The following is a 57,671-nucleotide window of genomic DNA, read 5'->3' on the forward strand; positions in this document are numbered from 1 at the left end:
ATTAAATGGTTACTTCCTCCAGGTGACACAGGAACAGTTTGTGTTTACTACGATACTGATTGCGGCAGGAGCTGTGAAAAATGTATTAAAGTTGCTATTCAGGCTGTACCGGCTCCTAAAGCGGGTCCCAATGATAGCATTTGTGACCTGGCAAATCAATTCAACGGACAAAAAGATGTTGGAGGTAGTTGGACGCAATTAAGTGGTCCTGGAAACTCAAATATTACAGATACAACCGACCCAAAGTCCAATGTAACAGTAGACTCTTATGGAATCTATCGATACGTATACTCTGAAACGCGATTGGGTTGTACCGGTACTGATACGGTGGATCTTTATTTTAACTCAACACCGGATTCTTCTGGAATTACCTACTTATGTAATGTAAAACAGACTCAATATAAATTGCGTTTTCAAGTACGGGGTGGAACTCCACCGTATACTGTAGTTCAAGGAAATGGTACCATAGATGCAAACAATGTCTACTTATCTAATTTCCATGATAATTTAACAAATTATACCATTTTGGTACGCGATGCAATGGGTTGTATTTTGACCTTTAATTTTAATCATGAATGTAAGTGTACCAATTTAGTTGGGGTATTAGATAAAGGACTTGAGAAAAAATGTGAATCTGATATTTTCACATTTGTGTATGATCCAACATTAGAAAAATTGGATCCAAATGATACCGTTATTTATGTAATGACCAACGACCCTGATCCAGATAATGCAGCGGGAGGATCGTTTATTAAGATGCTGAATTCCAAAACTATTGCTTATGATCCTGGTACCATGAGCTATAATACTACTTACTACATATTTGTTTTAGTAGGAAAGAGAAATGGACAAGGAGGAATTGATTTTTCTGCAGGTTGTGTTCAAGTAGATGGTCCAAAACCATTTGTATTCTACAAAAACCCATTGCCAAATGCTGGTGTAGACGATGCCATTTGTGGTACTGTTTATGACTTAAAAGGTATTTCAAGTATCCTGGGTACTAATTTGAAATGGAGATTGATATCCGGTCCATCTGGAGTTCAGTTTTCAGATGATGTTTTGGCAACTTCGTCAGTCAATACTCAAGGAAATTATGGTACGTATGTTTTCGAATTAACGGAAGATAATAACAATTGTGCTGCTGCAGATTTGGTTGAAATTACATTCAATCCATCTCCTTTTATTGCAGTGTTTGAAAAAATATGTATAGAATATATACCACCTTATCCATATAAAGCAACCATTAATATTACCAATGGAAAACCACCATTTACAATTGTACAGGGTGGAGGTATGATTAATGGCAATGTTTACATGACGGATACACTTGCAAGTTTAGTCCAATTCAATGTTAAAATTCAAGATGCCAATGGTTGTGTTTCAAATTTAATCATTGACGATTATAACTGCGATTGTGGTGCAATCGATGCAGGTGAATTGGATTCCATTCCAACTGAAGTTTGTATTGACAAATGCGTACCAATCAAAACAATCATTCCTCCGATTTTAGATCCGGAAGACGTTGTAATGTACGTGTTCCATCAGTCCTCATACAATGATCAAACTGTTCCTAAACTAGACACATTTTTTAGTCTAAACGATGTGGTTTGTTTTGATGCATCTAAAGGAATGATTACTGGTAAAGCATATTATGTTACCTGTGTCGTTGGTGATGATAAAGATTTTGATGGAATTGTAGACCCTAATGATCCATGCAAACGGGTAACTAAAAACCAACCAATTATATGGTATGATTATCCAAATCCGGATGCAGGACCTGCTGATAGTATTTGTTTCTACAATTACCAATTAAACGGTATTACGAATACTGGTACACCTAGCTGGAGATTTATTGGTGGTAGTGGTACGAGTACACTTTCAAATCCAGGCAATGACCAAACCAACGTCAGTGTTTCTGGAAAAGGAACTTACCAATATGAATTATCTGAAGACTTTAAAGGTTGTATTTCGAAAGATACGGTAACAGTGACCCATTGGGATGCTCCAAATTTTATTGATGTACCACCTCCTTATGAGTGTGATAATACTGCAGAGAAATTTAGAGTTACGATTGATGGCGCAAACGGAGATCGTCCATCCTGGATTATCGATGGAACAACAAATCCAAGTGGAACATTGTCCGGAAGTTTTGTAGGTGGAAATACCTGGAGAACTGATTGGATCAATAATAATGAAGTGTATCAATTGATAATCAATGACAGACATGACTGTTTGCCAGATACTACTTCAAATACATACGAATGTCCTTGTATTAATGGATTGGGTAACTTAAATAAAACACCAATCATATTGTGTGCAAATGCAACTGCTCAGGCAGTATATGCATCCGGGACTCCGGATGGTAACGATGTGGTGCGTTTTGTGCTTTATGATGGAAATCCTGCTGCTCCAAAAACTGGAACATTTATTAATGTAAATGCTTCAGGAACCTTCAGCTTTGATGCATCCAAAATGCAATTAGGTAAAACATATTACATTATTGTGTTGATGGGAAATCCTGACCCTGTTACCGGTGTAATCCTTGATGACCGCTGCTTGAAATTTGATGCTGTTCCTGTAACCTGGTATGATTTTCCAAAAGCAGTAATTGGCGGAGTGAATAAATTAACCTGCGCAGTGACATCTATTACATTGAATGGAACGTCTTCAACCAGTGGTTCAGGTGCAAACCTTAATTACCAATGGTCTGCCTCTAATGGTGGGCAATTTGTAAATCCAGGTAATGTAACAAGTAATACCACTGATATTAATGCACCTGGTACTTATAAATTACAAGTAACAGATCCAATATCCGGATGTACTAATGAAATTACTTATAACGTAAGCATTGATGTTCAGAAACCGACGGTTAGCATTGGTCAACCTTTGCAAATTACCTGCGATCGCTTGACTGTTGATCTGGATGGAAATGCCTCCTCTAAAGGACCAGAGTACAGTGTCCGTTGGACGGGTCCAGGTACGATTCAAAATGGAAATACCTATACACCAACTGTGGATGCATTGGGAACCTATCGCTTGATTGTTACCAATAATAATAACGGTTGTGTAGATTCATTTGCAATGAATGTAACAGCTGATTTAAGAAAACCGGTTCCAAATATTCAACAGATTGGTCAATTGACTTGTACCGTTAAACAAGTTCAACTGGATGCAGGTGCTTCCACAGGTCAAGCTGGTGCAATTGGAGGCTATATTTGGTCAACTCCAAATGGCAGCATAGTTTCTGGTGTCGGAACTTCAAGAATTACAGTTGATAAACCAGGTACATACCGGGTTCAGGTAAAAGATCAGGCAAACGGTTGTACCGAATTTACAGATATTGAAGTATTGGAAATTGGCAATCCATTTGCCGGAATTAATCTTGCAGCAATCAATCCTCTTTGTTTTGGTGAACGCAATGGGACAGTAAATGTTACTGGCGTTATTGCAAACGGTCCTGCTAATGGATTAGAGTATTCATTTAATGGAGGTCAGTTTTCAAGTTCTAAAACTTTTGGAAACCTCTCACAGGGAACGTATCGATTAAAAGTTAGGGATGTAAATGGCTGCGAGCATGACACAACAGTAACTTTAATTGAACCAGGTAAATTAGGTATTGATGTTGATAAGGTGATAATTGTTGACCAGGATCAAACTGTTTTCCTGGATACGATGTTAAATCTGATTACAGGAGGAACTTCGGCTTATAGAGATACTGTTTGGTGGAACTTAAATCAAAATGTAGATTGGGAACCTAAATTGCGTTATCAGGCAGATACAACAAGAGACTTCTTGATTACTTTGATTGATGGTGCTGGTTGTAAAATTGAAGACCGCGTGCGTGTTGTGGTGCGTATTATCAAAGATGTGTGGTGGCCAACAGCATTTACACCAAACGGAGATAACATCAATGATCTTTGGAACCTTAAGGGTAAACGCGTTAGAAACATTAAATCATTAAATATCTATGACCGTTGGGGTGAATTGGTTTATGCTGCAAAGAATATTAAAGATGGAAACCTTGATGCCGGAGTAGGCTGGGGTGGTAACTTTAGAGGAGAAAGAGCCTTGCCTGGTGTTTATGTATTCTATGCAGAAGTGGAGTATGTTGGTTCTGAAGGATCAGATATTTATAAAGGAGAATTCACACTGCTTAGGTAATTTCTTTAAAGCTTAGGACTTTTAAAATTAGCTAATAAAATAAATGAAAGGCCATTCTGTAAAAGAGTGGCCTTTCTTATTTGTGTAATTAAACCATTGGGTCTGAGATAAATCATTTTGTATTCCGAGAGTTTTCATTGGAATGTAATATCAATCCTATATCATTTGAATGACTTGATTGGTCCTTGATTGTGTAAGGATTAATTTTCTTATGATACGATGTTTCAATTTCCTGTGAAGTGTATTTTAGTAATTACACTTGTAACATTCAAATGAACTCTAATTGCAATTCTCGGTCAATTTTGTCTGGATAATATGGAGGGCAAGTTGTTTTTGTTGTTCTCGATTGAGTTGGCTATTGTCAAGTAAAATAGCATCTTCAGTTTGGATTAATGGACTGTCTTTTCGAGTTGAGTCGATTTGATCTCGTTTTTTAAGATTTGATTTAATTTGTTCAAGGCTTTGTTGAATTCCACGTTGCTTTAATTCTGAATAGCGGCGTTGGGCTCTGGTATCTATTTCGGCAGTAACAAAAAGTTTTACATCTGCATTCGGAAATACGACACTGCCTATATCGCGTCCATCCATAATAATGGATTTTCCGCTTGCAATTTTTCTTTGCAAGTCAACCATTGCTTTTCTGATGTTGGATACTGCAGATACCTCACTTACAAGGTCAGAAACACTGGGTTGCCTGATTTCTTCGGTTACATCTTTATTATTTAACAAGAGTTGGGGTTTTGAACCCGGAATAAAATCAATTTGAATTTCGTGTATTGGAATGTCTTCTATAGCAAGATCAGGATTGATTTTTTTTTGCTCCAAATAATACAAGGTGATGGCTCTGTACATGGCGCCTGAATCTATATAAACGATGTTTAATTCAGTAGCTAAATCCTTTGCCAGGGTACTTTTACCACAAGCAGAAAATCCATCTACAGCTATTATCATATGCATTGACTAAAGTAAAAAAAAATCCTGTCTTGTGAACAGGATTTTAATTTTAATATTCTTCTTCATTAAAGAGGAAATCATCTTTCCGGGGATAATCCGGCCAGATATCTTCCATGCTTTCATAGATTTCTTCATCGTCTTCCAGTTCCTGAAGATTTTCTAACACTTCAATTGGAGCACCTGAACGTATGGCAAAATCTATCAGCTCATCCCGTGATGCCGGCCATGGTGCTTCTTCCAAATGATGAGCTAATTCTAACGTCCAATACATAGCTTGATTTTTATTAGGTAATTGATTTTATTGTAATTCTTAAATGACATGAAAAGTTCCGTTGAATCAAAATTTATAGAATCAGCATGCTGTCACCATAACTGTAGAAACGATATTTTTCTTTTATTGCCATTTCGTAGGCTTCGTTTAACAATTCATGACCGGTAAATGCAGAAACCATAATTAATAAACTTGATTTTGGTAAATGAAAATTCGTAATCAACCTATTTGCTATTCTAAAATCATAGGGAGGATAGATAAACAAATTAGTCCAACCTTCCGCTGGTTTTAGGTATTTAGAAGCTGAAACAGAAGATTCTAAAGCGCGCATGGTGGTGGTGCCTACAGAAAATATGTTTTTACCTAAATCTTTGGTCTCATTTACCAATTTAGCAGTTGACTCATCAATGCGAAAATACTCAGCTTCCATTTTATGCTTCGACAAATCTTCAACATCGATGGTCCGAAACGTACCTAATCCAACATGCAAGGTAACTTCACCAAAATTTACACCTTTAATTTCAAGCATCTTATACAGTTCGCGACTCATGTGGAGTCCTGCTGTTGGAGCTGCAACCGCGCCGACTTCTTTCGCATAAATTGTTTGATAGCGTTCTTCGTCAGCAGATTCAAGATTTCGGGTAATGTATTTTGGCAGCGGAGTTTGTCCAAGAACTTTTAAAGCATTTTGAAATGCCTGACTGTCACCATCAAATAAAAATCGGATGGTCCTTCCTCTGGAAGTTGTGTTATCTACAACTTCGGCAACAAGGACTTCCTTTCCGTTTTTATCATAGAAGTATAACTTGTTACCAACCCTGATTTTACGAGCTGGATCAACCAGAACATCCCATAAACGAACTTCCTTATTCAATTCTCTTAAAAGGAACACTTCGATTTTTGCACCCGTTTTTTCTTTTCGCCCGTACATACGTGCTGGAAACACTTTGGTGTTATTTATAATCATAGCATCTTTATCCTGGACATAGTCTAAAAGATCCTTAAAAGTCTTGTGTTCAATTTTACCGGTATCCCGATGAATTACCATCATCCTGGAATCTGAACGCTCTTCAACTGGATATTGAGCAATTAGATTTTTAGGGAGGTTAAATGTGAACTGCGATAATTTTGTACGCATCTGTGTTTTTTAATTTCCGGCAAAAATAGGGTATCAGACATAGTAAAATCAAGTCTTTTGTCAAATAATCAATGAATTTTAAAGAGGAATGTTGTTTGATGGTAGTTCTTTTTTGAGATTTAGTCGAAATTAGGGTTTAAATACTGCCTTTGATGCTAATTTTGAAGCAAAAGAAAGGGAATTGATTTTTTTAAGAATCGTATTAGACAGCTTTAATCAGGCCATTCAACAGCTCACTAGCAATAAGTTGCGTAGTTTTTTGACTTTATTAGGGATAACCATAGGCATATTTTGTGTAATTGCAGTCCTTTCTTCCGTTGATTCCCTCGAAGAGAATATCGTTCAAAGTTTTGAAAAATTTGGGAATGATGTAATTTATGTGGATAAATGGCCTTGGGAAGAAGACCCAGGGCAGAATTTTTACAAGTATATGGCAAGACCGGTAGCAGATATCAATGACTTGCACAACATTCAAAATAAATCCAAACTTTCTCAAGCAGCTTCATTGGCAGTGTTTTTACCAGGAAGGACAACAAAATTTATGGATGTTGTCGTTGAGGGTGCTTACATGGCTGGAATTACAGAGGACTATGATAAAATCATCAAACTTGAATTTGAAGATGGAAACTATTTTTCGGCACGAGATTTTCAAATTGGTGGAAATCAAACAATACTAGGGAATAAATTGGCTTTGTCCTTGTTTCCAAAAGGGAATGGAGTAGGAAAGGAAATTAATATTGGAGGGCAGAAATTTCAAGTGGTTGGAATTCTAAAGCAAGAAGGTAAATCAATTATATCTATAATGCCCAATGACGAGGCAGTCTTTATACCCTTTAATACCGCCAGAAAGCTGGTATCTATAAATTCCAGTTCAAATTGGGGAACTTTATTAAGTGTTAAAGCAAAAAAGGGGGTTGACCTTGATGAACTAAAATATGAAGTCTCCAGTATTATAAGACCCGGGAGAGGTTTGAAGCCACGGGAGAAAGATAATTTTTCAATTAACAGAATTACCATGTTGACAAATCTTGTTGACAAGGTCTTTGGTGTAATCAATTTTGCAGGATTTATTATCGGATTGTTTTCTATGCTGGTTGGAGCATTTGGTGTGGCCAATATCATGTTTGTCTCGGTAAAAGAACGAACCAATTTAATAGGCATCAAAATGGCAATTGGTGCAAAACGCTATTTTATTTTATTGGAATATTTGATTGAAGCAATTATTCTTTGCATCATCGGTGGACTTGTAGGATTGTTTATTGTTTGGGCTGCCTTATTTATCCTTTCTAAATTACTTGAATTCCCAATTTACATGTCATTTCAAAATATTGCACTTGGAATTAGTTTGTCGATACTCATTGGCATTGTAGCTGGAATTATACCAGCAATCATTGCATCCAGGATGGATCCTGTTGAAGCAATTCGAAAATAATTGGGAAGTTTATTATGATAATTACGAAGGAATAATTGCCAGGTGGTTTCATCTGATGTACATGCAATTAGTTAATGGCACTTATACAACAGATTCGATGCAGCATATTAAAATACATCTTATATAAATTAGATGAATTAATCTATATATGATTGATTATAGAGTCAATTAGGTCGAACAAATGTTCGATACCAAAAACAAGCAATAAAAGTGGAACTTATTTTTTTACGTTCTCAACCAAAGTCTGAAATGCAGCAGCATTATTTAATGCTAAATCCGCAAGTACTTTTCGATTGAGATCAATATTCTTTGTAGCCAGTAAATGGATAAACTTTGAATAACTTAAACCGAGGGGTCTAACGCCAGCATTGATACGAGCAATCCAAAGTCTTCTGAATGCTCTTTTCTTTTCCCGGCGATGTTTGAACGCATATTTCATTGCGCGTTCTACCGCATTTTTAGCAACGGTATAAACTTTTGAACGACCGCCAAAATAGCCGCGGGCGGCTTTCATGATTTTCTTCCTTCTTCTTCTGGAGGCTACTGCATTGACTGAACGAGGCATATTTTTTGTTTTTTCAAGGGATCAATTGATATTGATACTTAACCTTGCTTGTTATTAATTATATTAAAATATTCCTAATAATTGTTTCATACGTTTTTCTTCACTTTTATGCACAATCACAGAATTTACCAAATGTCTTTTGGCCTTCTTGGTTTTGTGTCTCATAAAATGCGAAGTTTTAGCCTGGTAACGCTTTACTTTTCCTTTACCGGTCAATTTCATTCTTTTTTTTGCTCCTGAATGCGTTTTTACCTTAGGCATATCTAAATTTTAGGTATTTAATTTTGGATGGCAAAAATATGAATTTTAATCGTATTTAAATGAAAAATCGACGCACAAAAGCTAAAATTCTGTGTTTTTTGTTAAAATTCTTTAAACCTTACCGGATAGGACTCGTTTAATTTGATTTTTTCTTTGGAGATATGATCACGTGCATCCGTTTACCTTCAAGGCGAGGGAGTTCTTCCGCAACTCCATAAGATTCTAACTCTTTTATAAAGCGCAATAAGACCAATTCTCCACGATCTTTAAAAACAATGGCCCGACCCCTAAATTGTACATAGGCTTTGACTTTTGCCCCTTCTTCCAGAAATTTAATGGCGTGCTTGGTTTTAAATTCATAATCGTGGTCATCAGTATGAGGACCGAATCGAATTTCTTTTACTACCGTTTTGGCCGTTTTTGCTTTAAGTTCCTTTTCTTTTTTCCTCTTTAGGTAGAGGAATTTTTGGAAATCGATGATCTTGCAAACCGGTGGATCAGCCTTTGCGGTGATTTCTACCAAATCCATTCCAAGATCAAATGCCCATTTAAGTGCTTGATCTGTATAATATACGCCGGCTTCTATGGGTTTTCCAGCTACCGTACTGATTTCTTCAAAATTTTCGCCAACGAGTCTTATTTGACTATTTCGGATGGCATCGTTAATGCGGAATTGTTCTTTTAGTTCGTCGAATTTATTGACAGGACCTCTTCTAAGATTCAAATGACTGGGTTTAGTTAAAGTAACAAAGATATAAAATCATATATAATAATTAAATCATTAAGATTTCTTCAACGAACTGGTTTTAGTGGCCAGTTGAATGTAGATCAAATCCTTTTCCTTATCTAATAAGGCTTTTAGTTTAGATCCTTGCTCTGGATTTTCACTTAATAAAAATTCAGCCAGCGCATCTTCTAAATATTTCTGAACTGCCCGGTGTAATGGACGAGCACCAAATTGGGGATCAAATCCTTTCTCTGCAAGGAATTCAATGGCCTCATCTGAAAGCGTTAAGTGATATCCTAATTGCTCTATTCGATTCAGTAATTTCTTTAGTACGATGTGAATGATTTGATGCATTTCAGATTTTTCAAGACTATTGAAAATTAATACATCATCAATTCTATTTAAAAATTCAGGAGAAAAGGTCTTCTTCAATGCATTTTTAATGACTGATTTCGTATTCTCATCTTGATTTTCCTGGCGTGTTTTTGTTGCAAAACCAACTCCTTGGCCAAAGTCTTTTAATTGGCGAGCCCCAATATTGGAGGTCATAATGAGTATGGTGTTTTTAAAATCAATTTTACGGCCAATGCCATCAGTCAAAAGACCTTCATCTAATACCTGCAGCAAAATATTGTAAACATCCGGGTGCGCTTTTTCAATCTCATCTAAAAGAATAACAGAATAAGGTTTTCTTCTGATTTTCTCTGTCAGTTGCCCGCCTTCTTCATAGCCCACATAACCAGGAGGCGCTCCAATCAATCGGCTAACGGTAAATTTCTCCATGTATTCACTCATGTCGAGCCTGACCAATGCATCTTCGGAATCAAATAAAAATCTAGCAATTGCTTTAGCCAATTCAGTTTTTCCAACTCCAGTAGGCCCCAGGAAAATAAATGATCCAATTGGTTTCTTAGGATCCTTTAATCCAACTCGATTTCGTTGAATTGCTTTACTGATTTTAGTAATGGCTTCATCCTGACCAACAATGGCTTGTTTAATTTCATCCGCCATGTTCACAAGTTTTTTGCTCTCAGACAAAGCAACTTTCTTAACCGGAATTCCGGTCATCATAGCAACAACCTCTGCAATGTCTTCTTCAGTAACAGGGTAGCGTTTTGCTTTTGCATCCGCTTCCCATTCCAGTTTTGATTGGTCAAGTTTTTTAAGTAAACGCGATTCCAAGTCCCTTAAATCGGCCGCTTTTTCGTATTGCTGACTTTTTACAGCAGTATTTTTTTGTTCTTTGATTTGATCAATTTGGGTTTCGATGTCTTCAATATGCTTTGGAACATGAATGTTTTTCAAATGCACTCTGGCTCCAACTTCGTCAATTACATCAATTGCTTTATCTGGCAAGAAACGATCTGTAATATACCGGTCACTTAATTTCACACAACTTATGATGGCCTCATCTGTATAGCTTACAGAATGGTAGTCCTCATATTTGGATTTGATATTATTAAGAATTTGAATGGTTTCTTCTGCTGTTGGTGGATCAATCATCACTTTTTGAAATCTGCGATCCAAAGCGCCATCTTTTTCAATATGCTGACGGTATTCGTCTAAAGTGGAAGCTCCAATGCATTGCAATTCACCTCGTGCAAGCGCAGGTTTAAAGATATTGGATGCGTCCAAAGAACCTGTTGCGCCTCCAGCTCCAATGATGGTATGAATTTCATCTATAAACAGAATAACATCGCGTGATTTTTCCAATTCTGTCATGATGGCTTTGATGCGCTCTTCAAATTGCCCACGGTATTTGGTGCCGGCAACCAGGGCTGCTAAATCCAACATCACGATGCGTTTATTAAAAAGTGTTCTTGATACCCGTTTTTGAATAATTCGCAACGCCAGACCTTCTACAATGGCGGTTTTACCTACTCCCGGTTCGCCAATTAATATCGGATTGTTTTTTTTGCGTCGACTCAGAATTTGAGAAACACGTTCAATTTCGGTTTCCCGGCCCACAATTGGATCTAATTTTCCTTCTTCAGCCAGTCTTGACACATCGCGTCCGTAATTATCCAGTACCGGTGTCATGGATTTATTGCTGGACTTTCTAGAATAACTGGTTTGACTGGGTTCGTCTTCATAAGGATCTGATTCTGAAGGCCCACTGTGTGGTAAATCTTCAAAACTGGGATCTTCTAGTTTTTGCTCTGCAAGATATTCGAGCTCAGACCTGTAACTTTCGTAATCTACATTAAACTGGTCCAGGATTTGCGAAGCAAGATTTTCATGGTGTTTTAATAAAGACAAGACCAAGTGTTCCGGATAAATTTCTTCTTCCCGGTTGACTTTTGCTTCTAAGTAGGTGAATTTCAGGACTTTTTCTGCATGTTTATTGAGTGGAAGGTTACCTACCTGAAAGGTCGTTTCATTTCCTTTTTTTACAGGGATCGCTTCTTCAATGCGATTTCTCAAATCCTTTAGATCAACTTTTAAAGATTTCAAGACCTGAACGGCAAGCGTATCTTTTTCTTGAATCAGACCTAATAGAATGTGTTCGGTGCCAATATAATCATGACCCAGTCGGAGCGATTCTTCCCGGCTATTGGCCAAGACTTTTTTGACGTTTTGGGAAAACTTTTTATTCATTTAATGATCGAATTATATAGGAATGACAATTTTAAAGCTGTTTTGCTTAATATTTTTGTTCAAATTAATAAATAATTAACCCCATTGCTTGTGTTCTGTTCTTTTTATTGCTTTTGATTCTGGTTTGCTCGGCTGCAATTTTATTACTTTTGCATTCCAAAGGTAATAAATTCGAACATTTTTTGTTCATATATTTATTTTTCTGCATGGATAAAACTATATATTTTAATATTTTATAATAAAATACCTAGAAATTAATGAAATACCAAGTTGATAAGCAAGATAGATATGCAATTTTTAGTCTTGAGGAGAAGAATTTAAATTCTTTAATTGCCCCCCAATTGAAGTCTGAATTTGTTTTCTTGCGAAATGAGGGTGTTCGGAATTTGATTTTTGACATGGGAGATGTAGACTATGTAGATTCGTCTGGATTGAGCTCGATCTTAACTGCCAACAGAATATGGAAAGACTACGGTTCTTTTGTTATGACCAATGTTAAAAGTGACAGCATTCACAAGTTGATCGAAATTTCAAAATTAGATGGCATTTTAACCATTATACCAACGGTTGAGGAGTCGGTTGAATATGTCTTTATGGAGGATTTAGAACGAGATCTCACCGAAGAAGAATGAATACAGGCACTTTTGAAGTGCAAATATTAGGTTGCAGCGCCGCATTACCAGCCTATAATCGCTTTCCTTCATCCCACATTGTCAGGATACACGACCATTCTTATATGGTTGATTGTGGAGAGGGGACCCAATTTCAACTTAACAAATATGGGATTAAGCGCTCCCGAATTAAGAACATCTTTATAACCCATTTACACGGCGACCATGTATTTGGGCTACCCGGCTTGATAACGAGCTATAATTTAATCAACCGTCAGGATGATCTGCACATTTATGGTCCTGTAGGCATTAAAAAAATGATCGAGGATTACCTGGCATTTGCCTCGGGTTTGCCCCGATATCCACTTGAATTTCATGAGATTGCCAATTTTGAAGGAGATTGGTTTTTTGAAGACCAGCATGTTCGCGTAAGGAGCTTACCTTTAAAGCATAAGATCACTTGCTGTGGGTATTTATTTGAAGAAAAAAGGGTCCGGCGAATTTTAAATTTGGATGCTCTGGAAAAACTTAATATTCCGAAAAAGGTTTGGAATCAAATAGAATCTGGACACGATATCACATTGGAGGATGGCCGAGTCTATACAAATGAAACACTTACCAACAGTCCTCATAACAAAAGACGTTATGCATATTGTTCCGACACCATTTACCATGAAGGTCTGATTCCGTATTTAACTGGAGTGGATTTATTATATCACGAAACCACTTACCTGGACGAATTGCAAGACAAAGCAATTGAAAATGGCCACAGCACCACAAAACAAGCAGCTCGAATTGCTTATAAATCAGGCGTAGGTACCCTGCTTACTGGTCATTATTCATCCCGATATGATAATTTGGATAAAATTCTGGAAGAGTGTCAAACCATTTTTCCTAATACGATTTTAGGGGAAGAAGGTATGGTTGTTCGTGTCAATTCCAAATGAATTGCCCGGTAAATTAGCTGAATGAATAGCTTTTTATATTCTCTTTGGATTTATACAAGAAATTTATAATTTGTAATCCTGAATTCCCAATTAAATACTACTTTTGCAGCTCGATTTTCGGATCGTGGTACGATCTGTTAGCTCAGTCGGTAGAGCAACGGCCTTTTAAGCCGTGGGTCTTGGGTTCGAGTCCCAAACAGATCACATTAAAACCCTTGTAAGTCTATGCTTTTCAAGGGTTTTTTCTTTTTCGTCCATTCCCATACCTTTTTATTTACGAAAACCTTTCAAAATTTCTTTTGGGTAGCGCTGTGTTTAAAACAGACTAAAGAGCTTATTTGATTAATTGAGTCAAATTGTGAAATAAGATAGTTAACTTGTGGGTAAACTGTTCTTAAATTTATTGACCATGGATGCACTAAATTATGAAAAAATCAAGCTGCGACTTGCTTTTTATTTTGTGTCGATTTTTTTAGTAACAAGCAATCTTTCAGCAATAGGGCCGTGCGATGCCATAAAATTCACTTTGGAAAAATATCAGCCTTGTTGTTACCGCCTCCATGTCGATAATTCATTAATTGAATGCTACAATCAACTTCGGTTAACAATTGATCAGGGGACCTATACCAGTTTCAAGGCAAATACCGCTTCTGGCTGGACGATTAGCCAAATTACTGCTTCCGAAATTCTAATGACTCATAATACTGGACAAATACCTTTTGGGAATAGTATACCTGGCACATTTTGTTTGGAGCCTGGCTTTGATCCCTTGTTGTCTATCACTTGGGATAATACCTGTGACTTGCTGGGTTGCTTTTTTGAAATCCCAATTAACGGGTGCACTATAGTCGCAGATGCCTGCATCACTGGTGTAAAATATCGAGAATGTGATCAAGCAGCTTATTCAAATCAAACCCTTTTACCAAATTTTATTATTAACCTCTTTGATGACAGAGGACTCTTTATCGCTTCTGCTGTAACAGATTCCACTGGAGAATATTCATTTTGTGATTTAGCTCCGGGAAATTATGTTGTAAGGGAAGTAAGTCAAGCTGGATGGACTCCAAATCAACCTTCATCTGGTCAACATGCAGTTACATTATTGCAATCAGAAATTGTAACCCGAAATTTTGGAAATTGTCCTGTATGTTCTTGTGATTCAATTTTTGTGGATCTTGTTGAAGATGGTGGCGAACCAGATTCTTGTTCTTATACGCTAGTCATCCAAAATACAGGAGGCTATTGTTTTCAAAATATTAATTTTCGAAGTACATCAGTTAAGGGTTCCAAATCTAACACGGACGATAGAATATTGGCACCAGGTTGGACAATAAATAAAATTGATTCTCAAAACCTGGTACTTATTCCACCTGGAGGTTATATCCCTAGCGGAATTTCTTATCCTTTAAAACTTTATATTGGTAGTGGAGAAGTTTTTATAAAAGCAACAACTTATTATTCTATTGGTGGCAATCAGCAAGAATGTAGCAAAGATTTTTCATTGATATGCCCAAGAATAAAACCAACATCTTGTTGCCCCGACAGAACCATTCAAGGTGTTAATTTAGTAAGTAATGGCAATTTTGAAGCACCAGGGACTGGACCCGTTGGATTTACAGATTGTTTTCCTTGGTTTATTCCCGGAAGTGCTACTTCAGTTGGAAGTTATTCTGTGCTTCAAAGCAATCAAGTATTTGCTGCAAATACACAATGGGCATGCACAGAGCATACAACAAGTGCAGTGACAGGCAAAATGTTAATTGTAGATGGCCAAAATTCAACTTGCAATTTTGTATGGCAAGAAATGGTGACTGTAATACCTGGATTGCAATATGAATTTTGTGCATTTGTGAATAATCTGGTTATCCCAACTAAAAACTATGATGACCCCATCATTGAACTTTGGATAAATAATGTACAAGTTCAAACCATTACATTAGCTGAATCGCCTGATCAATGGCAATCACTAAATGCTTTATGGTCGTCTGGAACAAGTACAACCGCAGTTTTGCAAATAAGACTTGGATCGCCAAATATAGTGGGAAATGATTTTGCTGTTGATGATATCAGTTTCAGCTCCTGTGTTAAAGATACCTGTGTATGCGGGCCCTTTGATTTACAGTATAGTATTGGGCGTGGACCACTTTTGCCATATGATTGTGGAGATACATTATACGTACCATCGTCAACAGCCATTGTGCCCATCCACTTTTTATCTTTATTTTCTTGTTTGGGATCAGATTGTCCACAAGCCACCGTCGATTTAATTCTTACCGGGCCACCCGGATTTATTCCAATAACAATTTCAGGTGTACCAGCTAATCCGGATTTCATTATTCCATTTACCAATGCTACTTTTTCAATTGCAGGACTTTATTCACTCACAATTAATGGACACTGTGGTACCAATATTTGTCCATGTACCATTTATTTCAAAGCTGATGGACATGATTGTTGTTCTAATCAATTTGATTTTGAATTGGGAATTGCGAATGCTGTTACCATAACTTCGGATTCTTTTAAATGCAAAGCAACGTTCAATATCGGTAACTTAGCTAAATGCGATACTATTGGACCCATATTTTGGGGAGATGGTACTTCATCAACAGGACCTTTTGTTGCAGGTGCTATGCCGATGCATACCTATATAGGTAATGGAACTTATAACATTAGTTGGACAGCAACAGAATATGATTATTCTGTAATGCCGCCCAGAAAATGTTTTGAAAAAGTTTTCAGGGATTCGATTAAACTAGTATGTGATACATGTAAATGCAAATCATTTTCCTCCGTATTTTTTTATAATCCATTTTGGTCGGGATTTAATGTGATTACCAATTGTAATGATACATCGATGGTACAATTGCCTTGTAATAATGCCGGACCGACTACAATTGGTGTTCATGGTACTTTGAACTGCAATGCAATCAATTGTTTTAGTGATTCTATTCATTGGCAAATAACAGAATTAGCTTCTGGCATACCTATAGCTTCCAGCATTGCTTCACATTATTTTCATATTCCAAATGATAAAGTGGAGTTTGAATTACAACTAAGTTCAAGCTTGTTTCATGCGGGTGTAATATATAGTTTGCAATTATTTGGACAATGTGGATCAGATCCATGTTATTGTAAAATTAACTTCTCGATTGTTCCATGCCTTTGTTCTTGCGAATTATTGGAAGAAGATGTAAATCAAGGTTTTTATGTAAGTGGAAATCATTTAAGCTGCAATCGAACTTTTAAACCAATAGCCCTTTGCTCCGACGACAAGGTTGCCTGGGAAATTACTCCAGCAATTTCACCAGTTCCAGGAAATTCTCTAGGTCACAATAGTCAGGTGATTCAGTTTGCAAATTCTGGAATTTATAAGGTATGCATGAATGTCACGCGAATAAATCCCAATACCATGGATACGTGCAGGTATGAGTATTGCAGGAAAGTAACAGTCAATTGTTTACCCAACCCATCCTTGAGTATTTGTGATTCCAATGCGGTTAAAAATGGTGATTTTAGTGAAGGGCTTGTCAAAGGACTGTTGAGCAAAAGTAAATTAGCAAAAAGCCGGGGTAAAATAGCTAATTGGGAATTATTTCCAAATGATGGAGATGGATTGGTTTTTGTGTCTGATAGTACGGGGGCCTCAGATGATGGGAGCATAATACTTGTGGGTAGTAAAAATAATTTCGCAGGAATCTGGCAACAAGTCGATTTAGGAGTTGATAGTTTTGTCAACATTGGTTTTGATTATTTTGATTACCGAAGAAGTAGATTGTTAAATCACCTTTTAGCTAGGGAAATTGTTTTTCGTTTACAAAATGATTCTACCCTAAATTCAAGTAGTTCTATAGAATTATTTAGAAAAGCTATGAAAGATAAGCGAGATGAAAAGGAAAGGAGTTATCAGCGATTTGATACTACATTAAAATTTCAATATAATCCTGAATTTAAGTACCTGGTCATTTGCCTCCAAGATCAAAATGATTCGGTAAGCTCTGTAATCGGACTTGACAATATTGAGTTGTGCACTTCTGAAGTTCCACTTAATACCTATTCAGAACAATTCGGGAAATTGCGAATTTATCCAAACCCCAGCACTGGAAATTTTATTATTGAAATGCAACTAGCAGCCAAATCCGGATCGAAATTCCGAATTATGGATTTAAATGGAAGAATGATAATTGAAAAACAGACTGTCATTGGCAATCAAATTCAGAATATCGATGCAAGCAGTTTGGCTTCTGGATTTTATTTTTTACAGTTTATTTCTGAAGGCAAAATAATAGCTGTTGAAAAATTGATGAAGCAGTAGCATTGGATTGAAATCATTAAAACCCGGACTCTAACTTTTATAAAAGCGTAATTCCCTTCAATGTCAATCCCGATTTTGTATTGAATGGTATATCAAATTATTTTCTGAGCAGCAATACGATGTTTTAGTTTTAACTTAATCCTGTTGGTAAGAATTGATTGAAATTGTCGCGTTTAACTAATTTTTTACTCCAAGAAAACTATAATTTTTGCCATATTCCATCATTTGTTTATAAAATGATGTTGGATATTCAAGCTTTACATCTATTAGTTTATCGGCTTCATAAACTGGAACTAACTTAGGTTGTATAAATCCCCGGTATGGTTTTATTTGCAAAGTTTTAAAACGAATCAATATTTCTTTATGCAACTGTTTGTCAACCTGAACGCCATAGGTTTCAACTAAATCTTTTGCGGCATTGTAATCGCCTTCGCTTTTTATTCGCTGTATTTCAACAAGAAGTCTGCCAAATAGGAGTCTCAATTGATTATAGTCCCGAATTCTTACGAATGTTTTTCCTTTGTATTTATCAAAAACAATTACTGAATCCTTCATGCCCATTTTGTAAGCCCACATGGAAATTAATTGACGGTTACGCATGTGCGCTTCTTCAATATTGTCTCCTTCCTTGATTCTGGTTAATTGGGTCATCAAACCATTTAAAATGTAATTGTCGTATTCTGCTTTTGCCACTTCAAGGTTAGGCATAACGCCAATGTCAACCAATTTATTGGACATGATAAAATACAGTGCTACCAGATCTGCACGGGCTTCTTCCAGGCAACTGGAATAATTTTTTAAGGTCTTGTCTGTAGTCTGGACCCCTGGATTGATTTGTCCACTGGCATGTCCAATGCATTCATGCATATCTGTATGTAAGTCACTGGCAAGTGCGCCGTATTTTTTAATTCGCATTTTTATCTCATCATTAGCTGCAAATTCATCCAAGGTTCCTTTTCTTGCATTCATCACATTGTAGCTATAAATGATGTTGCTTAATGAAACGGATTTACTTCCATAATCTTTACGAATCCAATCTGAATTTGGTAAATTGATTCCAATAGAACTTGCAGGTGCAGCATCACCACTTTGCACCACTGCATTAATAGCTTTGGCGGTTATTCCTATTACTTCTTGTTTTTTATGTTTAGGGTCAATCGGACTGTGATCTTCAAACCATTGTGCCTGATTGGCAATGGCTTTAATTCGTTTTGTAGCCTCTTCATCCCGTATGCTGACAACACTCTCAAACGATGCTTTTTTACCAATAGCATCCAGATAATCTTCTATAAATCCGTTTACGACATCGATTTTACTTATTGTGTCGCGAACCCATTCTATGCAATACAAATCAAAGTCTTTTAAATCACCAGATTTATAATACCTTATGAGTAATTCTAATGTCTTTTTTTGTTGTTCATTTTCAGCCACAAGGCTCGCTTTTTCAAGCCAATGGATGATTTTGGAAATGGATGCTCCATACATGCCACTTGCTTTCCAGGTTTTTTCAACAAGTTTTCCATTTTCTTTAATTAATTTGCTATTTAATCCCCAACTTGGTGCTTTACCAGAAGACGGCATCTTTTCATAAAATGCCTCGACTTCCTTTTGAGTTACGTTTTCATAAAAATTATTTGAAGAGGCTTTGATGTTGTCAATGCCACTGGTTAAATCCACACATTTTGGATTTAAACTTAAGTCATAAAGTAATGGCTTAACTCTATTTTTAAATTTTTCGAAGGACTCGTTGGGTTCGAGGGGGAATCCACTTTGATTCGATTTATCCATGAGTTTTGAAAAGTAGTTCCAATCGCATTCAGGAATAAATTTTTCGTTGCCGTAATGATGATGGTTGCCATTGCTAAACCAAAAGCGACCACAGTATTCTTCAAATTTTAGCCAATCTGAATTGGTTTTGTCATCCGGATAAGTGTCGTAAATATTTTCGAGTGTTTTGCGAAGTAAGATCCCATTTTTATCTTTTTGGTCATATATAATATCGCGTCCGGACAATGCAGCTTCATATAAATAATAACAAAGTTCTTTTTCTTTAAGACTTAAACTTGACCATTCAGGAACCTGATAGCGAAGAACCTGGATGTCTGCAAATGATTCAGCGGATACTTCAAAAGTATCCAAATTAGTTGCACTTGAGTCTGAAGTTTGACTGGCTGCTTCCATCTGATTTTTCTCTGGTGCATTTTTACAAGCAACAAACGATAAGATGGCAACCAAAAGGATTAAATGTATTGGCTTCATAAAAAAGGAATCTTGTAAAGCAAAGATAAATTCTTTTGGACTTAAATGATTTTTTCTTTCACTGCAATCGGCTATTATTATTTAATTTGCAGAAAATATTTCAAGGATATGGTAAATCCTAATAAGTTGTTGTGGTCAGTGTCAGATGAGGAAAATGCATCAAGTAACCTGCAACTGTATTACAACTGGTTATTTAAAGTGCATCATTTGCAATTTACGAATTACAGTCAGTTGTATACCTGGTCTGTGAATCATCCAGCAGCATTTTGGGAAAGTTTATTAACATACTTCAAAATCGAATATTCAGGTAGTTACTCGCAAATTCTGTCAGAGGATGCAATGCCTGAAACAAAATGGTTTGATGGAATTAATTTAAATTATGCGGAACATATTTTTAGAAATAAAAATTTTCAAAATCCTGCTTTAATTGCGCATGATGAAATCAGACCTACTTACGAGATGAGTTGGTCCACATTAGGTGAGCAAACTGCAAGTTTGCAAGGGATTTTCAAGTCTTATGGAATGCAAATTGGGGATCGCATCTGCGCTTATGCAGGCAATGTGCCAGAAACCTCTGTGGCGATGTTAGCCTGCGTTGCATCAGGATATGTTTGGAGTTCATGTTCACCGGATTTTGGCGTTAATTCTGTTTTGGATCGATTTGCTCAAATTGAACCATCTGTGCTTGTTGCGGTGGATGGGTACACATACAATGGCAAATACTTTGATCGGCGTGATGAAGTGGCTCAATTGGTTAGTCAAATAAAAAGTATCAAATTAATTATTTGGATTCCTTGTGGGAATTATTCAAATGCGCCAATTGCAAGTTGTGATAATATCTATTGGAATGAATTAATTTTTGATCAAGACAGGGAACCACAATTTGAAAGGGTCCCATTTAATCATCCGATTTGGATTTTGTATTCTTCAGGAACAACCGGTTTACCCAAAGCCATTGTGCATTGTCAGGGTGGGATGCTGTTAGAGCATTTAAAATATATTACATTTCACAATGATGTAAAAAAAGGGGAGCGTTTTTTCTGGTACACTACAACCGGATGGATGATGTGGAATTTTGTCCATGCTTCTTTGTTAGTCGGTGCAACGGCCGTGTTATATGAAGGGAGTCCTGTTTATCCGGAAATTTCTTCTTTATGGAAGCATTCCAAGGAAATTCAGATCAATCATTTTGGAACCAGTGCTCCTTTCATAATAAACTGCATGAAAAATGATTTGAATATTCTTAGGGATTATCCCCAGGCACATTTGCGAAGTATAGGATCAACGGGATCTCCACTTCCACCAGAAGCATTTGAATATGTTTATAAAAATATTAAATCGGATGTTTGGTTGTGTTCTATGAGTGGGGGTACTGATGTTTGTACTGCATTTATGGGAAGCTGCATTGAGCGTCCAGTTTATTCAGGTGAATTGCAGTGCAGAGCATTAGGTGCTGCGATAGAGTCGTGGAATGATCTCGGTCAACCCGTATTCCGGGAAATGGGCGAATTGGTATTAACTAAGCCAATGCCATGCATGCCTGTGGCATTTTGGAATGATCCGGATAAAGCTAAATATAAAGCCAGCTATTTTGATTATTTTCCTGGAGTATGGCGGCATGGTGATTGGATTGAAATCACAATTCACGATGGAGTTATAATTTATGGTCGTTCAGATGCAACGCTTAACCGGCAGGGAGTTCGAATCGGAACTGCAGAAATTTATAATGTATTAAATAATATTAAAGAAATTTCAGATAGCTTAATCGTAAATCTCGAATTGGAAGGAGGAAATCACTTGATGCCTTTATTTATTTCATTAAATTCAGGGTATGAAATTTCTGATAGATTGATCAAGGAAATCAGGACTGAATTAAAAGACAAATGCAGTCCAAGGCATTTACCAGATAAAATTATCCAGGTTCCCGAAATACCTTATACTATTAGTGGTAAAAAAATGGAAAGTCCCGTAAAAAAAGTCTTGTTAAATTATGAATTAAGTAAAGCATACAATTCAGGAGCGATGCGAAATCCAGAAGCCATGTTATTTTTTATTAATAACAGAGATGCTATCTTAAAAACAAATAAATAAATATTTTTTTTTATTCCTTGATAAATTTAGAAGTACTTATTCGACCTTCTTTGTCAGCAATTTGAAATAAATAAATCGCAGGATTTATTTGCTCAATATTCCAATCTATACGATTAATACCCTCTGATACAGCATAGTCCTTTTGCATAACTATTTTTCCTTGAATATCCCGAATTGATAATACTGCATCAAAAGATTTAAGGCTATTTAATTCAATAAACAGTTTATGATTAACCGGGTTTGGAGAAATTTTAAAATCAACCGTTTCGTCCAAGCTTACAACAGCAGTAGGTACGTTAATATTAATCAACAATGCCGTATCAATGACCCTAAGGAAATTGCTGTTTTGGTTTAATAAATTGGCCCAGGCTTCGTTATTGTAACGATAATTAAAATTGACATTTACTGTTGTAAAGCCATCTTTGGCAGTCCCTTCATAACCAACATTTACTTCAATTTTCTTTCCCGCAACACTGGATACATCAATCGGGTCTGTGACAAAACACACCACATTTTGGCTGCCAGTGCTTTCAAAATATAAATCATTATTAGAAGAACGGAGTCTAACATTTTCTACCATTTTACCTTCTGAAACCCCAACGCTGCCATTGCTGGTATTAAGGATCGGTTTACAGGTGGTACAGCCTGAACAATAGGTCTGGTTGGTATTGTTTGCACATCCATCAACCCAGGTAGCATTTTTAAAGGATACGCCGGAAGCCAAACCCAAGGTGTAAAATGGGCTGGTTCTGGATTGAGTTAATTTTCCGATGCGGATAAAATCCAATCTCAAACCACCTTTATTTCTTTGATCCTGACCACTTCCATCTGTTGCAGGTACAACAGCACTGGTTTTGCCACAAAATTTGATCTGCATCGTTTGAGCATTTCCAGAGATAAAACTTAACATAAAAAGACACAATCCTAAGATTCTCATATATTTATACATAATTTGAAGTAAAGATACTTAATTTTTACAATTTGAAATAATATTGCTTTGCCCAATAATTAGGAAGTACTTAAATTTTATTCAAAATATAAATACGTTTAAAATCCCAATAAGGTTAGTGTTCTAAAAATAAATATTGAAAATGGAATGGTCCAAATTTAATATGGTTTTTTCAAATTCCCAAATCTGTTAAAGATTTTTCGATAATATAACTGCATTCATCAATTTGTTCTGTGGTGATACAGAGTGGGGGAGCCAATCGAATAATATTACCGTGAGTTGGTTTTGCCAATAATCCATTGGTAGCCATTTGTAAACAGATGTTCCAGGCTAAATCAGATTCCTCCGGGCTTTTAATTACAATCGCATTCAATAATCCCTTTCCTCGAATTGTTTCTATAATGGGGTGTTTCTTTTGAATTAGTCTGAGCTGTTCACGTAATTGCTGCCCTCTGTCTTCAGCATTTTTAATTAAATGCTCATCCTTAATAACTTCCAGTGCTGCGATGGCAACTGCGCAGGCCAATGGATTTCCGCCAAAAGTTGAACCATGCTCTCCTGGTTTTATACACAGCATGATGTCGTCGGATGTTAAAACTGCAGAAACGGGCAGTGTGCCACCAGACAATGCTTTCCCTAAAATTAAGATATCGGGTTTAATATCCAGATGGTCACATGCCAGCATTCTTCCGGTACGTGCAATGCCGGTTTGAACTTCATCAGCAATAAATAAAATAGAATGTGCACAACACAATTCAAATACTTGCTTTAAGTAGTTGTCATCCGGTACAATTACTCCCGCTTCCCCTTGAATCGGTTCGATTATCAAACCCGCTATATTTGATGTGGTGGAAATACATTTTTTTAAAGCATCAAGATCATTGTAGGGTAACTTAATAATTCCAGGTAAAAAAGGACCAAAATTGGTAAAGCTTGATGGGTCAGTAGATGCAGAAACAGCGGTCATGGTACGGCCGTGAAAATTGCCTTCAAAAACAAGGATATTAGCCATGTTTTCAGGGATGCCTTTCTTTGAATAGGCCCATTTTCTGCAAAGTTTCACTGCGGTTTCGACAGCTTCCACCCCGGTGTTCATTGGGAGTACTTTGTCGTATCCAAAAAGTTTACACATATATTTTTCATAAAGCCCCAACTGATCATTGTAAAAAGCTCTTGACGTCAGTGTAAGTTTTTGTGCTTGAATGATGAGTGCATTTATAATTGCAGGATGACAATGACCTTGGTTTACAGCAGAATAGGCAGATAAGAAATCAAAATACTGCTTTCCTTCAACATCCCACACATAAACACCTTCTCCACGTTCAAGTACTACCGGTAAAGGGTGATAGTTATGGGCACCATATTGATCTTCAAGTGCAATAAATTTCTCTGGTGAAACCTTTTCCCGGGTTATTTGCATAATGACTAAATTTAAAATGCAAATTTAGCCAGATATGAGCATCCGGTCAGTTAATTTAACTGAATAATTCCTTTAAATTCAAATAAATGTTCAGCGTCTGTCGAATGATGCTTTGGATGCCAAGATTGTAGATCGTATAATCTGCATAAGGACTTCGCTGTTCATCATTTAATTGGGCTTTCATGCGTTTTTGAATTTCTTCCAGAGTCAATTGATCTCTTTTTTTCAAACGATCAATTCGAAGTTGTTCATTTGAAACAACTAATATTATTTTATCTACTGCCTGGTGATTTAATACTTCAATTAATAAAGCAGATTCTTTTATGATAAAAGGAGCATGTTGATTGGTACTCCAACTCGCAAAGTCTAAACCAACAGCAGGGTGAATAAGATCGTTTATCCATTGAGTTTCTTCAGGGTTATTGAAAACATTTTTAGCTATAAAAGCTCGATTTAAGTTGTGTTTAGAATCATATGCTAAAGGACCAAAGTGATTTTTAATTTGTTGGATAATTTCAAGATTGTTTTCCATAATCCAACGTGCTCGAAGGTCTGAATTATATATAGGTACATCAAGCATTTCGAAAATTTTGGCTACTGTTGTTTTGCCACTTCCAATACCTCCGGTTAATCCTATTACCTTCATAGAATGAGTTCATTGTTAATTAAGATGCAATCCTTGATTTGATAGTTATTTTCATCTGGATTGATACGTTTCTTTTCAAGTCGTGAGTTGATTTTGGCGAACCAGATAGATTCATCTTTAATTGGTAATTCAAATTCTATAAATGAGGGATCACCAAATTTAAATGAACAAACGCGTACTTCAAGTTCTTTTAATATGCTTAGGATGGATTGTATTTTTTCAAAAGGACCTGAATAATTAAATTTATTCAGTATTAGGATTTCTGTTTTTTCAGCTTGATTTAAACAATTCCAACATGATTCTTTATATGCTTTAATAAGTCCGGGGACTCCCAATAAAGTGCCACCAAAATAACGCACAACCACTACCAGGCATTGAGTAAGTTGAAATGATTCAATCTGATTTAAGATCGGTTTGCCTGCAGATCCAGCTGGTTCTCCATCATCAAATGACTTAGAATGAAATTCCTTAACTCCAATTTTCCATGCATAGCACCAATGGCGGGCTTTTGGATGTAAATTCTTGATTTCTTCAATTTTTAATTCGATTTGTTGTTTGTCCCGCACCTGAAAGGAATAGGCAATGAATTTACTTCCTTTTGAAGTTAGTTCATAGGAATTAGGTATTTTAATGGTTAAATAAGAGTTGATTTTCAGTTTCTTTGGATTCTAAAATAATGAAATCAAAAGTATAGAAATTGTTGATAAAAGAATGGCGATTATCAATTTACTTGTAAGAGAGTCTTTAAACAAGTAATAACCGCTCAGAGCAGAAGCTATGATAACAGAACAATTTAGAACAGGAAAGAATGCAACTCCGCTCCATTCCATTTGAAGCGCATTGAGCATAAAATAAATTGAAAAAAAATTAGGCAATCCTAAGGCAATTCCAAATGAGATTTCTTGTTTGCTTATTTTAGTTGGTTGGTTTGAAATACGAAATGCAGCGAATCCAAATAACGCAGCCGATAAAAATAAATAGCCCGGAAACAGGGTATGAAAATCTGGATTTAAGAATGTGGCTTTACTGAGTAAGAGGAATCCAATTTCAATAGCAGATGATATAATTAGTGTGGCAATCAGGGTTTTAAAATGAAATGGGTTACTTGCAGATTCAGTATTCGTTCCGTAGGCCAAAACGATTGCCAAAATTCCACTCGTCCAACCAAGGAGTTGAATTGAATTTATTGGATCACCTAGAAATAAAGCAGCGACAACGGTTATTACAATTGACATTTTTTGAAACAATACGGCAATTGGCAACCCAGATGACCTGATTGCACTTGCAAATGCATTAAATCCTAGAATAAACAGCAGGCCGAATCCTAATATCCATGGAATCCATTCAATAGAAAATTGATGGAGCATTTTGTTTCCATTCCAGATTAAACCTATAATAAAGCAGGTGATATAATTGATAAGTATGATCACAGAAGTACGGACATTAAATGCAGAAGAAAGCCTGAAAAGGATGCCGAGTAATGCCGTGCAAAAAATACAAAGTATGGTAAAAACCATGGCTAACGACAAAGTTATTAACAAATTATTGAAAAGTCTTTGCAAACATTTGGCATCACTTTGGTTTTTTAAAAATAGTTTTGTTGAGCATTTGTTTTAAATTTAGGATATACGGGAACTCACTAAAAGGTTCTTTTACCAGTTTACAAGCTTAGGATTTGTCTATTTATGTGTAAATGAGACGTTTAATAACAGTTAAACTTTGGTCAAAAGACTTCTTTGAGGTTTTAATCATTTAAAAGCAATACCAGAATGACACTTTTCAGTTTATTTATTTATGTAGGAATTGCAGCTATGCTGTTAACTTTTTTAATTGCAAGGGCTTATAAAAAGTCTATAAGCATTCCTGACAGCTTTTTGCAAAATTTTGCAGGTTGCCTTTTTATATTTTCTGGCTTTGTAAAGGCAGTGGATCCTTTGGGAACCGCTTATAAGATGGAGCAATATTTTACTGCTTTTGAAGATACCTGTAAAGGATCTTTCCTTAAATTTTTAGCGCCTGTTTTTCCATGGTTTTCACAGCATGCGATCAGTTTTTCGGTATTTATGATAGTTCTGGAAATTGTTTTAGGCATTATGCTTATCATAGGTTATCAGAAACGTCTTGGTTCCTGGCTGTTCTTTGCCATCATGGTGTTTTTCACTGTTTTAACGGGATTTACTTATTTGACGGGCTATGTTCCAACAGATGCTAACTTTTTTGAATTTTCAAAATGGACAGAATACAATAAAAACCAAATGCGCGTAACAGATTGTGGCTGTTTTGGTGATTTTATTAAACTGGAACCGAAAATATCATTTTTTAAAGACCTCATTTTAATGATTCCAGCGCTTTGGTTTATTTTTAGATGGAAGCATTGTCATGAAATCTTCAGCCCGGTAATCAGAACAGGGATTACTTTCGTAAGCACCCTGGCGTTGTGTTTATTTTGCTTTAGTAATTTTGTTTGGAATGAACCAATAATAGATTTTAGACCCTTTAAAAATGGCGTTAATATCAAAACAACGCTTGCAGCTGAGCAGAAAGCAATGGCAGATGTTGAAATACTCGCTTATAAAATCAGAAATAAAATTGATAAACATGAACTGGAAGTTCCGGCAAAGGACTTTTTAGATTCATTTAAAAATAATCCAAACTTTAAAGCAAGTTGGGAAACCTTGGATCAGATTAAGTCAGAGCCAAAAATCCCAAGAACTAAAATTTCTGATTTTGAAATTTTGTATTTAGATGGAAATCCTGCAACGGAATCATTCCTTGATGAAACAAAATATAATTTGGTTATTATAAGCCCAAAAGTTAAATACACCAGTGTCTCAATCAAAGAAGAACGGTTGGATTCAATATTCAGAATGGATACCATTTTGATTAAAATGAAGAAAAAGGATTCCATCAGAATAGAACGTGTTTTTGCCGGAACTGAAGCAAAGACGATTAAACGCAACAAATATGAGTGGAATGAAGACTATTTAAAAATTCTTAAAACCTCCATATTGCCATTGCTGGATAGTGTGAAAGACCTGGCGATGTCATCAGCCATATTCGGAGCATTGACTGAAGAAGGAATTGCTGATTTGAAACAGGCTGCCGGGATTGATTTTCCATGTTATGAAGCAGATGACCTCTTGTTAAAAACCATCATGAGGTCCAATCCGGGTTTATTGCTGATTCAAAATGGTCAGATTATCCAAAAATGGCATTATAAACAACTACCAGACCCAACAGAATTAAAGAATAAATATTTAAATGGACATGGTACTAAGATTTATTAAGTAAATGAGTGTTGAAATCAGTTAGAGGCGTGCTGCTTAATGAACTTGTTATCAGTTCAAATCTTAGATTTGGGTAGTGCTCTTTGCTTGCTGATAACAAATTACAGCTTTATTTAATTTCTTTAATTCATAAATCGGCTTACTTTTGTGGCAAATAAAAGCCGTAACACTACATGCTGAGTAGGAGGAATGTTCGCGTCAAAGTGATGCAACAACTGTATAGTCTGGCCCAGGATCGAGATCTCAACTTCAGGGATGCTGTAAATGCATATTATTCTACAATACAGGATTCTTTTCGTCTGTATTTATTGAACTTATATTGTATTATTAAAGTTTGCTCTTTTGCCGCAGAAGATTCAAAAAATCGTATTGCCAAACATATTAAAACGGATGAGGATAAACTTTTTACAGATAAAATATTTTCTAACCCATTGATAACTAGCCTTGTAAACAATAAAGTATTGCAGGCAAAATTTAAGGAAGAAAAATGTGGAGAAGGTTTAGATGAAGATTTGTTTAGAAAAATTTATAAGGAATTTTGCAAGGAGGAGGCTTATCAAAAATACCTGAGCAGTGAATCTACTAATGAAGATCATGTTGAAATATTACTTGAGCTTTATCGGTTTTGCAGAAAAAATGAGGTTTTTAATGAAATCATGGACGACCGTTTTTGTGGTTGGACAGATGATAAGTCATTAGTTATTGGGGCTCTTAAAAAGACTTTGAAAATATTGCCTAAAACAGGTCCTATTTTTGAAGAACATATCCCGGACGATGATACGGTAGAAGTTTTTGGAAAATTCTTACTGGAAAATACGCACAAACAAGATCAGGAACTTGAGGCATTGATAAATCCGGTTTTAGAGAACTGGGATTCTGAACGCGTTGCTTTAATCGATATGATTCTTATAAAAATGGGTGTCGTAGAGATGACCAATTTTAAAACAATCCCGGCAAAAGTTACACTTAATGAATATGTGGAACTTTCAAAAACGTATAGTACAGACAAGTCTAAGGAGTTTGTAAATGGGGTGTTGGACAAATTATTGAAGCAATTGGATTCCGAAGGGAAGATTGTCAAGGAAGGCAGAGGTTTGAATTTATAATTCAACTTGGTTTTTTATAGATCATAGGGTTTCTTTATGGATAAAGTTATTATTTTAGATTTTGGGTCACAGGTTACACAACTTATTGCCCGACGTGTGCGTGAACTTGAAATTTATTGTGAGATCATTCCATTTCATAAACCGGTGCCCGAAGATGAAAAAATAGCTGCAGTTATCTTATCAGGCAGTCCAAGCTCAGTAAGAGAAACAAACCATCCCACAGTTGATTTTACAGATTTGTTTAATAAGTATCCTGTTTTGGGCATTTGTTATGGGGCTCAATTAATGGCTTCAACTCTTGGAGGTGCCGTTCAGGTTTCTGACAAAAGAGAATACGGACGTGCTAATTTGAAACAATTACTTTCAGATCCAATTTGGGATGATGTAGAGCCTGAATCTCAGGTTTGGATGTCACATAGCGATACAATTACCAGCATTCCTCCTGATTTTCAAATTATTGGTTCTACAGATAGCATTCCTGTTGCAGCAATAAAAGCAAGCAAGTCAAAATTTCCGGTATACGCGTTTCAGTTTCATCCTGAGGTAATGCATACTTTATTCGGGAAAGTCATGCTTGGTAATTTTCTTAAAAAAATATGCGGAATCCAGTCCAACTGGACCACAAAATCATATATAGACGAAACAATTCAACAGATACGTGAATCTGTTCAAGACGAACATGTCCTTTTGGCACTTTCCGGTGGGGTAGATTCATCTGTAGCGGCCTTGATAATGAAAAAAGCGATTGGCAATCGCTTACATTGTTTTTTTATAGACAATGGCTTGTTGCGTTTTAATGAATTTGATCAGGTATTGCATACCTATAAAGATTTGGGTCTCGATGTTAAAGGGATTGATGCCCGTAAATTATTTTACGATGCTTTAAAAGGAGAAGCGGACCCAGAAAGAAAGCGAAAAATCATTGGAAAAATATTTATTGATGTATTTCAACAAGCTGCATCAAATTTTCCTGAAGTCAAATGGTTATGTCAGGGCACAATTTATCCTGATATTATAGAGTCAGTTTCGGTTTATGGTCCTTCGGTTACAATAAAATCACACCATAACGTTGGAGGATTGCCCGATACCTTGCATCTAAAAATTATTGAACCGTTAAAACTACTTTTTAAGGATGAAGTCAGGGAAGTCGGCAAAGCATTGGAATTGCCTCCAGATATTTTAAATCGTCACCCTTTTCCTGGACCTGGATTGGGAATACGTATCATAGGTGATGTTACAGAAGAGAAAGTCTTATTGCTCCAACAAGCCGATCATATTTATATTAATAATCTTAAAGATCACGGGTATTATGACAAAATATGGCAGGCAGGAGCCGTGCTCCTACCAATACATACCGTAGGGGTTATGGGGGATGAGCGAACATATGAACGAGTCATCGCATTACGAGCTGTTAATTCAACAGATGGGATGACCGCTGAGTTTTCTGAAATTCCACATGCGCTACTTGCCAAAATATCCAGTGAAATTATTAATCAAGTCAAAGGTATAAACCGGGTTGTTTATGATATTAGTTCGAAGCCTCCTGCAACGATTGAATGGGAATAAACAACTGATATGGTTGTGTTGTACCCTACTATTTTCCTGCGGAACTGCCAGGAAAAAACCTTCAGTACTTCGGCCTCCTAATCAAGAGCAAGTTCAAAAAGAGATTCCAGTCAAGACAATACCTAATAAAATTGATACAATTTATTGGAAGGAAGAAGTAGTAAAACAAGAAACCAAACCAGAAATTATAAAAGTAGACAGCCTTCCAAAAGAAGATAAAACCAAGGTTTCAAAAGCGATGAAACCCATTCATGTTTTAGCTTTAATTCCATTTAAAGTTAGTGAACAAGACACAGTCGTCAATAAAATCAATACCACCAATTTGAGGTTTGTACAATTTTATGCAGGAATGAAAATGGCATTGAATGAGTTTCAGAATAAATCCGAAGTTCCAGTCTTTCTGGATGTATTTGATTCAGGAGAAATTGAACATACTGAAAAAATTCTGCAAGAACGCGTTAGTAATACTCCGGACTTAATAATAGGACCTTATAAAGCGGAAGCATTAAAATTTGCAGCCAATTGGGCAAAGCAAAATAAAACGATGTTGGTCAGTCCTTGGATAAGTAGCTCAACTATTACGGATCAAAATCAATATTACCTTCAGCTGAAACCTGGTTTGAATGCTCATTTTCAAAAAATCAATGAACATGCCAGAAAGCATTTTAATCCAGAAAATATTTTCTTGGTAAGTAAGTCGAAAGTTGAATCCAGGGCAAAATATTTTAATGAGGGATTTGCCGGAAAAGACTTAATTCAAGAAGAAATTATTTCAGAGGAGGATTTATCAAAATCCATTGAACCCATTTTGGAAAAATATTTAAAGGCAGATGGCCCAACGGTTTTTATTTTGCCAATGGCTTCATCTAAAGATGAAAATTACATTTACCATTTTTTGCGAAGGGTTTCTGCAGAAAAGAAAACAAAACCGGTGTATATCTACGGCTTATCTAAATGGACAGAATTAAAGACCGACATTTTTGATTTTATAAATACCTTAAATGTCAGATTGTCAATAAGCAATTTTACAGACGAATCGCGAACAGATATTAAAAATTTTAGAAGGAAGTATTTTGATGAATACAGAGAATTTCCTGGAGATGATGCTTTGGAAGGATATGATGTTGCACAGTATTTAATTGGAGCTTTATTAAAATCAGAATTGCCATTTCAAATAGAAAATCTAAAACAACAATTTAAACCACTGGAAACAGAATTTGAAATCAAACCAGTTTATAAGACGACTAACACATCACAGGTAGTTCCGGATTTCTACGAAAACAGCTTTATTAGAATTGTAGAAATTAAGAATAATCGATACAATGTGATTGAATAATTATAGCTACTTTTGAATAGCTACCACATTTATACCTAAAGCTATATCTTTCATTTTTGTGAATTGTATTTATTTTAAATGAAAGTTGGCAAGGCTTTATCTGATTGGAGCTGGAAAAAGAACTAAATACAAGCTTGGAGTCAAATACTTACTAGTCATTTAAGCTAAATTCGAATTATTTATTAAGCTATCAGTATTGAAAGTGAATAAAATCAATTAATGAGCCTTTGTCCAGTCGAATTGCATCTGGCTGATACTTCCAAAAATCAGAAGCAATGCAAGAGGGATCAGTACCATGAGCCACATCAAACGATAATACCAATAGGGAAGGTTTGATTTTTCAAAAAATTCAGCGATAAAACTGATTGCCATCAAAGTAAGTGCAAGCATTGGGATTAACAAACAAAGGAAGGAGGCAAAATAGTCTTGTGTTAACCATAAACAGCTTAACGTCAATCCTAAAACGATTCCAATTTTGAATAGAGGGAAATTATTTGAGCCTTTACCCGAGTTCATAATTTGTTAAAATTAGAAGCAAATGAGCGGACAAATTAAACTAAAATTTAATGCCATACGTTCTAGAATCATATGAAGAGAAATAGCATTCAATTGATTTTGTTCATGTTCTTGATTAATTATGTTGTTGCTCAGAATACCCCTGAAGAGTTTGAAAAAATGTATCAGGCCCGTATTCAACTTGAGCGGATCAATGATGTTTACATCCCCATGAATATTGAAGATGCCATGCTTGAATTAGACCGACTTACAGATGATAAAATGGCTAAAAGCTTATTAGAGCTTCCTGAAGACAGCATTGCCAGTAAGTTGCATTTTAATTTAGGACGATGGATGCAAATAAACTGGGGGTTGGAAGAGGGGAGTCGCTTGGCTTATTATTTAAAGTCAAGAGGATTGTCCTTTCCTGATGATATGGAGGATTTGTTAATCCGTTGTTGGTACAGGCATTTAAACAAACAGGCCTTGGATGATCAGAAATTAATCGATAAGTATATTATTCAGAGAAAATCGGATTACGCAAAAAAATTGAGCAAATTTAAAATAGACACCATCGCGCAAAAGCCAATTAGAAATTGATTATCAAGTTGTTATGTTAAATTTAGAAGCTCCATTTAGTGATAAAACAGCTTAATATCCGTATGAATTTAACACGGAACGCCCATTGAAAAAAAATCCTAGTTCCCAAAAATTTATAGCTTTGCCCGATTTTAAATGAAAAATTAGCACTGAATGGCAAGTAAGCTGTTAATCGTAGAGTCACCCGCCAAAGCAAAAACTATTGAAAAATATTTAGGCAAGGATTTTAAAGTAAAGTCCAGCTATGGCCATATTCGTGACCTGGACAAAGGAAGTAAAGGCATAGACATCAATCAAAAGTTTACTCCAAACTATGTGGTTTCACCTGAAAAGACCAAAGTAGTAAAGGATTTAAAAGATTGGGCAGCCAAAGTGGATGAAATTTGGTTGGCAACGGATGAAGACCGTGAAGGGGAAGCAATTAGTTGGCATCTATGCGAAGTATTAGGTCTGAATCCAGAGAAAGTCAATCGGATTGTATTCCATGAGATTACAAAACAAGCCATTCAAAAGGCAGTAAAGAATCCAAGGACGGTAGATCTTAACCTGGTAAATGCGCAACAAGCCAGACGCGTATTGGATCGTTTGGTTGGTTTTGAATTATCAGAAATATTATGGAGAAAAGTTCGAAATAAACTTTCTGCAGGTCGGGTTCAATCAGTTGCTGTTAAGTTAGTTGTGGATCGGGAACGATCTATTCAGGAGTTTCAATCCGAGGATTATTTTAAAATAGATGCATTATTCGTTAGTGCGGATGCAAAAAATAAGCAACAAATAAAGGCAGTATTAAATCATAAATTTAAAACTGCCAAAGAATCCCGTCAATTTTTAGAATTGTGTAGTGATTCGAATTACCTAGTATCGCATGTAGCTGTAAAGCCAACTAAACGAAATCCGGCACCTCCATTTACAACTTCAACCTTACAACAAGAAGCAAGTAGAAAACTGGGTTTTGGTGTTAACCGAACCATGAGCAATGCTCAAAAATTATATGAACTCGGTTGGATTACATATATGCGAACGGATTCCACTAATTTAAGTGAAACGGCATTAAATGAAATGGCTGTGGAAATCGAGAAGCAATTTGGTAAGCAATATGTACATACGCGGCAATACAAAACCAAAAATGCATCTGCCCAGGAAGCACACGAAGCCATTCGTCCGACATACATGGACCTGCGAAATGCAGGAGAAGATACCGACCAACAAAAATTATATGAATTAATCTGGAAACGTGCAATGGCTTCTCAAATGGCCGCTGCTGAAATTGAAAAAACAGAAGTTGACATTGCAATTTCTAAAACGAAAGATCATTTTTTTCAAGCAACTGGAGAAGTGTTGATTTTTGATGGTTTCTTAAAATTATATCTTGAATCATCGGATGATGAAGACGAAGAAAATGCATCCATACTGCCTCCTTTAAAAGTAAAGGATCTTTTAAATTATCTCAATATAACAGCAACCCAAAAATATACAAGACCACCTGCACGCTATACTGAAGCAAGTTTAGTTAAAAAATTAGAAGAATTAGGTATTGGAAGACCATCCACCTATGCACCTACCATTAGTAAGATTATGGAGGAAAATCGGGGGTATGTTGTAAAAGAAAGCAGGCCTGGAATGGAGCGTGCATTTCAGGTTCTCAAATTAGAACAAAAAAAGATTATAGAAACAAAGGAGTCTGAAATTACAGGCGCAGGAAAAAATCATTTATATCCAACAGACATCGGGATGATTGTTTGTGATTATTTAGCCTTGCATTTTCCAGATGTTATCAATTACAGTTTTACTGCTGAAATCGAACAAGAATTTGACGAAATAGCAGATGGCAAGTTAAACTGGGTTAAAATGATTGATGATTTTTATTGGCCATTTCACAAAAATGTGGATGTGGTGATGGAACAGGGTGAGCGCGCTAAAGGAAGAAGAGATTTAGGAATTGATCCAGCAACTGGAAAGAAAATATTAGTACAATTGACTCGCTTTGGTCCGGTGGTTCAATTAGGGGATCGGGATGAGATGAAAGAGGATGAAAAACCGGTCTTTGCGAATCTCAAGCCTGGTCAAAGTATGGAGACCATCAGTTTTGAGGAAGCCTTAGAGCTGTTTAAACTACCTAGAGATCTTGGTAAACATGAAAATCAAGATGTGACAATTGGTTCAGGTCGATTTGGCCCTTATGTTAAGTTTGGTGAGCAATTTATTTCGATACCTAAAAATCTGGATCCGCTCGAAATTTCAAAGGAAACTGCTATAGAAATTATTAAGCAAAAGCAAAAAGAGGATGCCCCAATTGGCTACTATAAGGAATTGCCAGTAACCAAAGGCACCGGACGGTTTGGGCCCTTTGTAAAATGGAATGGAATATTTGTAAATGTACCCAAAAGAATCAATTTTGAAAAGTTGAATTTGGATGATGTTAAACCATTGATCGATGCAAAAGAAGTAAAAGAAGCAAATCGATTTATACTTAAGTTTGATGAAGATAAAATAACCGTTGAAAACGGCAGGTGGGGGCCTTACATTAAATATGGAAAAAAATTAATCAATTTTCCAAAGAAGGATGGTCAAAGAATAACAGCTGATCAAGCGGCTAAGATGACTTTGGAGGATATTAAATCGATTATTCAGGAGCAAATACCTACTGCGTTTGTAAAAAAGGAACGTAAGAAAAAAGCAAAATAAAACGGTTTAGTTTAATACCGTTTTTTACGCGGATACCAGAGAAACCGAAGTTGTAAATTTGCCTGATATCGACTCAGGGATAAGTCTTTTTCAATTAGACCAGTGTCTTTTAGTAAGAATTCATCATTAAATGATTTATTTAATACAAATGATGGACTAAATGTCCAAGCTCGATTAATACCAATATCAATACCCGCTCCAATACCAATTGAAAATATTAAAGTTGAATTTGTAACTGGGTCAGTAACCGTTTTGTAAGTCTGCTTATTATAAGCAAAATTGGGATTTAAAATAAAATGAAACCCTTTTTTAAAAAACTGTCCTTGTTTGTTAAATGTCGGACAATTGCAATCATTGCCGAAATCCATTGGATAAAACAAGATTGGAACGGATAATTTAAATTGGATTTCTTTTAAACTCAAGGCGTTTGATAGTTCATTCGATTTCGTGTAATCAAAAAGCAAAGCAGGGTTAAATTCAATTCTTCTGGGTTTGATTCGAAACCAATAAGACGGCCCAATGCCAAAGTGGCTTGTGTTTTTGATCATGTAATGTTGATTTCCGGATGGAATTGAAAAAAGCACTGCTCCAGATTCCAAATGGAAGCCATATTGCCCAATTGAAGACTTTTGGAATAATACGACACTCATCAAAACTGCAAGGAAACGAATCTTCATATTAAGGAAACCCATTTTTTAGTAACTTATTATCTTTGCCTAAATTTAAAATTGAAAACCAAGAAACAAATATCCAATAAAATACAGATTGTTACGCTAGGTTGTTCAAAAAACTGGGTGGATTCAGAAAACCTCATTACGCAACTTAAATACAACCAGTTTGAGGTGGAGCATAACCCCATCAAAGAGGTCTCTCAAACTGTGGTCATAAATACCTGCGGATTTATAGACCGTGCCAAAGAAGAATCGATCAATACCATCCTTGAATACGCCAATTTAAAAAAGCAAGGTAAACTGGAGAAGTTGTATGTCACCGGTTGTCTGTCCCAACGATATAAAGACAATCTGGAGGAAGAAATTCCTGAAGTGGATGCATTTTTTGGGACCATGGAAATGCCGGGCTTGCTTGCGAAATTAAATGCTGATTATAAAAAAGAACTGATAGGAGAGCGAATTGTAACGACACCAGCACATTTTGCCTATTTAAAAATTTCTGAAGGTTGTAACAGAACCTGCAGTTTTTGTGCTATTCCATTGATGAGAGGTAAGCACCGCTCGGTGCCGATAGAAGATTTGGTTATACAGGCAAAGCATTTAGCAAAATATGGAGTCAAGGAGCTTATACTAATAGCTCAAGAATTGACTTATTACGGATTGGATCTTTATAAAAAAAGAGCATTGAATGAATTGCTGCACAAATTAGCGGCCATAGATGGCATAGAGTGGATACGTTTACATTATGCTTATCCTTCCAAATTTCCATTGGAAATTCTGGATGTCATTCGGGACGAACCTAAAATTTGTAACTACATAGATTTACCTCTTCAACACATTTCCGATCCGATTTTAACCGCCATGAAGCGTCAAATTTCAAAAGAAGAAACGATTCAATTGGTACAGACTATTAGAGATAAGATTCCTGGTATCCATTTTCGGACTACATTTCTGATAGGGTTTCCTGGAGAAACAGACGCTATTTTTCAAGAACTGTGTGAATTTGTTCGTTTTGCGAAATTTGAGCGGATGGGTGTGTTTCAATATTCACAGGAAGAAGATACCAGCGCATATCAATTAGGGGATCTCGTTAGTCCAGAAACCAAAGAAGCACGGGCAGCTGAGCTTATGGCTATCCAAGAGGATATCAGCTATGAGTTAAATCAAAAGAAGTTGAACAAGGTTTATAAAGTTTTAATTGATAAAAAGGAAAATAATTATTATTTTGGCAGAACCGAGTTTGATAGTCCAGAAGTCGACAATGATGTTTTATTTGAAAATCCAAGCACGAACTATTTGAGAATAGGAGATTTTGTAAATGCACGAATTATAAAAGCAGATGCTTATGATTTAATTGCTGTACCAGAATTTTAAACAATGGAAAAATCCATTTTTAAGCAATACATAAAACCGGGATATCAAGCGTTATTAATAATAGCCTTATATGGCTTGATTCTATTGGTATTAAAATTTTTAGACCTGATTGAAAACAGACAACTTGTAGATAAATATTGTTGGTTATTTGGAACTGCATTGCTATTGTTTTATATAATAATAAATAGCGTTTTTAGTTTTACAGCTGCCGATAAAATGACTTATTTCAGAAATTCAATATTTACTTATGTGGCCTGTTTAGTTGTTATTGTGGGATTAAATACGCTGATTTCCGGAAAAGTTGTTTATGAAGTTGAAACTTACTCATGGATACTTTTAGTATTTAGCCTGGTTTATATTGTGTTTATTACAATAATTAATCTGCTTCGTAAAATTGTAGAGATGGCCATTAATCAAAATAAAAAGATTGAGGATGAAAATTAATTTACTTTATTTATTGATATTCTTTGTTTCACAACAAGTTGCTTGTCAACAAAATTTAAAAAACCAGGGCACAACACAGAATTTGCAAAAAGATAAAATGGAAGGATCTAATGTGAAAGTGGAGATCCCCTCAGAAATTGTGCCTGTTCAATTTTCTGAAGAAGTATGGAAGCAAAAATTAACGCCTCAAGCTTACCATGTATTGCGCGAGAAAGGAACAGAAAGAGCGTTTACTGGGATGTATTGGGACAATCATGCCAAAGGAATCTATGTTTGCAATGCATGCGGCTTGCCACTTTTTGAATCCGAACAAAAATTTGAATCGGGTACAGGATGGCCAAGTTTTTTAAAACCTATTCAAAATAAACTGGTATCGGAAATCCAAGACAATGAGCACGGAATGTCGAGAATCGAAGTTGTTTGTTCTCGCTGTAAAGGTCACTTAGGTCATGTGTTTGATGACGGACCCCAACCAACCGGTTTAAGGTATTGCATGAACTCTGTTTCTTTAAATTTTATTCCAAATGGTGTTGTAAAGTAGTTATTTTAAATCAATCTGTTATTAGATCAGAAGTGATCGATTCAATTGATTTGCAACCACATAGACTCATTGTGATTATTAATTCAGAAGCAAGATTTTTCACCAAAGTTTCAACTCCAATGTGGCCTTTTAGTGCTAGTGCATATACATAGGGACGCCCAATTCCAATTGCTTTTGCACCCAAAGCCAATGCAATGAAGATGTCTGTGCCACTTCGGATTCCACTATCAAATAAAAGCGGATAAGAGGAAGGTATTATTTTTTTTATTTGACGCAATGCATCCAGGCTTGAAAACACCTGGTCAATTTGACGCCCACCGTGATTTGATACAATGATCCCATCCATTCCAATATCAATTGCTTTTTGAGCATCTTCTTCGCGTAAAATCCCTTTTAATACTATGGGTAATTTTGTAATGCTGCGTAACCAAGTAATGTCATCCCATGATAAATTTGGATTTGAATACAAATCAAAAAAACATCGAATTGCTTTTATGGAATTACCGGTTTTAAGATTGTTCAATAGGGTATCAGGATAGGATTTTAAAATTTCTAAGGTATCTAAGATTCCCGGACGATTACTCCCTGATTTTGTTGGAGTGTTGTATTTATTTGAATTCATCAATTTATTAAATACGGGATCTGATGTGTATTGTGCTAAGCCTTTGCCATATATAAAGGGAAGGTATGCATTTTCCAGATCCATCACCCTCCATCCAATGGTGGTAGTATCTAACGTTATAACTAAAGCAGTGCATCCATTTTGTTCTGCTCTGGAAACTAAACTTTCTACAAGTTCTCTTGATTTACTGAAGTACAGCTGAAACCATTTATTCGAGGTGTCTAACAGCGAACTGCATGCTTCCATAGATTTTGATGCCTGATTGGAGTAAATCATGGTGAGCCCGGTGTTTTTAGCTGCCATGGCTAATTCCAAATCTGCATTGAAATGTGCAAGCTCAAGAACTCCTATTGGAGAAAAGTAAAAGGGTAGCGGAAAATGTTGATTAAAAATCTTGGTTTCTAAAGAAGGATTTTCACACCCTTGAAGCATGTGAGGTTTGATTCGATACCGTTTAAATGCTTCCCGATTATTAAAAACCCCAAGATTCGTTCCGGCACCAGTAAAAATATAATCAAATGCTTTTTTGCTTAGTTTTTTGGAGGCTTCCAGTTGTAATAAATCAAAGGAAATTGGTATGCAAGGTTTTTTCCCAGCCAGGCCATTGCTAAATATTACTTTTAACCAATCTCGTCCCAGCTCCATGAAATAAGAATTATTGAATTTCTATTAAATACTTGTTCTTCTTTCCATTGTCAACTATAATGTATTTGTCGTGAATTAAATCTGTTTCTAATAGATTGGCATCCACATCAGATATTTTTCTCTTATTAATTCCAATTGCATTTCCTTGTATGGCTCTTCGTGCTTCTGATTTTGAATTAAGAATGCTTGTATGTTCTGACAATAAACTGATTACATTCTTGTTTTCATTAAATTGTCCACGAGAAATACTAAAATTTGGAAGTTCGTCTTTCAGCTGTTTATAAGTTTCAGATTCTAGCGAAAAAAGAAAATCCGTAGTACAATCTTTGTTAAATAACAATTCTGAAACTTCCATAGCTCCCTGAAATGCTTTTTTACCATGTACCCTCAAGGTAATTTCTTCAGCCAATATTTTTTTTAAAGAACGCAGGTCAGAAGCATGCTCATGTTCTAAGGCTTCAATTTCAACTTGCGATTTTAAACTAAAATAGCGGAAAAATTTACTTAAATCAGAATCGTCCGAATTTATCCAGAATTGATAAAATTTATAAGGACTTGTCAATGCTGGGTCTAAAAAAATATTTCCGGATTCTGTCTTTCCAAATTTTTTACCGTCTGATTTTGTTAAGAGGGGGGTTGTTACTGCATACGCTTTGGAATTAGCGATTACTTTTCCAATATATTCTGTTCCTGCGGTAATATTTCCCCATTGATCAGAACCACCCATTTGTATTCGGCAATCATGCAATTGATAGAGACAATAAAAATCGTATGCCTGCAAGAGCTGGTAAGAAAATTCAGTATAAGAAATGCCAGTTTCGAGTCTTTTCTTGACAGATTCTTTTGAGAGCATGTAATTTATAGTTGTGTGTTTGCCTACATCCCTCAAGAATTCCAACACATTCATGTCTTTATAAAAATCGAAGTTATTGACTAAGATTGCTTTATTTGGACCTTCATCAAAATTGAGTAACTGTTTTAACTGCTTTACCTGAAACTGAATGTTATCATCCAGCTCTTGATAGGATTTTAATTCACGTTCTTTATCCTTTCCCGACGGGTCGCCAATGCGACCGGTTGCACCGCCCATGACAACTACGGGTCGATGTCCGGCTCGTTGAAAGAAACTTAAAAGCATAATTTGAACATAATTTCCTAATCCCAAAGATTTGGCGGTAGGATCAAATCCAATATATGCTGTGCGGATTCCCCCTTCCAGGTATTCTTCCAGACCGGGTGTATAATCCTGCAACATAGAACGCCATCTTAACTCGTCTAAAAATCCATTTTTTTGCATACTCAAATTAAACATTGTAAGTTTGCAAAATTACAAGAAATAAGTGGATAATGGTAAACGACTTATCCAACCATCATGAATTTAAGTGCATATATTTCAAGAAAAACCTTTCTAAGTTTCAGGAAGTCCTTTACAAGGAGTATCATTCGTATTTCTATCATAGCCACTGCACTGAGTTTAAGCGTGATGATTATTTCACAGAGTGTTTTCAATGGTTTTCAAAAAGAAATTGCTCAAAAAGTATTTGGGTTTTGGGGACATATTCACATTACCGACATTCAATCCAAACGCAGCATTGAGCCAATTACTATTAATCTTACGGATACCTTGTTGGATAGTTTAGAATCAGTAAAACCACCTGGTTCTACAGAAACACCCATTCGGCATATTCAACGATTCTTGGTTTTTCCTTCAATTGTTGGTTCCAAAGCGGAATTTGAAGGATTATTTATTAAAGGAATTGGATCGGATTTTGACTGGAATTTTTTCAAAGATTTTCTAAAAAAGGGTAGAATACTTGATACTTCTAACACAAATTGGGTGCGTGAACTATTGATATCAGAGGAAACAGCAAAACGCATCAATGTAGATACGGGTCAATTTGTGATTTTAAATTTTATTGTTGAAAATGAACATCTCAAACGCAAATTAAAAGTTGTTGGAATTTATAATACAGGTTTGGGAGAATACGATCGCCGTTTTGCATTAGTAGATATAAAAATGCTCCAGGAATTAATTCACAAAGGCCCAATGGAAGTTACGGGCCTTGAGTTATTCTGTAAAGATATTAATCAGTCAGAATCGGTAAATCGTTATATCTATGAAAACATGTTGCCGATAAATTGGTATTCAGAAACGATCAGAGAAAAATTTCCAAATATATTTGAATGGTTGGCTTTACAAAATACCAATAAGCAGTTTATACTTTTTTTGATTTTGGCAGTTTGTTTGATAAACATGGCGACTACTGTAATGATTTTAATATTGGAGCGAACGCACATGATCGGAGTTTTAACAGTTTTGGGAATGGGTCGATGGGAACAGCGGAAGATCTTTTTGAGATATGCAGCGCGAATTTTAGCCTGGAGTATTTTACTCGGCAATATCATTGGATATGGATTATGCTTTATACAAAAGAAGTATCAATTGATTCATTTAAGTGAAAGTGATTATTATCTGTCTTATGCTCCGGTTGATTTAAGTGTTTTTCCTATTATTATTTTGAATTTGATATTTTTTGTAACCATAATTTTAAGTATGATTATTCCAAGTTTAATTATACAGTCCATACGACCTGTCCAGGCATTGAAGTTTCGTTAAAAGCGAAAATTAGCTATATGTAACTATCAGGAATTTAAACCAATAGGTATTCATGAATTTTGTTGTTTGGAAAAAGCTAAATTGCTTAGCTTAAAGTATCAAAATATAAATTGTTTGATGTAATTTAGCAACTGAAAATTTCCATTTTAAAAATGCGTTGCAATTTAAGCGAACAAACAAGCGATGATCCGTTACTATGCAGTTTCTCAAAATATCTGTGGGGAAGTTTTCGAATTAGAACAGTCCTCTTGGATTAATTTATCTCCTCCATTTGCCCATGGTGAATTGGATGAATTTGCATCAAAACTTGGCATCGAATCTGACTTTTTGACTGACCCTCTTGATATTGAAGAGCGGGCACGATATGAGAAATACGATGAAGCCCGGAGTATCATATTCAATACACCGGTTATAAATGAATCAGACAAAGAAAATGACCCGATTTTTATTACAGTTCCTATGGGTATCATACTTTGTCAGGGTAAACTCATCACTATTTCAAGTGTAGAAAATCCGGTCCTTGAGAAGTTTTTTGACAATAAGGTGAAAAATTTTAATCCTCGAAATGAAACTTTATTCATACTTCAAATATTTGAGCAAACAGTTCGGTTGTTCTTGGAATATTTGAAAAAATTGAATATGAGACGCAATCTCATAGAACAAGAGCTGTATCATTCAAGCCGGAGTGCAGAATTGCAAAGCTTGTTGCGAATTGAAAAAAGTCTGGTATATTTTGTGAATTCGCTCAGTGCCAATGAACTCCTGAAGTTAAAGATGAAGCGGACTGATTTTATTGCAGTTAAAGGGAATGAGGACTTGAGCGAATTATTTGAGGACATCATTGTCGATAATAATCAAGCTAGGGAAGTAGCACAATTATACACGAATATTCTAAATGGAACCATGGAGGCATATGCTTCCATCATTTCAAATAACCTTAATAAATTCATTAATCGCCTTACTGTTATTACAGTAATTTTAATGGTGCCAACTCTTGTGGCCAGTTTTTTTGGTATGAATGTTCCTATGCCCATGAATTTAGGGGATTCATGGATTTCATTTTATTTGGTAATTATTTTTTCTTTAGGATTTAGTATGTTGCTCATTTGGTTTTTTAAACGAAAAGATGTGTTATAGGAAGGATCATTGTGTGTTCTATGTATATTTTAAGAAAGTAAAACACAAGATTAAAATAAACCATAAATCTGAGAACTCACATCCGATATTATTTTACCTAAATGCTCTGGATTATTAATAAAATCCAATTCATCCGTATTTACAACAATCACAGGACTTTGATTAAATTCAGATATCCATTGTTCGTATCGTTGATTTAATTTTTTTAAATAGTCCAAACTCATATTGCCTTCGTAGTCCCGGCCTCTTAATTGAATATGATTTACCAAAGTTGGAATAGAAGCCTTTAAATAAATCAAAAGATCAGGCGCTTTAATCGTACTCATCATGATTTGAAACAGTGAAAAATAATTTTCAAAATCTCGTTTGGACATAAGACCCATTTCATGAAGATTTGGCGCGAAAATATGGGCATCTTCGTAAATAGTTCGGTCTTGAATTACCGTTTTAGACCCTTTCTGAATTTCAACTATTTGTTGAAACCGGCTATTTAAAAAGTAAACCTGGAGATTAAAGGCCCACCTTGGCATATCATAATAAAAATCACTGAGGTATGGGTTGATGCTTGTGTCCTCATATAAAACATCCCATGAAAACTGCTTGGACAACAATTCACAAAGAGTCGTTTTTCCAGCACCGATATTTCCAGCAATTGCTATGTGTTTCATAGAAACAATTTGAATCTGCAAATTAGGCTTTTTATCCAAAACTTTAATGGAATTGGAAATAAAGCCGTTGTTTTAAAAACAGACCATTCATCGTTAAAAACGAGCAATTAGTACAGGTTTTATAGCTGAATTTCTATTGGGAATGGATTTGTCGTGGGAAAGTGTCAATTTTGTTGGGTGCAACAGATATTGTCAGCCTAATGCTTGTTCAAACTGAAATATTTACTTTTACAGCTAATTGTACCCAAATATGTCAAATAATATAATAGAACTCCATGATCTTAGAAAAACCTATTTTATGGGTGACGAACAAATTGATGCTATTAAGAAGATCGAATTGAACATTGCTAAAAATGAGTATTTGGCATTAATGGGACCTTCGGGGAGTGGTAAATCTACCTTAATGAATTTAATTGGTTGTCTGGACAGCCCGACAGAGGGCAGTTATTTGTTGAACAATCAATTAGTCAGTGAACTTTCCGATAATGAGTTGGCAGAAATTAGAAATAAAGAAATAGGCTTTGTTTTCCAAACCTTTAACTTGTTGCCCAGAATGACAGCCTTGGATAATGTAGCCATGCCCTTAATCTATGCTGGTATGAATAAGGAGGAACGGCAAGAAATTGCTATGGAAAAATTGCGACAAGTTGGCTTGGGAGATCGGGTAATGCATAAACCCAATGAATTATCAGGAGGGCAGAGGCAACGGGTTGCAATTGCTCGTGCTTTAGTTAATAATCCTGCAATAATTTTGGCAGATGAACCAACTGGAAATTTGGATACAAAAACAAGTGAAGAGATAATGGCAATGCTTGATCTAATTCATAAAAATGGCAATACAATTATCCTGGTAACTCATGAAAATGATATAGCAAAATTTGCACATCGCATTGTGAAATTGAGAGATGGAATGATTGAGTCCGATCAAATCAATGACAAATGAAAATTTATACTAAATCGGGTGATCAGGGTACAACATCTTTATTTGGAGGTCGCCGAATATCTAAAGATGATCTTCGCATTGAAGCTTATGGTACCATTGATGAATTAAATTCGGCCCTGGGGTTGTTGAATAATTTAATAAACCAGACTGCTTTAAATGAGCGCATGTTGAATATCCAATCGTATTTATTTGTAATTGGTTCAAATTTAGCAGCTGATCCTGATAATAATTTGATTAAAGTACCAGCACTTGAAAAATCAAAAACAAATTTACTCGAAAGTTGGATTGATGAAATGGAAAAGGAATTAAAACCTCTTCAGTTTTTTGTCTTGCCCGGAGGATGTCAGGCCAGTTCACAGGCTCATACGTGTCGTACCATTTGTCGTAGGGCTGAACGAAGAGTGGTATCCCTTGCCCAATTAGAATCTGTCAATCCTGAAATTATTATATATTTAAATAGGTTATCAGATTTTTTGTTTGTTCTGTCAAGATATCTCAATCACCTAAGTGGGGTTGATGAAATATACTGGAAACCGAATGATGCTATAATTGAATAATACGATCCAGGACAATACGATTTCTTTCATCATATTTAACAGTGACCGCCGGTGCAATTGGGTCATGCTCCAAAATTAATATGTGATTGTGATCAACAGCCTGTCTTAATAAAAATTCTTTTTCTTGTAGAGATACGAGAGGTCGAACATCATAGGCCATAATGTAAGGCATGCCTATGTGAAATGAGGAGGGTAATAAATCTGCGCAATAAATATATTTTTGATCATTCCATTCCATCTCCAGTGTCATCATAGCCTCGGTATGGCCGTAGCTAAAACGAATTACAATGCCTGGTAACCATTCCAAATTTGATTTATCGGATTCTATAAATTTAATTTTAGAATGTTGTTGAAGTGGAATAAAGTTTTCTTTTAAAAAGGAAGCTCGTTCACGTTCATTTGGATTAATTGCCCAATCCCAATGACGTTCATTTGACCAATATACAGCATTCGGAAAAGTTGGAAACAGATTGCCTTCGGAATCTTTACTTACAGCACCGCCACAATGATCAAAATGTAAATGGGTTAAAAAAACATCTGTAATGTCTTCTGGCAGGATTGAATCCTGTGCCAAAACATTTAGAAGATCGGTATTGCCATGAGGTTGAAAAAAAGATCTGAATTTGTCATCTTGCTTTGATCCCATTCCGCAATCAACCAGAATTCGCTTGTTTTCCATTTCGATCAACAAACAACGGAGAGACCAGGTGCAGAAATTTTGTTCGTCAGGCGGATTAAGTTTCGACCATAAAGATTTTGGCACAACACCAAACATGGCACCGCCATCCAATTTAAAATAACCTGTATGAACCGTTTTAATAGAGTGAATCATGTTTTTTTAGATTGAACTACCGTGTTTAAACTCCGTTGTAAACTTAGCATTTTAATAGCAGCCAAAATAGATTCCGTTCCTTTGTTACCCAATTTTCCCCCAGCTCGTTCTTTTGCTTGTTGCATTGAATTTACAGTCAATACGCCCAGGATAACTGGTTTGTCAAAACGGAGGTTTAATTGCATGATTCCATCTGTAATAGCATGTGCAATGAATTCATCGTGTTGCGTTTCACCCTTAATAATACAACCGAGACAAATAAGGGCATCTGGCATTTTAGTTTTTAAAAGCCATTGTGCAGCTAAAGGCAATTCAAATGAACCTGGAACTCTTTCTAGGTATATTGCGTTTGAAGGGACTTCACAAATTTGCAGCGTTTCCAAAGCAGCCTTTACCAATTGATCAGTAATGGTAGGATTCCATAAGGATGCCACAATTCCATAGCTAAATTCTTTAGCTAATTCTAATTCAGCGCTTGTCAAATTTGATAAGCTGGGTAAATTTCCAGCCATAATAATTGGATTATTCCATTGGAATAATGTATTTGTCTATATTATTTCCGTCAGGAGATTCAGCGTACTTTTCTTTAATTTCTTTATATGCTTTTAATGCACCTTCCTTATCACCTAATTTTTCTTTCAAAAGTCCAATTTTTTTAAGATTTACAGGGGTAAGAAATTCATTTTCCTCACTGGCAGCTTTTTGGTAATATTTTAAAGCAGTTTCAAAATCATTCAATTCTGCATATACATCACCCAAAGCTCCATTTTTTAGAATAGGCATTAAATCTCCGGAAGCTTTATAACTTTCTAAATACGATTTAGCTTCTTCGTATTTATGTAGATTTAAACAACAAATTGCTGCATAATACTTTGCAAGGTTACCAGCTGCAGTTGATGAATAGGTTTCAGACAATTCAGCAAAACCTGCAAAGCCACCTCCAGGATTATTGAGGGCCATATCAAAAGAATCTTTTTCAAATAAAAATTCAGCCTGGTACATTTGCTCCATAGCCTCAATATTTTTTGGTTCCTGATACATATAAGTATAACCCAGCCAACCACCTATAATTACAATGAGACCAATTAAAATGCCTAAAATCGTCATTTTATGCTTCTCGTAAAAATCTTCAGCCTGATGCTTTACTTGTCCAATATCTATCAACGTTTCATCCTGCGATTGTGCAGATCTTACATTTTTCGGGGTCACACCGGTACGATAACCTTTTGCCATATGATGTATTTAATAAAAAACTCCGCAAAACTAATACAAGGAGTTCAAATTGGATTAAATATTACTAAAGTGCATGTTAACTAGTCACGAATAAACGGGTAGTCTGATTCGACATAATTATCATCATATAAACTGGAAGGGCTTGGAAAATCTGAGTTTTCAGCAAATTCAACGGCCTCATCAATTTCAAGTTTAATTTGCTCGTTTATTTGATCTAATTCAGCCTGATTTGCAATTTTATTTGATAAAATTCTTGCTTCCGTTACGATGAGGGGGTCAATGGCCTTGTATTGCTCTACTTCTTCTTTGGACCGATAAGTACCCGGATCTGAAACGGAATGCCCCCTGTAGCGATACGTTTTAATCTCCAGGAAATAGGGTCCTTTGCCACTTCTAATGTGTTGAGCGGCTTTACTGATGCCTAAATGGACAGCTTCCGGGCTCATTCCGTCAATCGATTCTGAGGGCATGTCAAACGCTCGACCTATTTTATATAAATCAGACACATTGCTGGTACGTTCAACGGATGTGCCCATGGCATACCCATTGTTTTCAACAATGTAGAGAATTGGAAGATTCCAACTCATAGCCATATTAAATGATTCATACAGCGCTCCTTGACGAGCGGCTCCATCCCCAAACATGGTAATGCATATATTGGAGCTTCCTTTATACTTTTCAGCAAATGCGATTCCAGTTCCAATAGGAATTTGTGCACCAACGATCCCGTTACCGCCAAAAAAGCGATGTTGTCTGGAAAAGAAATGCATGGATCCGCCTTTCCCTTTAACAACCCCGGTTTCTTTGCCAAAAAGTTCGGCCATACATAATTTTGTTGGAATTCCTCTTGAAATGGCATTTCCATGCTGGCGATAGGCAGTAACCAAAGCATCCTCTTTGTTAATTGCGGTAACCATCCCAGCTGCAATTGCCTCCTGACCTATATATACATGGCAAAAACCTCTTATTTTTTGCTGAGAGTACATCATCAACGTGCGTTCTTCAAATCTTCTGATGCGAAGCATGGTTTCATACCAAAGCATCCAGGTCTCTTTTGAGAATTCCCCGGAAACTTGGTTAGTTGCTTTTTTCTTTGTCGGACTTAATACTTCGGGCATATGATAAATTTAAGCAAAAATAATGCTTTAAAGGGTCTCTTTTAGCCATCGGTAAAATTCATGCTGCCAGACCAGACCATTCTGAACTTTCAGAATATGATGTCCTTCGTCTGGAATGTAAAGGAGCCTGGCTTTGAGATCGTGCATTCGCGCAGCTGTAAAAGCTTCAAATGCCTGTGTATCAGGGATTCTATAATCCTTTCCCCCTTGAATGATTAAAATGGGTGCATTCCAGTTATTAACCAATTTATGTGGTGAATATTTATCATAGGATTTAGATTTTTTCTTAGCCCAGTAGGATCCTTTCAAATCATAATTTGCAAACCACAATTCTTCAGTGCTGCTATACCAGGATTCTAAATTATAAGTTCCACAATGAGAAATAAAGGTTTTGAAGCGATTTTTATGAATTCCGGCCAACATAAAAACGGAATAGCCTCCAAAACTGGCACCAACAGCACCGCGTCTATTTTTATCAACATATGGAGATTCAGATACCTGATCAATAGCAGCCAGGTAATCTTTCATGCATTGACCTCCCCAATCACCTGAAATTTGTTCATTCCAGGCAGAACCCCAACCTGGCATACCCCTGCGATTTGGCGCAACAATGATATAACCGTTAGAGGCCATCAATTGAAAGTTCCAACGAAATGAATAAAATTGGCTTAGCGCTGACTGAGGACCTCCCTGACAATATAATAGGGTCGGATATTTTTTAGTTGAATCAAAATCTGGTGGCAATATCAGCCAGGTCAGCATTTGTTTTCCATCTGTTGTTTTAATCCATTTTTTCTGGACAATAGGCATTTTCAGCTTCTCATAAATAGCAGTATTAATATGGGTCAATTGAGTTGCGTTGCCGGTTAGAATATCAATTGCAAATAATTCTGCAGCATGATTCATATCAGTACGATGGCAATAAAGGGTCTGATTGTGGATTCCAATTAGATTGCTGTAATCATGTTCGGTATTGGTTATTTTTTTAAATTGAACTGGTTGTTGTGGATTTTCAGGGATGCTTATAGAGAACAACTGCACCGTGCCCCGATAGGGTAAGGATGCATAAATAAACTTAGAATCTTTGGACCATAAAAATTGGTTAACTGTTTCATCCCAATTGTTCGTAAGCTTTTGTTTGATTTTTGATTTAAGATCAAGAACGATAATATCGTTTTTGTCAGCCTCATATCCATCTCGAGCCATACTCGTCCAGGCGAGATATCTGCCATCAGGAGAAAATACAGGGTTTTTATCGTAACCCATCATGCCCTCACTGACATTTATGGTTTTACCAGTGGTATTATCATATAAATAAATATCTGAATTGGTGCTGACTGCATAATCTTTTCCCATTTTCTTTACTGACACATAAGCAAGAAATTTACTGTCTACACTCCAGGAATAATCCTCAACACCGCCATCTGGCATGGTAGGTGCGTCGTACGGTTCCTTAAAAAGGATATCCTTTTCAGTTTGAACTCCATCCGGCGATATGCGACCAATAAAAACATGGTTAGAATAACCATCTTCCCATACATTCCAGTGCCTAAACATAAGATCATCATAAATTAAAGCACTTGATTTTTGCAAGTCAGGATATAAGTCAGGCTTAGGAGTGTTGACTTTAACCAATCTTGAAAATGCCAACCATTGGCCATTGGGTGAGGGGAGAAGGTTTGAATACTCCAAATCTTTGGAACTAAGCGATTTTTGAAGTAATTGATGGTAGATCTGTCCGTCTTTGGAATAAATTAAATTTCCACCACTGTCAAAACAAGCATTTCCGGCGTATGAATCAGCTTCAGAAATTTTCTCAATAGTTCCAGAACTGATTTCTAATGAGTAAAGCTGGGTATTTCCTTTGTTTTTTTGTACATCATAATTTGTAACCGTGTAGTAGAGTTTTTTACCATCTTTAGACAAAGCTTCACCGTTTACCCGACCTAAGGACCAAAGAATTTCAGGGGTTAAAAGGTTTTGGGCTACAAGATTGGCTGATAGTAAGCTGAAAATAAATAGGAAGATGCGCATTTTAGTATTGAATTAGGACCCAAAATTAAAGCCTCCACACGAATTCAGAAGTTTCTTCTTTTAAAGAACCAATAATTTCTCTGGACAGCGATAGCTTTGCTCCACAAATCCATTCACCAATTAACAGTTTATCCGATTGATATTTCAACAAATTAAGCTTACGCATTTTAAGAATTTTCAAGATGTTTCGGTCAATTTAGGTCCGGGCTTTCATTTTGTTACTGGCAATAATGGAGCCGGTAAAACCAATTTATTGGATGCCCTTTATTATTTCTGTATGGTTCGTAGTTTCAGAAAAACAAAAGATGTTGATCTGATAAACCATCAGGCTGATTATTTTAGAATTGAAGCCAGTATTTCCGAATTGCAGACAAATCATTCGCTGTGTATCAAATTCAAACATGGAGTATTGAAGGAAGTGATCTGGGATGAAACAAAGGATGAGCGGTTGGCAGCACATTTGGGTCGATTACCTGTTGTGTTGATTGCTCCGGATGAAATTTATCAGTTTATTCATGAAGGAGAAGAACGGAGAAAATTTATCAACCAAACACTCATTCAAATTGATTCCAATTATTTTGAAAATTTAAATACCTATACCCGGTTATTAAAACAAAGAAATGCCGCACTTAAGTTAATGAAAAAACAAGGCAAGTTGGATTCTAAACTATTAGATACGTATGATTTCAAAATGGAATCGCCTGGTATAGCAATTGCAACTAAACGTGCAGAATTTATCTCAAATCTTAAGTCCGCATTAAACGAATACAGTATTAGAATAAGTGGGAAAGACGAACAATTGGATCTCAAGTATCATACAACCGTTGATTCGGATTATTCTAATACACTTTTAAAATCCAGAACTCTTGATTTTTATGCAGGAGGAACAAATTTTGGTATCCATAAGGACAAATTGGAATGCCTGATGAATGGCCGATCCCTTTCCCATGTGGGTTCGCAAGGCCAAATCAAAACATTTGTTTTGTCAATGAAATTGGCGCAGTTTGATTTTCTAAGAACTCAAAGTCAGAAAATGCCTGTCGTTTTGTTGGATGATATATTTGCTAAATTAGATGCTGTTAGAGTTCAGAAATTGTTAGTTTTGTTGGAATCTGAAAACATCGAGCAATGTTTTATTACAGACACCCATATAGATCGTGTCAAGGAATTAGCTAAAACCTTGAAATCAAAAACAGCTTTTTATGAAATAATTCAAAATCAATTTTCTTGACATGCGGGATCACGAGTCAAAGTTAAAAGACCTCTTAAAGAATTTTTCTGAACAGGGTCATTTAAAAGGGAAGCTTTTAAATAAACGGATTGAAATTATTTGGAAAGAACGTTACAAAAGCATTGCAGTTTATACTACAAAAGTGCAATTTAAAGATGGACAACTTGCAGTCTGGGTAAGTTCAGCTCCATTGCGCTATGAGTTAAATCTAAAAAAAGTACAAATAATACTTCAGCTCAATGAAGCGTTAAAAGAAAATCTGATTGTCCGTTTAGACATCAGATAAGGTTTATTGTTCTTGCTCTGAAATATTCATTTGCAATAAAAACCAGCTAAATAAAAAACAAAGGACACATGTTGTTGCGATTACCATTTTCTTATTTTTTGAGTTTCCTTAATCAGTTTTTGGAATTAATACAGGACTATTATAGTACCGTATTAACAAGGGCAAATATATAACATATTATTAATATTTGTAATATATTTTTTAGCCTATTTTTTGCATCTATTTAGAAATATTTCTGTTATAAATAAAAACTATTCATATGAAAAAACTGCTTATTTTGTTGCTAATTGGCTCATTTGCAAATGGTTATGCGCAAGTTTCTACTCCAGCGCCCAGTCCGCTTTGTAAGATTGAGCAGAAAATCGGGCTTGCAACCGTAAACGTAGAATATTCCCGTCCAAGTAAAAAGAATCGAATTGTTTTTGGAGATTTGGTGCCTTATGGTAAAACCTGGCGTACTGGTGCTAACGCTTGTACCAAAGTTACTTTTAGCGATGATTTAGAGGTGCAAGGGGTAAAAGTTCCCAAAGGAAGCTATGCACTTTTCACAATTCCTGGAGAAGAATCCTGGGAAGTCATTTTATACAATGACATCACAGTTTCCGGAGTTCCTGATCCCTGGGATGTTTCAAAAGAAGTTGCTCACGTAAAAGTTTCGCCTGAATTGATTCCCTATACTGTTGAATCGTTTACAATTGGGTTTGATGAACTTCGCAATGAGAGCGCGACCATGATGATTATTTGGGAAACCAGTCTGGTTCCTGTAAAATTGAGATTTGACACCGATTCAAAGGTCATGAAAAACATTGAAAAAGTCATGGCAGGACCTTCAAGCAATGATTATTATCAGGCAGCCAGATATTATTTTGATAACAATAAGGATTTAAACATGGCTTTAAAATGGATTCAGGTTGCCAATCAATTAGATCCTCAGTTTTGGAAATTGCGTGTAGAATCCTTAATTCTTGCAAAATTAGGCCGTAAAGCAGAAGCAATTGAAGCAGCTCAGAAATCGAAAGCCAAAGCAATTGAAGCGAAGAATGATGAATATGTTAAAATGAATGACGATTCAATAAAAGAATGGAGTAATTAATAATTTTAAAAAATTAAGATGCCGTAAGCCTGGATTTATATTATGAATCCAGGCTTCTTTTATTAATTAAATCCGAATTGATCCATTGAAAGATTGATGCAAGCAACATAACTGTTAAACAGGCAATCACATTATACCATAAAAATCCCAATTCTGAATATTTAAATAAAATCAATGTAAGGCTTTGTGCAATCAGAGCTGCATAAAAAACCGCTCCACCTTTTATTCTTTTTAAGTAAAATCCTGTTAAAAATATTCCAAGTATGGTTCCATAAAATAAGGAACCAATGATGTTAATAAATTGAATTAAATTTTCAAATAAATTTGCATACAGTGCAAACCCAATGGCAACCAAACCCCAAAAAAGTGCAAAACATTTTGACCAGAATATGGGCCTGTTCCGTAAATCACTAAATGGAAACAACCTTAAAGCAATATCAACAATTGTAGTTCCGGAAAGAGCATTTATTTCAGCCGAGATAGATGACATGGCGGCGCATAAAATTACCGCAATCATTAAGCCAATAAAGCCTTTTGGTAAATAGTGTAGGATGTAATAAAGGAACACGTAGTCGCGATCATTTGCTTCCTGATTTGGCAAATTGGTTTTTACATAATTTCGGACTTCTGTTTGAAGTGTTTTTCGATCTTGATTGAGCACATATAATTGTTGCTTTAAACTTTGGTTAGACTGATTGAAGTTTACTTGTCCGGATAATCTGTGAATTGAATCATTAAATGTTTGCCATCTTTGGTATTGATCTTTATGATGTGTTGTTAATTCATTGAGCACTTTTTCATTAAAATGCACGGGTGTTTTTTGAAACTGAAAAACTGCAAACAACAAAACGCCACACAGAAGAATGAATATTTGCATTGGGATTTTCAAGATCCCATTCATAATCAATCCCATTCTGCTTTCTTGAATGTTTTTTCCACTGATATATCTTTGTACTTGCGATTGGTCAGTTCCAAAATAAGCAAGGGCTAAGAAAAAACCTCCCGCAATGCCAGCCCAAAAATTGTAACGATTATTGTATTCCAATTTAAAGCTTAAAGCATTGGTTCTGCCTTCCCAACTCGCTATCTCAAGTGCATCATAAAAGTTAACGGATGAAGGCAATGAGTAAATCATATAAAAAAATATAAACAGCATGCCAATCAAAATAACCGCTAGCTGCTGCAACTGAGTTTGCGTGACGGCTTTCGCACCGCCGGATACCGTATAAAGAATGACCAATACTCCAGAAATAATATGAGTCCATTGCAAATTCCAATCAAACAAAGCCGACAAAATAATGCTTGGTGCATAAAGTGTAATACCAGCTGCCAGGCCACGTTGAATTAGAAAAATAATTGCAGCAAAGGTTCGTGTTTTTAAATCAAACCGGTTTTCAAGGTATTCGTATGCTGTAAAGACTTTGAGCTGATAAAACTTTGGTATAAAAGTGATGCATATAACAATCATTGCCAGAGGAAGGCCAAAATAGAATTGCACAAATTGCATTCCATCAGAAAATCCCTGTCCCGTTGTAGAAATAAAAGTAATTGCACTGGCTTGAGTAGCCATGACCGCGAAACCAACCTTCCACCAATTTGTATCTTGATTACCTAATAAATAATCGTTTAAATTAGCCTGTTTTTTTGTTTTGTATAGGCCATAGATAACAATAAAGCCAATACTGCCAATTAAAACCAACCAATCAATCCAACTCATTAATTTGTATCAGATTTTAAAATGCTTGCTAAAAATGCCTAGCATAATAATGTAAAATGCAAGCATAACGATTACCAGGATGTATAGTTTTTTCCAATTTGGTTCTTTGGGCATATCACTCAAAACTAACTAAATTCGAAAAAATTCGATATGCTCCGGGCACACCGGCTTTTAGTTGTCTGAACCATGCCAATGAACTGTAAACAAAATATCCCTTGCCAACTTTTTTAACTAGGATTCCTGATCGAAGTTCTTTTTCATTTGGATCAGACATTGACAACAATTCATCGTAACCAGTACTGTATTTTCCAGGAAAATATAAACCACGCTCTTGAACCCAATTGTCAAAATCATCTGAATTGATTTTATTAAATTGATTAAATACTGGATGATTTGGTTTTAGAATTCGAACCTGAGCATATTCATCGGTAACACGATCTCTTGAAATTCCAAGCGTATCAGGTGCAAAATCATCGGTAATTAATTCAGCAGTCGTATTGTATTGAAAAATTACTTTTCCTCCTTGATTCATGTAACGGATTAAATCGTTTTTACAGGTTTTTAAATCAAGATTTGTGTTTAACGCACGGATGCCGAATATTAAAACATTGTATTGATCTACCCGAAGCTCTTTTAACATGGATGGACTAATTATTGTCACAGGGTAATGCATTTTTTCTAATGCTTCATCGATAAAATCACCAGCACCCTCAATATATGCGATACGTTTTTTCTTATTGATGACAATGGGTTTATTGATCAACTTTACAGTAGCTGGCAATAAAACATTCTGCCAGGGAATGTGCGGGTATTTAATAATTTCATGAGTAAATGAAACTGAATTGTTTATTAAAACAGGAATTTCAACAAGGTCCTTGCATTTAGAATCCAATTCAAGAATAAATTCAAATTCTTTTTCATCGCCATTTTTTTCCAATTGAAATTGATGGGACCATGGATTTGTGTTTATACAATTTGGTATTTTTAGACTCAATGAACCGGTTTGATTATTCGCATAAGCCTTTACTCTGAGTTTAACAATTGCACGATTGTTTTCGGGAATGAGAAGATAATCGGCTGATTTAATGCAGATACCTGGTAAAATATCCAAATTTTGCCGCACTTCACCTAAAACCGGATCGTCATTCTTGTAGATAACTTCACGATTTACTTGATATGTTTTGTTTAAAATTTCTACATTAAAGCTTGCAGTTAAATTGCGTTTTGTAAGCGGACGATTGTAATTTTCTAGAGCATCCACTCTGTAATAGCCACTGTGTCTTCCATTCCAAAGCCAGAATGGACTGGTTATGCCAAAAGCATTTGAAACAACACATCTGGTTTTCCAGGTCAAGGCCTGATTGGGTGTCAACTGAAATTGGATCAAGCTATCTTTTAAATCATTAATAATTTTAAATTTGATGATGCGGCTCGCTATGGGATTGCGAACAATACACTCTGCATTAATGGAAAGGGTATCGCCTGATGTTG

General features: G+C 35.8%; 47 protein-coding genes and 1 tRNA gene (2 of these 48 only partly in view). 23 read left to right on the forward strand and 25 right to left on the reverse strand.

Annotated elements, in window-relative coordinates:
• A protein-coding gene (locus IPJ80_12105; protein ID MBK7914223.1) for a gliding motility-associated C-terminal domain-containing protein crosses the window boundary here: on the forward strand, positions 1-4,161 show its 3' portion. The gene continues 1,482 nt to the left of window position 1, outside the view; the window shows 4,161 of its 5,643 coding nt (coding positions 1,483-5,643); its start codon lies off the left edge, out of view; the stop codon is at positions 4,159-4,161.
• A gap of 279 nt (positions 4,162-4,440) precedes the next feature.
• Here the strand turns inward: IPJ80_12105 and IPJ80_12110 are convergent, their stop codons facing one another.
• The 3 genes from IPJ80_12110 to queA all read right to left on the reverse strand — a co-directional run bounded on the left by IPJ80_12110 (position 4,441) and on the right by queA (position 6,524).
• Positions 4,441-5,118, reverse strand: coding sequence for a (d)CMP kinase (locus tag IPJ80_12110; protein MBK7914224.1), 678 nt, complete (start codon positions 5,116-5,118; stop codon positions 4,441-4,443).
• A 46-nt stretch (positions 5,119-5,164) separates the two neighbouring features.
• On the reverse strand, positions 5,165-5,386 hold the full coding sequence (locus tag IPJ80_12115; protein MBK7914225.1) for a DUF2795 domain-containing protein: 222 nt from the start codon (positions 5,384-5,386) through the stop codon (positions 5,165-5,167).
• A gap of 73 nt (positions 5,387-5,459) precedes the next feature.
• Positions 5,460-6,524: a tRNA preQ1(34) S-adenosylmethionine ribosyltransferase-isomerase QueA gene (gene queA, locus IPJ80_12120; GenBank protein MBK7914226.1), complete on the reverse strand. Its 1,065-nt coding sequence runs from the start codon at positions 6,522-6,524 to the stop codon at positions 5,460-5,462.
• A 181-nt stretch (positions 6,525-6,705) separates the two neighbouring features.
• Here queA and IPJ80_12125 point away from each other — a divergent pair, with 181 nt between their 5' ends.
• Positions 6,706-7,956: an ABC transporter permease gene (locus IPJ80_12125; GenBank protein ID MBK7914227.1), complete on the forward strand. Its 1,251-nt coding sequence runs from the start codon at positions 6,706-6,708 to the stop codon at positions 7,954-7,956.
• A gap of 217 nt (positions 7,957-8,173) precedes the next feature.
• On the opposite strand, the gene rplT is transcribed toward IPJ80_12125, so the two are convergent.
• From rplT to IPJ80_12145, 4 genes are all read right to left on the reverse strand, one after another.
• Complete coding sequence (gene rplT, locus IPJ80_12130) at positions 8,174-8,521, reverse strand: 50S ribosomal protein L20 (protein MBK7914228.1); 348 nt, start codon at positions 8,519-8,521, stop codon at positions 8,174-8,176.
• A gap of 63 nt (positions 8,522-8,584) precedes the next feature.
• Positions 8,585-8,782: a 50S ribosomal protein L35 gene (rpmI, locus tag IPJ80_12135; protein ID MBK7914229.1), complete on the reverse strand. Its 198-nt coding sequence runs from the start codon at positions 8,780-8,782 to the stop codon at positions 8,585-8,587.
• Between the two features lie 136 nt (positions 8,783-8,918).
• Complete coding sequence (locus IPJ80_12140) at positions 8,919-9,506, reverse strand: translation initiation factor IF-3 (GenBank protein MBK7914230.1); 588 nt, start codon at positions 9,504-9,506, stop codon at positions 8,919-8,921.
• A gap of 57 nt (positions 9,507-9,563) precedes the next feature.
• Entirely contained in the window at positions 9,564-12,107 is a 2,544-nt protein-coding gene (locus tag IPJ80_12145) for an ATP-dependent Clp protease ATP-binding subunit (protein MBK7914231.1), read from the reverse strand.
• 257 nt (positions 12,108-12,364) lie between these two features.
• Here IPJ80_12145 and IPJ80_12150 point away from each other — a divergent pair, with 257 nt between their 5' ends.
• The 4 genes from IPJ80_12150 to IPJ80_12165 all read left to right on the forward strand — a co-directional run bounded on the left by IPJ80_12150 (position 12,365) and on the right by IPJ80_12165 (position 17,977).
• Positions 12,365-12,739, forward strand: coding sequence for an STAS domain-containing protein (locus IPJ80_12150; GenBank protein MBK7914232.1), 375 nt, complete (start codon positions 12,365-12,367; stop codon positions 12,737-12,739).
• On the forward strand, positions 12,736-13,665 hold the full coding sequence (locus IPJ80_12155; protein ID MBK7914233.1) for a ribonuclease Z: 930 nt from the start codon (positions 12,736-12,738) through the stop codon (positions 13,663-13,665). Before IPJ80_12150 ends, IPJ80_12155 begins: the two co-directional genes overlap by 4 nt.
• A 131-nt stretch (positions 13,666-13,796) precedes the next feature.
• A tRNA-Lys gene (locus tag IPJ80_12160) sits at positions 13,797-13,869 on the forward strand.
• Positions 13,870-14,074: 205 nt separating this feature from the next.
• A complete protein-coding gene (locus IPJ80_12165; GenBank protein MBK7914234.1) occupies positions 14,075-17,977 on the forward strand; it encodes a T9SS type A sorting domain-containing protein in 3,903 nt (1,300 codons plus the stop codon).
• A gap of 177 nt (positions 17,978-18,154) precedes the next feature.
• Here IPJ80_12165 and IPJ80_12170 read toward each other — a convergent pair whose 3' ends face one another.
• A complete protein-coding gene (locus IPJ80_12170) occupies positions 18,155-20,236 on the reverse strand; it encodes a dihydrofolate reductase (GenBank protein ID MBK7914235.1) in 2,082 nt (693 codons plus the stop codon).
• 108 nt (positions 20,237-20,344) lie between these two features.
• On the opposite strand from IPJ80_12170, the gene IPJ80_12175 reads away from it, so the two are divergent.
• Complete coding sequence (locus tag IPJ80_12175; protein MBK7914236.1) at positions 20,345-22,327, forward strand: acetoacetate--CoA ligase; 1,983 nt, start codon at positions 20,345-20,347, stop codon at positions 22,325-22,327.
• A gap of 10 nt (positions 22,328-22,337) precedes the next feature.
• Here IPJ80_12175 and IPJ80_12180 read toward each other — a convergent pair whose 3' ends face one another.
• From IPJ80_12180 to IPJ80_12200, 5 genes are all read right to left on the reverse strand, one after another.
• Entirely contained in the window at positions 22,338-23,264 is a 927-nt protein-coding gene (locus IPJ80_12180) for a T9SS type A sorting domain-containing protein (GenBank protein ID MBK7914237.1), read from the reverse strand.
• A gap of 184 nt (positions 23,265-23,448) precedes the next feature.
• Entirely contained in the window at positions 23,449-24,696 is a 1,248-nt protein-coding gene (rocD, locus tag IPJ80_12185; protein MBK7914238.1) for an ornithine--oxo-acid transaminase, read from the reverse strand.
• Positions 24,697-24,751: 55 nt separating this feature from the next.
• Positions 24,752-25,342: a dephospho-CoA kinase gene (locus IPJ80_12190; protein ID MBK7914239.1), complete on the reverse strand. Its 591-nt coding sequence runs from the start codon at positions 25,340-25,342 to the stop codon at positions 24,752-24,754.
• Positions 25,339-25,998, reverse strand: coding sequence for a YigZ family protein (locus IPJ80_12195; protein ID MBK7914240.1), 660 nt, complete (start codon positions 25,996-25,998; stop codon positions 25,339-25,341). The genes IPJ80_12190 and IPJ80_12195 overlap by 4 nt, the downstream gene beginning before the upstream one ends.
• A gap of 12 nt (positions 25,999-26,010) precedes the next feature.
• Complete coding sequence (locus IPJ80_12200) at positions 26,011-26,871, reverse strand: hypothetical protein (protein ID MBK7914241.1); 861 nt, start codon at positions 26,869-26,871, stop codon at positions 26,011-26,013.
• Positions 26,872-27,111: 240 nt separating this feature from the next.
• On the opposite strand from IPJ80_12200, the gene IPJ80_12205 reads away from it, so the two are divergent.
• From IPJ80_12205 to IPJ80_12220, 4 genes are all read left to right on the forward strand, one after another.
• Complete coding sequence (locus IPJ80_12205) at positions 27,112-28,629, forward strand: DoxX family protein (GenBank protein MBK7914242.1); 1,518 nt, start codon at positions 27,112-27,114, stop codon at positions 28,627-28,629.
• A gap of 206 nt (positions 28,630-28,835) precedes the next feature.
• Entirely contained in the window at positions 28,836-29,735 is a 900-nt protein-coding gene (gene nusB, locus IPJ80_12210; protein MBK7914243.1) for a transcription antitermination factor NusB, read from the forward strand.
• A gap of 36 nt (positions 29,736-29,771) precedes the next feature.
• The gene (gene guaA, locus IPJ80_12215; GenBank protein ID MBK7914244.1) at positions 29,772-31,301 is read left to right on the forward strand and encodes a glutamine-hydrolyzing GMP synthase; all 1,530 of its coding nucleotides are present in this window, start codon (positions 29,772-29,774) and stop codon (positions 31,299-31,301) included.
• Complete coding sequence (locus IPJ80_12220; GenBank protein MBK7914245.1) at positions 31,258-32,637, forward strand: amino acid ABC transporter substrate-binding protein; 1,380 nt, start codon at positions 31,258-31,260, stop codon at positions 32,635-32,637. The genes guaA and IPJ80_12220 overlap by 44 nt, the downstream gene beginning before the upstream one ends.
• Positions 32,638-32,853: 216 nt before the next feature.
• Here IPJ80_12220 and IPJ80_12225 read toward each other — a convergent pair whose 3' ends face one another.
• Positions 32,854-33,027 carry a hypothetical protein gene (locus IPJ80_12225; GenBank protein MBK7914246.1) on the reverse strand — a complete coding sequence of 58 codons (174 nt, stop codon included), beginning with the start codon at positions 33,025-33,027 and terminating at the stop codon, positions 32,854-32,856.
• 231 nt (positions 33,028-33,258) lie between these two features.
• Here IPJ80_12225 and IPJ80_12230 point away from each other — a divergent pair, with 231 nt between their 5' ends.
• Together IPJ80_12230 and topA are read left to right on the forward strand one after the other, a co-directional pair.
• Positions 33,259-33,732 carry a hypothetical protein gene (locus IPJ80_12230; protein MBK7914247.1) on the forward strand — a complete coding sequence of 158 codons (474 nt, stop codon included), beginning with the start codon at positions 33,259-33,261 and terminating at the stop codon, positions 33,730-33,732.
• Between the two features lie 153 nt (positions 33,733-33,885).
• Positions 33,886-36,417, forward strand: a complete 2,532-nt coding sequence (gene topA, locus IPJ80_12235) for a type I DNA topoisomerase (GenBank protein ID MBK7914248.1) — start codon at positions 33,886-33,888, stop codon at positions 36,415-36,417.
• Positions 36,418-36,428: 11 nt separating this feature from the next.
• Here topA and IPJ80_12240 read toward each other — a convergent pair whose 3' ends face one another.
• Positions 36,429-37,094, reverse strand: a complete 666-nt coding sequence (locus tag IPJ80_12240; GenBank protein ID MBK7914249.1) for a hypothetical protein — start codon at positions 37,092-37,094, stop codon at positions 36,429-36,431.
• 51 nt (positions 37,095-37,145) lie between these two features.
• Between IPJ80_12240 and rimO the strand changes: the two genes are divergently transcribed.
• The 3 genes from rimO to msrB are packed head-to-tail and all read left to right on the forward strand — an operon-like array spanning position 37,146 to position 39,447.
• Entirely contained in the window at positions 37,146-38,462 is a 1,317-nt protein-coding gene (gene rimO, locus IPJ80_12245) for a 30S ribosomal protein S12 methylthiotransferase RimO (protein MBK7914250.1), read from the forward strand.
• Positions 38,463-38,465: 3 nt separating this feature from the next.
• A complete protein-coding gene (locus IPJ80_12250) occupies positions 38,466-38,906 on the forward strand; it encodes a hypothetical protein (GenBank protein ID MBK7914251.1) in 441 nt (146 codons plus the stop codon).
• A complete protein-coding gene (gene msrB / locus IPJ80_12255; protein MBK7914252.1) occupies positions 38,896-39,447 on the forward strand; it encodes a peptide-methionine (R)-S-oxide reductase MsrB in 552 nt (183 codons plus the stop codon). The genes IPJ80_12250 and msrB overlap by 11 nt, the downstream gene beginning before the upstream one ends.
• Positions 39,448-39,457: 10 nt before the next feature.
• Here msrB and IPJ80_12260 read toward each other — a convergent pair whose 3' ends face one another.
• Positions 39,458-40,714 (reverse strand): alpha-hydroxy-acid oxidizing protein, encoded by a 1,257-nt coding sequence (locus tag IPJ80_12260; protein MBK7914253.1) that lies wholly within the window; start codon positions 40,712-40,714, stop codon positions 39,458-39,460.
• Positions 40,715-40,724: 10 nt separating this feature from the next.
• Complete coding sequence (locus tag IPJ80_12265) at positions 40,725-42,011, reverse strand: tyrosine--tRNA ligase (GenBank protein MBK7914254.1); 1,287 nt, start codon at positions 42,009-42,011, stop codon at positions 40,725-40,727.
• Between the two features lie 75 nt (positions 42,012-42,086).
• On the opposite strand from IPJ80_12265, the gene IPJ80_12270 reads away from it, so the two are divergent.
• Entirely contained in the window at positions 42,087-43,331 is a 1,245-nt protein-coding gene (locus IPJ80_12270) for an ABC transporter permease (protein ID MBK7914255.1), read from the forward strand.
• A gap of 183 nt (positions 43,332-43,514) precedes the next feature.
• Positions 43,515-44,468, forward strand: a complete 954-nt coding sequence (locus IPJ80_12275) for a magnesium transporter CorA family protein (protein ID MBK7914256.1) — start codon at positions 43,515-43,517, stop codon at positions 44,466-44,468.
• A 50-nt stretch (positions 44,469-44,518) separates the two neighbouring features.
• Here the strand turns inward: IPJ80_12275 and IPJ80_12280 are convergent, their stop codons facing one another.
• Positions 44,519-45,136 carry a deoxynucleoside kinase gene (locus tag IPJ80_12280; GenBank protein MBK7914257.1) on the reverse strand — a complete coding sequence of 206 codons (618 nt, stop codon included), beginning with the start codon at positions 45,134-45,136 and terminating at the stop codon, positions 44,519-44,521.
• A gap of 262 nt (positions 45,137-45,398) precedes the next feature.
• Here IPJ80_12280 and IPJ80_12285 point away from each other — a divergent pair, with 262 nt between their 5' ends.
• The gene (locus tag IPJ80_12285; GenBank protein MBK7914258.1) at positions 45,399-46,079 is read left to right on the forward strand and encodes an ABC transporter ATP-binding protein; all 681 of its coding nucleotides are present in this window, start codon (positions 45,399-45,401) and stop codon (positions 46,077-46,079) included.
• Positions 46,076-46,636, forward strand: a complete 561-nt coding sequence (locus tag IPJ80_12290; GenBank protein MBK7914259.1) for a cob(I)yrinic acid a,c-diamide adenosyltransferase — start codon at positions 46,076-46,078, stop codon at positions 46,634-46,636. The genes IPJ80_12285 and IPJ80_12290 overlap by 4 nt, the downstream gene beginning before the upstream one ends.
• Here IPJ80_12290 and IPJ80_12295 read toward each other — a convergent pair.
• The 5 genes from IPJ80_12295 to IPJ80_12315 all read right to left on the reverse strand — a co-directional run bounded on the left by IPJ80_12295 (position 46,623) and on the right by IPJ80_12315 (position 51,853).
• Complete coding sequence (locus tag IPJ80_12295) at positions 46,623-47,468, reverse strand: MBL fold metallo-hydrolase (protein MBK7914260.1); 846 nt, start codon at positions 47,466-47,468, stop codon at positions 46,623-46,625. The two genes, IPJ80_12290 and IPJ80_12295, sit on opposite strands and share 14 nt — an antisense overlap.
• Positions 47,465-47,980 (reverse strand): 6,7-dimethyl-8-ribityllumazine synthase, encoded by a 516-nt coding sequence (locus tag IPJ80_12300; GenBank protein ID MBK7914261.1) that lies wholly within the window; start codon positions 47,978-47,980, stop codon positions 47,465-47,467. Before IPJ80_12300 ends, IPJ80_12295 begins: the two co-directional genes overlap by 4 nt.
• A gap of 10 nt (positions 47,981-47,990) precedes the next feature.
• A complete protein-coding gene (locus IPJ80_12305) occupies positions 47,991-48,701 on the reverse strand; it encodes a tetratricopeptide repeat protein (GenBank protein MBK7914262.1) in 711 nt (236 codons plus the stop codon).
• Between the two features lie 80 nt (positions 48,702-48,781).
• Entirely contained in the window at positions 48,782-49,819 is a 1,038-nt protein-coding gene (pdhA, locus tag IPJ80_12310) for a pyruvate dehydrogenase (acetyl-transferring) E1 component subunit alpha (protein ID MBK7914263.1), read from the reverse strand.
• A 27-nt stretch (positions 49,820-49,846) separates the two neighbouring features.
• The gene (locus IPJ80_12315) at positions 49,847-51,853 is read right to left on the reverse strand and encodes a S9 family peptidase (protein MBK7914264.1); all 2,007 of its coding nucleotides are present in this window, start codon (positions 51,851-51,853) and stop codon (positions 49,847-49,849) included.
• 136 nt (positions 51,854-51,989) lie between these two features.
• Between IPJ80_12315 and recF the strand changes: the two genes are divergently transcribed.
• From recF to IPJ80_12330, 3 genes are all read left to right on the forward strand, one after another.
• Positions 51,990-53,084, forward strand: a complete 1,095-nt coding sequence (recF, locus tag IPJ80_12320) for a DNA replication and repair protein RecF (protein ID MBK7914265.1) — start codon at positions 51,990-51,992, stop codon at positions 53,082-53,084.
• Position 53,085: 1 nt separating this feature from the next.
• Positions 53,086-53,370 (forward strand): DUF721 domain-containing protein, encoded by a 285-nt coding sequence (locus tag IPJ80_12325; GenBank protein MBK7914266.1) that lies wholly within the window; start codon positions 53,086-53,088, stop codon positions 53,368-53,370.
• A 259-nt stretch (positions 53,371-53,629) separates the two neighbouring features.
• Positions 53,630-54,463 (forward strand): DUF2911 domain-containing protein, encoded by an 834-nt coding sequence (locus IPJ80_12330; GenBank protein ID MBK7914267.1) that lies wholly within the window; start codon positions 53,630-53,632, stop codon positions 54,461-54,463.
• A gap of 40 nt (positions 54,464-54,503) precedes the next feature.
• Here IPJ80_12330 and IPJ80_12335 read toward each other — a convergent pair whose 3' ends face one another.
• Together IPJ80_12335 and IPJ80_12340 are read right to left on the reverse strand one after the other, a co-directional pair.
• Positions 54,504-56,180 carry a sodium:solute symporter gene (locus IPJ80_12335; GenBank protein ID MBK7914268.1) on the reverse strand — a complete coding sequence of 559 codons (1,677 nt, stop codon included), beginning with the start codon at positions 56,178-56,180 and terminating at the stop codon, positions 54,504-54,506.
• 115 nt (positions 56,181-56,295) lie between these two features.
• Positions 56,296-57,671, reverse strand: the 3' portion of a protein-coding gene (locus IPJ80_12340) for a PIG-L family deacetylase (GenBank protein MBK7914269.1). Its footprint extends 1,108 nt past the window's final position; 1,376 of the gene's 2,484 nt are visible here — the last part of the coding sequence; its start codon lies beyond the right edge, outside the window; the stop codon is at positions 56,296-56,298.

The organism is Saprospiraceae bacterium (assembly GCA_016714025.1).
Lineage (GTDB): Bacteria > Bacteroidota > Bacteroidia > Chitinophagales > Saprospiraceae > Vicinibacter.

Excerpts from the sequence above, each read along its gene's own strand:
- IPJ80_12110 (MBK7914224.1), bottom strand. The coding sequence starts at position 5,118 with ATGCATATGATAATAGCTGTAGATGGATTTTCTGCTTGTGGTAAAAGT.
- IPJ80_12115 (MBK7914225.1), bottom strand. The coding sequence starts at position 5,386 with ATGTATTGGACGTTAGAATTAGCTCATCATTTGGAAGAAGCACCATGG.
- queA (MBK7914226.1), bottom strand. The coding sequence starts at position 6,524 with ATGCGTACAAAATTATCGCAGTTCACATTTAACCTCCCTAAAAATCTA.
- rplT (MBK7914228.1), bottom strand. The coding sequence starts at position 8,521 with ATGCCTCGTTCAGTCAATGCAGTAGCCTCCAGAAGAAGAAGGAAGAAA.
- rpmI (MBK7914229.1), bottom strand. The coding sequence starts at position 8,782 with ATGCCTAAGGTAAAAACGCATTCAGGAGCAAAAAAAAGAATGAAATTG.
- IPJ80_12145 (MBK7914231.1), bottom strand. The coding sequence starts at position 12,107 with ATGAATAAAAAGTTTTCCCAAAACGTCAAAAAAGTCTTGGCCAATAGC.
- IPJ80_12150 (MBK7914232.1), top strand. The coding sequence starts at position 12,365 with ATGAAATACCAAGTTGATAAGCAAGATAGATATGCAATTTTTAGTCTT.
- IPJ80_12155 (MBK7914233.1), top strand. The coding sequence starts at position 12,736 with ATGAATACAGGCACTTTTGAAGTGCAAATATTAGGTTGCAGCGCCGCA.
- IPJ80_12165 (MBK7914234.1), top strand. The coding sequence starts at position 14,075 with ATGGATGCACTAAATTATGAAAAAATCAAGCTGCGACTTGCTTTTTAT.
- IPJ80_12170 (MBK7914235.1), bottom strand. The coding sequence starts at position 20,236 with ATGAAGCCAATACATTTAATCCTTTTGGTTGCCATCTTATCGTTTGTT.
- IPJ80_12175 (MBK7914236.1), top strand. The coding sequence starts at position 20,345 with ATGGTAAATCCTAATAAGTTGTTGTGGTCAGTGTCAGATGAGGAAAAT.
- IPJ80_12180 (MBK7914237.1), bottom strand. The coding sequence starts at position 23,264 with ATGAGAATCTTAGGATTGTGTCTTTTTATGTTAAGTTTTATCTCTGGA.
- rocD (MBK7914238.1), bottom strand. The coding sequence starts at position 24,696 with ATGCAAATAACCCGGGAAAAGGTTTCACCAGAGAAATTTATTGCACTT.
- IPJ80_12190 (MBK7914239.1), bottom strand. The coding sequence starts at position 25,342 with ATGAAGGTAATAGGATTAACCGGAGGTATTGGAAGTGGCAAAACAACA.
- IPJ80_12205 (MBK7914242.1), top strand. The coding sequence starts at position 27,112 with ATGACACTTTTCAGTTTATTTATTTATGTAGGAATTGCAGCTATGCTG.
- nusB (MBK7914243.1), top strand. The coding sequence starts at position 28,836 with ATGCAACAACTGTATAGTCTGGCCCAGGATCGAGATCTCAACTTCAGG.
- guaA (MBK7914244.1), top strand. The coding sequence starts at position 29,772 with ATGGATAAAGTTATTATTTTAGATTTTGGGTCACAGGTTACACAACTT.
- IPJ80_12220 (MBK7914245.1), top strand. The coding sequence starts at position 31,258 with ATGATATTAGTTCGAAGCCTCCTGCAACGATTGAATGGGAATAAACAA.
- IPJ80_12225 (MBK7914246.1), bottom strand. The coding sequence starts at position 33,027 with ATGCTTGCACTTACTTTGATGGCAATCAGTTTTATCGCTGAATTTTTT.
- IPJ80_12230 (MBK7914247.1), top strand. The coding sequence starts at position 33,259 with ATGTTCTTGATTAATTATGTTGTTGCTCAGAATACCCCTGAAGAGTTT.
- topA (MBK7914248.1), top strand. The coding sequence starts at position 33,886 with ATGGCAAGTAAGCTGTTAATCGTAGAGTCACCCGCCAAAGCAAAAACT.
- IPJ80_12240 (MBK7914249.1), bottom strand. The coding sequence starts at position 37,094 with ATGAAGATTCGTTTCCTTGCAGTTTTGATGAGTGTCGTATTATTCCAA.
- IPJ80_12250 (MBK7914251.1), top strand. The coding sequence starts at position 38,466 with ATGGAAAAATCCATTTTTAAGCAATACATAAAACCGGGATATCAAGCG.
- msrB (MBK7914252.1), top strand. The coding sequence starts at position 38,896 with ATGAAAATTAATTTACTTTATTTATTGATATTCTTTGTTTCACAACAA.
- IPJ80_12260 (MBK7914253.1), bottom strand. The coding sequence starts at position 40,714 with ATGGAGCTGGGACGAGATTGGTTAAAAGTAATATTTAGCAATGGCCTG.
- IPJ80_12265 (MBK7914254.1), bottom strand. The coding sequence starts at position 42,011 with ATGCAAAAAAATGGATTTTTAGACGAGTTAAGATGGCGTTCTATGTTG.
- IPJ80_12270 (MBK7914255.1), top strand. The coding sequence starts at position 42,087 with ATGAATTTAAGTGCATATATTTCAAGAAAAACCTTTCTAAGTTTCAGG.
- IPJ80_12275 (MBK7914256.1), top strand. The coding sequence starts at position 43,515 with ATGATCCGTTACTATGCAGTTTCTCAAAATATCTGTGGGGAAGTTTTC.
- IPJ80_12280 (MBK7914257.1), bottom strand. The coding sequence starts at position 45,136 with ATGAAACACATAGCAATTGCTGGAAATATCGGTGCTGGAAAAACGACT.
- IPJ80_12290 (MBK7914259.1), top strand. The coding sequence starts at position 46,076 with ATGAAAATTTATACTAAATCGGGTGATCAGGGTACAACATCTTTATTT.
- IPJ80_12295 (MBK7914260.1), bottom strand. The coding sequence starts at position 47,468 with ATGATTCACTCTATTAAAACGGTTCATACAGGTTATTTTAAATTGGAT.
- IPJ80_12300 (MBK7914261.1), bottom strand. The coding sequence starts at position 47,980 with ATGGCTGGAAATTTACCCAGCTTATCAAATTTGACAAGCGCTGAATTA.
- IPJ80_12305 (MBK7914262.1), bottom strand. The coding sequence starts at position 48,701 with ATGGCAAAAGGTTATCGTACCGGTGTGACCCCGAAAAATGTAAGATCT.
- pdhA (MBK7914263.1), bottom strand. The coding sequence starts at position 49,819 with ATGCCCGAAGTATTAAGTCCGACAAAGAAAAAAGCAACTAACCAAGTT.
- IPJ80_12315 (MBK7914264.1), bottom strand. The coding sequence starts at position 51,853 with ATGCGCATCTTCCTATTTATTTTCAGCTTACTATCAGCCAATCTTGTA.
- IPJ80_12325 (MBK7914266.1), top strand. The coding sequence starts at position 53,086 with ATGCGGGATCACGAGTCAAAGTTAAAAGACCTCTTAAAGAATTTTTCT.
- IPJ80_12330 (MBK7914267.1), top strand. The coding sequence starts at position 53,630 with ATGAAAAAACTGCTTATTTTGTTGCTAATTGGCTCATTTGCAAATGGT.
- IPJ80_12335 (MBK7914268.1), bottom strand. The coding sequence starts at position 56,180 with ATGAGTTGGATTGATTGGTTGGTTTTAATTGGCAGTATTGGCTTTATT.